At 39.5% G+C, this 44,273-nt stretch carries 42 protein-coding genes (1 of these 42 cut by a window edge); 23 read left to right on the top strand and 19 right to left on the bottom strand.

Annotation, left to right across the window (positions count from 1 at the left end; translation table 11 throughout):
• Window positions 1-392: 392 nt before the first annotated feature.
• On the bottom strand, window positions 393-1,886 hold the full coding sequence (gene gppA / locus PX700_RS13255) for a guanosine-5'-triphosphate,3'-diphosphate diphosphatase (protein WP_479520954.1): 1,494 nt from the start codon (window positions 1,884-1,886) through the stop codon (window positions 393-395).
• Window positions 1,887-1,929: 43 nt separating this feature from the next.
• Window positions 1,930-3,207, bottom strand: coding sequence for an ATP-dependent RNA helicase RhlB (gene rhlB / locus PX700_RS13250; protein ID WP_024598841.1), 1,278 nt, complete (start codon window positions 3,205-3,207; stop codon window positions 1,930-1,932).
• 91 nt (window positions 3,208-3,298) lie between these two features.
• Here rhlB and trxA point away from each other — a divergent pair, with 91 nt between their 5' ends.
• Window positions 3,299-3,625, top strand: coding sequence for a thioredoxin TrxA (trxA, locus tag PX700_RS13245; protein WP_002960942.1), 327 nt, complete (start codon window positions 3,299-3,301; stop codon window positions 3,623-3,625).
• 186 nt (window positions 3,626-3,811) lie between these two features.
• Window positions 3,812-5,071 (top strand): transcription termination factor Rho, encoded by a 1,260-nt coding sequence (gene rho, locus PX700_RS13240; protein ID WP_149594672.1) that lies wholly within the window; start codon window positions 3,812-3,814, stop codon window positions 5,069-5,071.
• Window positions 5,072-5,285: 214 nt separating this feature from the next.
• On the opposite strand, the gene PX700_RS13235 is transcribed toward rho, so the two are convergent.
• The gene (locus PX700_RS13235; protein ID WP_479520953.1) at window positions 5,286-8,117 is read right to left on the bottom strand and encodes an ATP-binding protein; all 2,832 of its coding nucleotides are present in this window, start codon (window positions 8,115-8,117) and stop codon (window positions 5,286-5,288) included.
• Window positions 8,118-8,193: 76 nt separating this feature from the next.
• Here PX700_RS13235 and PX700_RS13230 point away from each other — a divergent pair, with 76 nt between their 5' ends.
• Window positions 8,194-8,766: a DNA-J related domain-containing protein gene (locus PX700_RS13230; protein ID WP_479520952.1), complete on the top strand. Its 573-nt coding sequence runs from the start codon at window positions 8,194-8,196 to the stop codon at window positions 8,764-8,766.
• 22 nt (window positions 8,767-8,788) lie between these two features.
• Here the strand turns inward: PX700_RS13230 and dbpA are convergent, their stop codons facing one another.
• The gene (gene dbpA, locus PX700_RS13225) at window positions 8,789-10,177 is read right to left on the bottom strand and encodes an ATP-dependent RNA helicase DbpA (protein ID WP_479520951.1); all 1,389 of its coding nucleotides are present in this window, start codon (window positions 10,175-10,177) and stop codon (window positions 8,789-8,791) included.
• Window positions 10,178-10,369: 192 nt separating this feature from the next.
• Between dbpA and PX700_RS13220 the strand changes: the two genes are divergently transcribed.
• The 3 genes from PX700_RS13220 (at window position 10,370) to PX700_RS13210 (ending at window position 15,060) form a co-directional block, all read left to right on the top strand.
• Window positions 10,370-12,448 carry a TonB-dependent siderophore receptor gene (locus PX700_RS13220; protein ID WP_479520949.1) on the top strand — a complete coding sequence of 693 codons (2,079 nt, stop codon included), beginning with the start codon at window positions 10,370-10,372 and terminating at the stop codon, window positions 12,446-12,448.
• A gap of 185 nt (window positions 12,449-12,633) precedes the next feature.
• A complete protein-coding gene (locus PX700_RS13215; protein ID WP_479520948.1) occupies window positions 12,634-14,034 on the top strand; it encodes a M20/M25/M40 family metallo-hydrolase in 1,401 nt (466 codons plus the stop codon).
• Between the two features lie 84 nt (window positions 14,035-14,118).
• On the top strand, window positions 14,119-15,060 hold the full coding sequence (locus PX700_RS13210) for a tetratricopeptide repeat protein (protein WP_415637992.1): 942 nt from the start codon (window positions 14,119-14,121) through the stop codon (window positions 15,058-15,060).
• Between the two features lie 76 nt (window positions 15,061-15,136).
• On the opposite strand, the gene PX700_RS13205 is transcribed toward PX700_RS13210, so the two are convergent.
• Window positions 15,137-16,042, bottom strand: coding sequence for a DUF808 domain-containing protein (locus PX700_RS13205; protein WP_479520947.1), 906 nt, complete (start codon window positions 16,040-16,042; stop codon window positions 15,137-15,139).
• Between the two features lie 144 nt (window positions 16,043-16,186).
• Between PX700_RS13205 and PX700_RS13200 the strand changes: the two genes are divergently transcribed.
• From PX700_RS13200 to PX700_RS13185, 4 genes are all read left to right on the top strand, one after another.
• Window positions 16,187-16,468, top strand: a complete 282-nt coding sequence (locus PX700_RS13200) for an MliC family protein (protein ID WP_479520946.1) — start codon at window positions 16,187-16,189, stop codon at window positions 16,466-16,468.
• Window positions 16,469-16,678: 210 nt separating this feature from the next.
• Window positions 16,679-18,145 (top strand): 4-hydroxy-3-polyprenylbenzoate decarboxylase, encoded by a 1,467-nt coding sequence (ubiD, locus tag PX700_RS13195; RefSeq protein WP_007580574.1) that lies wholly within the window; start codon window positions 16,679-16,681, stop codon window positions 18,143-18,145.
• A gap of 109 nt (window positions 18,146-18,254) precedes the next feature.
• Window positions 18,255-18,968 carry an NAD(P)H-flavin reductase gene (fre, locus tag PX700_RS13190; RefSeq protein ID WP_479520945.1) on the top strand — a complete coding sequence of 238 codons (714 nt, stop codon included), beginning with the start codon at window positions 18,255-18,257 and terminating at the stop codon, window positions 18,966-18,968.
• Window positions 18,969-19,346: 378 nt separating this feature from the next.
• Window positions 19,347-19,757: a CBS domain-containing protein gene (locus PX700_RS13185; protein WP_479520944.1), complete on the top strand. Its 411-nt coding sequence runs from the start codon at window positions 19,347-19,349 to the stop codon at window positions 19,755-19,757.
• 60 nt (window positions 19,758-19,817) lie between these two features.
• On the opposite strand, the gene add is transcribed toward PX700_RS13185, so the two are convergent.
• The 8 genes from add to cyaY all read right to left on the bottom strand — a co-directional run bounded on the left by add (window position 19,818) and on the right by cyaY (window position 29,589).
• The gene (gene add, locus PX700_RS13180; protein WP_479520943.1) at window positions 19,818-20,819 is read right to left on the bottom strand and encodes an adenosine deaminase; all 1,002 of its coding nucleotides are present in this window, start codon (window positions 20,817-20,819) and stop codon (window positions 19,818-19,820) included.
• A gap of 126 nt (window positions 20,820-20,945) precedes the next feature.
• Window positions 20,946-23,633, bottom strand: a complete 2,688-nt coding sequence (locus tag PX700_RS13175) for a CHASE domain-containing protein (protein WP_479520942.1) — start codon at window positions 23,631-23,633, stop codon at window positions 20,946-20,948.
• Window positions 23,634-23,684: 51 nt separating this feature from the next.
• Window positions 23,685-24,794 carry a heme biosynthesis HemY N-terminal domain-containing protein gene (locus tag PX700_RS13170; RefSeq protein WP_479520941.1) on the bottom strand — a complete coding sequence of 370 codons (1,110 nt, stop codon included), beginning with the start codon at window positions 24,792-24,794 and terminating at the stop codon, window positions 23,685-23,687.
• Window positions 24,791-26,638, bottom strand: coding sequence for a uroporphyrinogen-III C-methyltransferase (locus PX700_RS13165; protein ID WP_479520940.1), 1,848 nt, complete (start codon window positions 26,636-26,638; stop codon window positions 24,791-24,793). The genes PX700_RS13170 and PX700_RS13165 overlap by 4 nt, the downstream gene beginning before the upstream one ends.
• Window positions 26,639-27,577: a hydroxymethylbilane synthase gene (hemC, locus tag PX700_RS13160; protein ID WP_479520939.1), complete on the bottom strand. Its 939-nt coding sequence runs from the start codon at window positions 27,575-27,577 to the stop codon at window positions 26,639-26,641.
• A gap of 35 nt (window positions 27,578-27,612) precedes the next feature.
• A complete protein-coding gene (locus PX700_RS13155; RefSeq protein ID WP_479520938.1) occupies window positions 27,613-28,590 on the bottom strand; it encodes a DUF2914 domain-containing protein in 978 nt (325 codons plus the stop codon).
• 22 nt (window positions 28,591-28,612) lie between these two features.
• On the bottom strand, window positions 28,613-29,269 hold the full coding sequence (locus PX700_RS13150) for an alpha/beta hydrolase (protein WP_197181159.1): 657 nt from the start codon (window positions 29,267-29,269) through the stop codon (window positions 28,613-28,615).
• The gene (gene cyaY / locus PX700_RS13145; protein WP_007377335.1) at window positions 29,266-29,589 is read right to left on the bottom strand and encodes an iron donor protein CyaY; all 324 of its coding nucleotides are present in this window, start codon (window positions 29,587-29,589) and stop codon (window positions 29,266-29,268) included. Before cyaY ends, PX700_RS13150 begins: the two co-directional genes overlap by 4 nt.
• A 157-nt stretch (window positions 29,590-29,746) precedes the next feature.
• Here cyaY and lptM point away from each other — a divergent pair, with 157 nt between their 5' ends.
• From lptM to PX700_RS13100, 9 genes are all read left to right on the top strand, one after another.
• Window positions 29,747-29,941, top strand: coding sequence for an LPS translocon maturation chaperone LptM (gene lptM / locus PX700_RS13140; protein ID WP_479520937.1), 195 nt, complete (start codon window positions 29,747-29,749; stop codon window positions 29,939-29,941).
• A complete protein-coding gene (gene lysA, locus PX700_RS13135; RefSeq protein ID WP_479520936.1) occupies window positions 29,942-31,195 on the top strand; it encodes a diaminopimelate decarboxylase in 1,254 nt (417 codons plus the stop codon).
• Window positions 31,196-31,259: 64 nt separating this feature from the next.
• A complete protein-coding gene (gene dapF, locus PX700_RS13130) occupies window positions 31,260-32,090 on the top strand; it encodes a diaminopimelate epimerase (RefSeq protein WP_024589649.1) in 831 nt (276 codons plus the stop codon).
• On the top strand, window positions 32,087-32,698 hold the full coding sequence (locus tag PX700_RS13125; RefSeq protein ID WP_479520935.1) for a DUF484 family protein: 612 nt from the start codon (window positions 32,087-32,089) through the stop codon (window positions 32,696-32,698). The genes dapF and PX700_RS13125 overlap by 4 nt, the downstream gene beginning before the upstream one ends.
• A complete protein-coding gene (locus PX700_RS13120) occupies window positions 32,695-33,639 on the top strand; it encodes a tyrosine recombinase XerC (RefSeq protein ID WP_479520934.1) in 945 nt (314 codons plus the stop codon). The genes PX700_RS13125 and PX700_RS13120 overlap by 4 nt, the downstream gene beginning before the upstream one ends.
• A gap of 8 nt (window positions 33,640-33,647) precedes the next feature.
• The gene (locus PX700_RS13115; protein WP_479520933.1) at window positions 33,648-34,355 is read left to right on the top strand and encodes an HAD-IA family hydrolase; all 708 of its coding nucleotides are present in this window, start codon (window positions 33,648-33,650) and stop codon (window positions 34,353-34,355) included.
• A gap of 187 nt (window positions 34,356-34,542) precedes the next feature.
• Window positions 34,543-35,646, top strand: coding sequence for a retroviral-like aspartic protease family protein (locus tag PX700_RS13110; protein WP_479520932.1), 1,104 nt, complete (start codon window positions 34,543-34,545; stop codon window positions 35,644-35,646).
• A 23-nt stretch (window positions 35,647-35,669) separates the two neighbouring features.
• The gene (locus PX700_RS13105) at window positions 35,670-36,962 is read left to right on the top strand and encodes a hypothetical protein (protein ID WP_479520931.1); all 1,293 of its coding nucleotides are present in this window, start codon (window positions 35,670-35,672) and stop codon (window positions 36,960-36,962) included.
• Window positions 36,963-37,002: 40 nt separating this feature from the next.
• Entirely contained in the window at window positions 37,003-37,359 is a 357-nt protein-coding gene (locus PX700_RS13100) for a HopJ type III effector protein (protein WP_479520930.1), read from the top strand.
• Between the two features lie 10 nt (window positions 37,360-37,369).
• On the opposite strand, the gene PX700_RS13095 is transcribed toward PX700_RS13100, so the two are convergent.
• Both PX700_RS13095 and PX700_RS13090 read right to left on the bottom strand, forming a co-directional pair.
• Window positions 37,370-37,777 carry a GNAT family N-acetyltransferase gene (locus PX700_RS13095; RefSeq protein ID WP_479520929.1) on the bottom strand — a complete coding sequence of 136 codons (408 nt, stop codon included), beginning with the start codon at window positions 37,775-37,777 and terminating at the stop codon, window positions 37,370-37,372.
• A gap of 41 nt (window positions 37,778-37,818) precedes the next feature.
• On the bottom strand, window positions 37,819-38,124 hold the full coding sequence (locus tag PX700_RS13090) for a DUF6482 family protein (protein WP_479520928.1): 306 nt from the start codon (window positions 38,122-38,124) through the stop codon (window positions 37,819-37,821).
• Between the two features lie 90 nt (window positions 38,125-38,214).
• Here PX700_RS13090 and PX700_RS13085 point away from each other — a divergent pair, with 90 nt between their 5' ends.
• The 3 genes from PX700_RS13085 to PX700_RS13075 all read left to right on the top strand — a co-directional run bounded on the left by PX700_RS13085 (window position 38,215) and on the right by PX700_RS13075 (window position 40,599).
• Window positions 38,215-38,907: a pseudouridine synthase gene (locus PX700_RS13085; RefSeq protein WP_479520927.1), complete on the top strand. Its 693-nt coding sequence runs from the start codon at window positions 38,215-38,217 to the stop codon at window positions 38,905-38,907.
• A gap of 99 nt (window positions 38,908-39,006) precedes the next feature.
• Window positions 39,007-39,381 (top strand): BlaI/MecI/CopY family transcriptional regulator, encoded by a 375-nt coding sequence (locus tag PX700_RS13080; RefSeq protein ID WP_479520926.1) that lies wholly within the window; start codon window positions 39,007-39,009, stop codon window positions 39,379-39,381.
• A 9-nt stretch (window positions 39,382-39,390) separates the two neighbouring features.
• Window positions 39,391-40,599, top strand: coding sequence for a TonB family protein (locus PX700_RS13075; protein ID WP_479520925.1), 1,209 nt, complete (start codon window positions 39,391-39,393; stop codon window positions 40,597-40,599).
• A gap of 74 nt (window positions 40,600-40,673) precedes the next feature.
• On the opposite strand, the gene PX700_RS13070 is transcribed toward PX700_RS13075, so the two are convergent.
• Window positions 40,674-41,057, bottom strand: a complete 384-nt coding sequence (locus PX700_RS13070) for an MAPEG family protein (protein ID WP_479520924.1) — start codon at window positions 41,055-41,057, stop codon at window positions 40,674-40,676.
• A 240-nt stretch (window positions 41,058-41,297) separates the two neighbouring features.
• Between PX700_RS13070 and PX700_RS13065 the strand changes: the two genes are divergently transcribed.
• The gene (locus PX700_RS13065) at window positions 41,298-42,176 is read left to right on the top strand and encodes an EamA family transporter (protein WP_479520923.1); all 879 of its coding nucleotides are present in this window, start codon (window positions 41,298-41,300) and stop codon (window positions 42,174-42,176) included.
• 68 nt (window positions 42,177-42,244) lie between these two features.
• Here PX700_RS13065 and PX700_RS13060 read toward each other — a convergent pair whose 3' ends face one another.
• The 3 genes from PX700_RS13060 to PX700_RS13050 all read right to left on the bottom strand — a co-directional run.
• Window positions 42,245-42,562 carry a DMT family transporter gene (locus PX700_RS13060; protein WP_415638016.1) on the bottom strand — a complete coding sequence of 106 codons (318 nt, stop codon included), beginning with the start codon at window positions 42,560-42,562 and terminating at the stop codon, window positions 42,245-42,247.
• Entirely contained in the window at window positions 42,562-44,094 is a 1,533-nt protein-coding gene (locus PX700_RS13055) for a bifunctional GNAT family N-acetyltransferase/carbon-nitrogen hydrolase family protein (protein WP_166419551.1), read from the bottom strand. Before PX700_RS13055 ends, PX700_RS13060 begins: the two co-directional genes overlap by 1 nt.
• 99 nt (window positions 44,095-44,193) lie before the next feature.
• Window positions 44,194-44,273, bottom strand: the 3' end of a protein-coding gene (locus PX700_RS13050) for an MBL fold metallo-hydrolase (RefSeq protein ID WP_479520922.1). Its footprint extends 769 nt past the window's final position; the window shows 80 of its 849 coding nt (coding positions 770-849); its start codon lies beyond the right edge, outside the window; it ends in the stop codon at window positions 44,194-44,196.

The following is a 44,273-nucleotide window of genomic DNA, read 5'->3' as shown; positions in this document are numbered from 1 at the left end:
TTACTTATCCATAAAGAGTAAGTAGGTTGGCTGTTAGAACTCAATCTGTACGAGTGCCCACACAGATGATTGCTTTATATTGTTAAAGAACGTTTTGAGTCGCTTTAGCGTCTCAAGGGGTGCGAATAATACACCTTTTATTTTTTCGAGTCAACACTTAGTTTTAAACTTTCTTTTTAGAAGATTTAAAACCGAAGTTTTATTTAACTCTCTGAGTAGTTCGTGCCTCGCTATGCTTCGGCGTTTCCCGTCTCAGTGGGGTCGCATTATAGGGAGATCCGAAAACAGATCAACTCTTTTTTGAAGAAAACTTGAAATAAAGTGCTGTTCGCACATATTTACATCTAAATGGTTACTTTAAACACTAAAAAGGCCCTGATGGGCCTTTTTAATTAGTTTACTATGAGCTTCCACCCAAGTTTACCTTGCTGTTTAGACTCTTGTTGTAGCTCGCTGGCCATTAACGGATGATCTTTTAACCAGTTACTTTCAAACTTAAGGTCTAACACTTCATTTTTAGCAGTTAACTCAAACTTAGGAAGTACATCGTCTTGTCTGCGCATTGATAAGATGACTGCTATTCGTAGTAATCTCACTATATATTGCGCTAATAGACTATTTACGCCGAGTGAATTAAAACAGCCTTTTGGAAAGTCTGAACGATGCGCATCTGCAACCGCTACTATTAATTTATGCTCTGACTGTGAAAAACCAGGCATATCGGTATTTTCCAAAATATAAGCGGTGTGTTTATGGTACTGCTTATACTCTATTAGTAATCCAACCTCATGAAGCTGCGCTACCGCTTTTAATAGTGGTAACCCATTTAAACTTTCAATTGGCCAATCTTTATCAATACTTACCGCTAACTGCATAGCCAAGCTTGAAACTCGACACGCTTGTTTTTGATCAACGTGATAACGACTCATAAACCCATCAACGGTACGTTTACGAATGTCGTTATTATGAAACTCCGGAACCATGCTATACAAAACACCTTCACGCAGTGCTCCACCCGCCAATCCCATTTTTGCTATTTCAAGAGATTCAAATAGTGCGATTAAGATAGCGAGTCCTGATACAAATACCAATCGACGGTCTTCACTTAATCCAGGAAGGTCTAGCGCTGCAATAGTGCTAAATGCAATTGCTTGATCTTTTATAGTGTTGAGCTTTTCAAGTGTAAGTAAGTCGTCAAGATTTTGCGCGACCATAATTTCTTGAATTGCTTGTACTGTACCAGAAGCGCCTGATGCAATTTGCCATCCAGCTGCTTTATATTCTGGAGAAATTTCATCAATAACTAGGCGCGCAGCCTTTATGGCTGCGTTAAAGTTACGCTGACTTAATTGGCAATCTTTAAAGTAGCGTTCAAGATAGGTAACACACCCCATATTGAGGCTTTTGTAATGTAATGCATCAAATGCTTTACCAATTACAACTTCGGTACTTGCACCACCAATGTCAATAACAAGCTGTTTACCAGTACAAGATGAAGTATGAGCAACACCTTTATAAATTGTGCGCGCTTCTAATTCTCCGCTAATAACATTAATGTTATGACCAAGAATCTTTTCTGCATGATTTTTGAATACTTCGGCGTTAGTTGCCAATCGTAAGGTAGCGGTTGCTACTATGGTGATGTTTTTATCTGGGATATCTTGTAGACGCTCAGCAAAAAGGGCAAGGCATTCCCAGCCTCGCTGCATTGCTTCAGTGCTCAATACATTATCTTTATCGAGCCCTGCGGCTAATCGGACTTTGCGTTTAACACGTCCAATTGTTTGTAGACCGCCAGCAATTGATTTGGCTATAAGCATATGAAAGCTATTTGAGCCTAAATCAATAACTGCGTATACATTTTTTTGCGGTTTAAGTTGCCCCACCGTTCAAAAACCTCTAGTTACTACTACTTATACAAACGGTCGTTTACGACCGTCCTTTTTGGTAACTATTATTTGGGCGACGTCCGCTGTTATTACTGCGATTACGTGGACCATTTGAATAGTTGCGCTTTCTTTGAATAATAGGCTGAGTTAAATCATCTAGCAATGCTGTTTTATCATAATGCGATAAAGGAATGCTGTGCTCTATATATTCTTCAATTTCATGCAAGTTATAAGCATATTGCTCACATGCAAAACTAATTGCGTGGCCTGATGCACCAGCACGGCCAGTACGACCAATACGGTGAACATAATCTTCGCAATCGTCAGGTAGGTCAAAGTTAAATACATGACTTACTTCAGGGATGTGAAGACCACGTGCTGCAACATCGGTTGCCACCAAAAAGTCTAAGTCGCCTTTACTGAACTGCGCTAATATAGTTTGGCGTTTTTTCTGGTTAACATCACCAGTGAGCATACCAACACGATGACCGTCTGACTTAAGCCAAGCATAAACTGTTTCACAACTGTGCTTGGTATTTGCAAACACGATTGCTTTCTCTGGCCATTCTTCTTCAATTAAGGTTAACAACAGCTTAATTTTATCTTCTTGCGAAGGATGAAATAGCTCTTCTTGAATACGTTTACCCGTTTTAACGTCAGGTTCAATTTGAACATGCTCTGGGTTTGTCATGTGTTCAAACGCTAACTCTTGTACGCGATATGATAATGTGGCAGAAAATAATAAGTTTAAACGCTTTGATGTATCTGGCATACGGTCGAACATATAGCGAATATCTTTGATGAAACCTAAATCGAACATACGATCAGCTTCGTCAAGCACGACTACCTCAATTTCATTAAGGGTGTAACAGCCTTGCTTATACAGATCAATTAAGCGACCTGTAGTACCAATTAAAATATCAACGCCTTTTTCTAGTTGTGCACGTTGTTTTTCGTAATCTTCGCCACCATATACTAAACCTAAGTTAAGATTACAGTGCGGCGCTAAAATTTTAGCATCTTTGTGTATCTGAATCGCAAGCTCCCGAGTAGGGGCCATGATCAGGGCTCTTGGATGTTTACTAGGTGCTTTGCTAGATTGTAATAACCGATGGCACGTGGCAGTTAAAAACGCCAACGTTTTGCCTGTACCAGTTTGAGCTTGGCCCGCGATATCGCGTCCATCACAAATAAAAGGTAGGCATTTTGCTTGAATAGGTGTGCAATATTCAAACCCATTCTCGGTTAAACCGGCAACCACTTCCGGTGCGATAGCAAAGTCTGAAAACTTTTTATCGGTTAAATGTGTCTTAGTCATAGCGTTTAAGCATAACGTTTAAACTTGCAATAAGAAACAAGAGTGTTTAAATACGCACTAAATATTTCGCCTAACTAAATCGGAGAGCGCAATGAGCGAGAAAATAATCCAAATTACTGACGATAGCTTTGAAGCTGACGTATTACAATCTGACAAACCAGTACTAGTAGATTTCTGGGCTGAATGGTGTGGACCTTGTAAAATGATCGCCCCTATTCTTCACGAAGTTGCTGATGAATACGACAGCCGTGTGACTGTTGCTAAATTAAACATTGACCAAAATGCTGGCACACCGCCAAAATTTGGTATTCGTGGCATCCCTACTTTACTTCTTTTCAAAGATGGCCAAGTAGCTGCAACGAAAGTAGGTGCTCTTTCAAAAACTCAACTTATCGAGTTTTTAGAAAACAACATCTAACTGTAAGCTAGAACAATAAAAAGGGCTTTTTGCCCTTTTTTTAAATTTATTTTGTATAAAGACTGGACGCTTTGCCAGTGAACTGCTAGTTTATAAAGCCAACTAATCCTTAGTTATATTCAACAAACCTCACTCAACGATCAAAGCGATTTTGAGTATGACAACTGTAATAAAGAACCCACCAATATGCATTTACGCGAATTAAAAGACAAGTCCATTAAAGAACTTGTAGACTTAGCTGAGTCCATGGGGCTCGAAAACGTAGCCCGCTTAAGAAAGCAAGATATCATTTTTGCCATTCTTAAATCCCATGCCAAAGGCGGAGAAAATATCTTCGGCGGCGGTGTATTAGAGATTTTACAAGATGGTTTCGGCTTCTTAAGATCATCAGAAGCCTCTTACTTAGCTGGCCCAGATGACATTTATGTTTCACCTAGCCAAATTCGCCGTTTCAGCATGCGTACTGGCGATTCAATTTCAGGACTTATTCGTCCACCGAAAGATGGTGAACGTTACTTTGCTTTACTTAAAGTAAATGAAGTTAACTTTGATAAACCTGAAAACTCTCGTACTAAAATTCTTTTCGAAAACTTGACGCCGTTACACGCTAACGAACGTTTTCGCATGGAACGTGGTAACGGCAGTAAAGAAGATATTACAGCCCGTGTACTTGACTTAGCATCTCCTATTGGCCGCGGCCAACGTGGTTTGTTAGTAGCACCGCCAAAAGCGGGTAAAACAATGCTACTTCAAAATATTGCACAATCAATTACGCACAATCATCCTGATGTAACATTAATGGTTTTACTTATTGATGAGCGTCCGGAAGAAGTAACTGAGATGCAACGCCTAGTTAAAGGTGAAGTTATTGCATCAACGTTCGATGAACCTGCTTCTCGCCACGTACAAGTTGCTGAAATGGTTATCGAAAAAGCAAAACGCTTAGTTGAACACAAAAAAGATGTTGTTATCTTATTGGATTCAATCACTCGTTTAGCACGTGCTTATAACACTGTTATTCCTTCATCAGGTAAAGTACTTACTGGTGGTGTAGACGCTAATGCATTACACAAACCTAAGCGCTTCTTTGGTGCTGCACGTAACGTTGAGGAAGGTGGTAGCTTAACAATCATAGCTACAGCGCTTATCGATACTGGCTCTAAAATGGATGAAGTTATCTACGAAGAGTTTAAAGGTACTGGTAATATGGAATTACACCTTAACCGTAAAATTGCGGAAAGACGTGTATTCCCAGCTATCGACTTTAACCGCTCAGGTACTCGTCGTGAAGAATTACTAACAAAACCAGATGAGCTTCAAAAGCTTTGGATTTTACGTAAAATTGTTCATGACATGTCAGAAATTGATGCTATGGAATTCTTAATCGATAAACTATCGATGAGCAAAACCAATAACGAATTTTTTGATTCGATGAGACGCCAATAAACGCGTTTTAATTCAATAAAAAAGCGCCTTAGGCGCTTTTTTTGTGTCTGGATTAAATACAGTTTAGCTTTCATACCAATTCCATTAAGTATGTGATCTAAATTTTACGCCGAAAAAATAATTCAGTTCTAGGCGTAAATTGATGTAAATGGTTGTTCCCTTTGCGAAATTTACAACAAAGAAATGGGTTGTTTTAGCAAGTAAAATAGATCAGCTATTTATTGGAATTGGTATCATTATACTTTTTTAGTACGCTCTGCAGCGAAGTAACTAACGTTTTAAAGTCACCCCCACTACTCTTTTGGGTTCTACGTATAAGTGCTCTATCTAAACTTTTTGCTGATTGCGCAATTTCATCTAAGCCAAACATTTGCGCTGCTCCTAAGATGCGGTGACTATCTTTTTGTAGCGCATCTAAATCCTCGCTTATAAAATGCTGAGTAATTGTTTCACTCTCTAAAGCAAAGCTTTGCTTAAAGCTAATCACGAGATCGCTCATATCAACTTCACTTTGCTTTGTAATTGGCTGATTCTCTGCGCTATTGAGGTGATTAGAAAGTGCTTTATAAAATGACTCTTTATCGATCGGTTTACCTAAGTAACCAGTAAATCCAAGCTCTAAATAACTATCTACTTCATGGCTCATAGCATTTGCAGTTAAAGCAAAAATAGGCCGTTCAAAACCACATTTCTTTAATAGTGTAAAAGCAGAACGCCCATCCATCACGGGCATTTGAATATCGAGTAAAACTAAATCCGGATACTCTTGTAAGCACTTCTCTACCGCTTGCTCACCATTCTCAACAGCAATAACCTCCAGCCCCATTGAACGTAAGTAGCGGCTTATTAACCTACGATTGTCAGGATGATCTTCTGCAAGTAGAACACGACCGGTTAATTGTTTATTTGCCTTAGGAGCACTTTGAGTTTCAATCATACTTTGCGATTTATTTACTTCTGCACAGGGTAAGAAGAACGAGAATTGACTGCCTTTTTTATATTCGCTTTGTACGCTTATATAACCGCCCATCATAGAGGCCAATTGTTGCGATAAGCTAAGGCCTAAGCCCGTACCACCAAAACGGCGGCTAATACTGTTATCTGCTTGACTGAAACATTCAAAAATAAGCTTTAACTGTTTAGAGCTCATACCTATACCGGTATCTTTTACAATAATAACTAGCCCCTGCTCACTCTTATTTAAAGCAATGATAACCTGCCCAGAATGAGTGAACTTAATAGCATTTGCACATAAATTTATCAGAATCTGCTTTACGCGAATCAAGTCGAGCTTAGTGTAAAACTCATTACCCACTTGATTGTCTAAAATAAGGTGTAGATTTTTTGCTTTTGCTTGGGTGATAAACATTGCGTGCACATCATTTACAAGCTCTACAATGTCAAAGCACGAAATATTTAACTCTAATCTATTGGCTTCAATTTTACTTAAATCGAGTACGTCGTTTATTAAGCTTTTTAAATGATCGCTATGGCGCTGAATTACTCTTAACTCATCTTTAAGTGATTCTGGCTCATATAACCCATTAATTAAAGCATCTGTTTGCCCTAATATAGCTGTGAGAGGGGTGCGAATTTCGTGGCTAATATTAGCTAAAAACTGACTTTTAACATCGTTGGCTTCTCTGAGCTCTTGTGCAATCGCCTGTAACTCGGCTGTGCGCTGCGTAACTTGCTCTGTTAACAGCTGCTTTGCACGTTTTTCTGCACCACGACGATAAAGCGCAATACCTGTTACAACAACTAAAAGTAACAGTAAAAAAGAGAATAGAGTAAGCTGGGAACGCTGCGACATTTTTAGCTTTTGCACACGGCGATCTTGTTTAAGTTTTTCTATTTCTTGGTTTAATTGCGTTGCTTTAAATTGGTTTTGAAGAACTGCTAATGCATTGATAATTGCCGTACTTCTAAGTTTTCGTTGCTCACTAATATACTTTTGTTGCAGAGCCATAGCGCTTGAATAATCACCTTTACTAGCCTCAAGAAGTGCTTTAGCGCCTAAGCTCTCCCTAATTATTCGCTCACTGCCATATTCATGAGCAAGTAAAATAGCTCTATCTAAATTTATTTGAGCCTCTTCTAAATCTCCCTTAACAAACTGAATTTTAGCTAGCGCGTGTAGCGCATTGAGCTCTAAATTATGGTTATCTATTTTAAGCGCATAGTGCTCACCTAATTTAGCTTGCTCGTATGCCTCATCAACTTTTTTCAATACTAAATTAGTATTTGCCAAATTAGTATATTGTGTAGATAACTTATTATAATCATTGGCTGAAATATAATAACGCAGCGCTAACTGATAATAATGTAGTGCTAAATCAAATTGGTTACTCTCCATATGAGCAACACCCATGTTGTTATATACCTGCGCAATACCGCTTTTATCATCTAATCGCTTATAAACCTTAAGCACATCTTGATAAAGGCCAAACGCACTATCGTAGCGTGATAAACGTATATAAACACCTGCTATATTAAGCAATATATCGGTTTGATCTTGCTCACTACCGTGTGCTTCGTAAATAGCTTTTGCTTTTAAATAAAACTCTAGGGTATCGCCTAGCTTATTCATATTAAAATAAGCCAAGCCAATATTATTTAGTAAATTTGCTTGTTCGAGTAATTGTTCATTTTTTTCAGCTAATACTAGAGTGCGAGTGTATTCAGTAATAGCCTTTTGAAATAAGCCTTGATAAAAAAGTGCCACACCTTGCATTTTAATTGCACGAAAGTGCTCATCAGGAAAGAAAGTATCTGAGGTATGTTGTTCTAGTAATTTAAAATAGTGTAAAGATTCTTTAAAATTATCAGCCGATAACGCACTATTACCCAATGCAGAATAAACAGCGACACGCTCTTTTTTAGAGATGTTTTTATTAGTGAGTAGCGTGTTTGCTAATTGTAATTTAGGCTCCCACTGCACTTCGTTTTTGAATTGCGCAAATAGCGAATCAGTATCTTGGGCATAGCCAGGAGCTATTAATACACAGCATATAGTAAATAAGAGGCATTTAAACTTGCCCAGCATAATTTTAATCCTTCAAACCGTTACTTATATCAGTGTAATCTTTATTGAAGATACACCAACTACTAGGGCCTAAACAATGCTTAACCCACTGATTGATGAGATTTTTGAGCTAATATTAACAAAGCAGGTTTGGCAAATTCATACTTTAGCAGCAGAACTAACAAACCGCAGCGCAATAACAACACTCGATAAAAGCCCTGAACGTGATTTATTTAAACGCAACTTTTTAATTATGAATGCATTGTACCAGCTACAGGAACAATTACATCCTCAGAGTTTACTCATTTCAACTCTGCATATCGAGCTTTTAGAAAAAGGATCTAATAGTTTAGTAACAACAAGTGAAAATTTGCGAGATTATTATTTAGATTGGCTAAATTACGATACCAGTGAAGAGCAGATTGATACGCTTTTAAATAGCTTTTGGCGCCAGTTTAAAACGACATCACCACAACAGGCTTTAAATGAAAATGAATTTAAAGCGTTGGCTTTAGAATGGAAGTTACCTGAAAATTTCACGCTTAAAAACGTTCAAAAGCGCTGGCGACAACTTGCATTACAGATGCACCCAGATAAACCAAGTGGGTGTGAAGTGAAGTTTAAAAAAATAAAATTACAATACGAGCAGCTAAAGGTAGCTGCTCGCTAATTTGTTAATTTAGAAGTTTAAATTAACGAGTAAGACGACGTGCGCGTATCTTACGCCCTTTAATATTACCCTCGGTTAATTTACGAAGCGCAGGTTTTAATGAGTTACGCTCAACAGCAACAAACGCTACGTTATCAAGTACGTTAATTTTACCTACCTGACGGCCTGCAACCCCATCTTTACCCGTTAAAGCACCTAAAATATCACCTGCGCGTACTTTTTGCTTTTTACCTGAATCAATCATCAAAGTAACCATTTCAGGTCGGTACGGCGGTTTATCTAATAAATTAAACGGTGGCATTTGCTCAGGTGTAATGTCGCGCTCATAATGATCGCCAATTTGTGACACTTTAAATTGTTCTGCATCACCATAAATAGAGCACGCAATGCCCTTTTTACCAGCGCGACCAGTACGACCAACACGGTGAACATGTGTTTGCGTGTCATGTGCTAAATGGTAGTTAATAACCATATCCATGTCATCAATATCTAAACCACGTGCTGCAACATCGGTTGCAACAAGTATTGAAGCACTTTTATTTGAAAAATGGATTAGCGTACGCTCACGATCACGTTGTTCTAAATCACCATGCAGCGAAACGGCGCTAAAGCCTTCGTTAGCTAGATCATCACACACTTGTTGTGTTTCTACTTTGGTATTACAAAATACAACACAGCTTTGTGGCGTAAACTTAAGTAGCAATAATTTAAGCGTTGGGTAGCGCTGCTTATTATTATCCATTTTGTAGAAGTACTGCTTAATTGTGCTTTTGGCTTGCTCTTCTTCTACTTTAACCATTTCTGGATTTTTAAGTACACGCTTAGCAATTGCTTCTATCGCTCTTGGGAATGTTGCACTAAATAACAGTGTTTGACGATTTTGTGGAATACGTTCAATAATTGCATCAAGTGTGTCTTGAAAACCCATATCAAGCATTTGATCGGCTTCATCAAGAACCAATGTTTCAACATCGTCTAAACGTAAAGTACCTTTACGAATATGGTCATCAACACGCCCTGGTGTGCCAACAATAATATGTGCGCCATGTTCAAGTGAGCCAATTTGAGGACCAATTGATACACCACCGCATAGCGTTAATATTTTTATATTGTGGATACCGCGCGCTAATTTGCGCATTTCAACCGCAACCTGCTCAGCAAGCTCTCGGGTTGGGCATAACACTAACGACTGAATACGAAAGCGTTTTACGTTTAATTTAGCGAGTACGCCCAAACTAAACGCAGCAGTTTTACCTGAACCGGTTTTTGCCTGAGCAATGATGTCTTTACCAGCAAGTACAGGCGGTAAACTTTGCGCTTGTACAGGTGTCATGTGGGCATAGCCAAGTGTTGATAAATTATCAACGAGTCCAGCTGGTAAAGCCAAAGATGAAAAAGCAGTTGAAGTCACAGTAAGTTCCATAGCAATAAAAATAACATGGGAGAAAGCCCCACTAAATATGCTGCTAATAATAGCAGAATTCGCAATTGGCAACCATTAACAAACACATTATAAAACATGTTAATAAAAGATGTTGAAAATGATAGTGATTTGCATTAGGATCTCGATTGTTTTTTTACATAACTGCGCTGGAAGCAATCAATGAAACTGAATTCTCTTTACATAGCACTATTGGCAAGCATTACAACAAACGCATATGCAAACTCTACCGACCTTGAACGTATAGAAGTAAAAGGTAGCTACTTTAACGATTACAAAGTAGATAACGCCAATGGCGCAATGAGAACATCAGCTTCATTACTTGAAACCGCACAATCTGTAACCGTAATTACCGACACTATTATTAGTGAGCAACTTGCCACTACCCTTGGCGAAGTACTAACAAATGATGCCAGCTTAACGGCAGGCTCACAACAACGAAATCGTGAAGTATTTAACTTACGCGGCTTTGAGCTGAGCTCATCGACAGGTTATTTACGCGACGGTCATCAGCATTGGTCGCACTATCAGCAACCAATCGAAATTTTGCAGCAAGTTGAAGTAATTAAAGGTCCATCAAGCATTTTATATGGTCAGTCAGGCCCAGGTGGCTTGGTTAACATGGTAACCAAAAAACCAACTGCAACGACATTATTTAATGCCAGTGCCGATGTAGACCAACATGGCTCGACGCGCTTTATGGTTGATGCTGCAGGTGCATTAACAGAATCTGAAGATTTACGTGCTCGTGGTATTTTAGTTAAACAAGATGTTGAGTACTGGCGTGAATACCAAAACGGTGAAAACCGCGAGCGTGACCGCTTTTTAGGTGCTTTAGTTGTAGATTACGATATTAGCGACAACGCATTGGTACGTGTACATTATGACCGCACTGACGACAAAGCAGGCCTAGATACGGGTGCATGGATTGATGATAATGCGAATGTTATTGGAGATGACAAAACTATTCGTGATATGTCGTGGGCATTTACCGATATCACTGTAGAAAACGTAGGTGTAGACCTAGAAGTATTTTTAACCGATAACTGGCAAGTAAAGCTTGGCTATAACGAGCAAACGTTTGAACGTCAACGTTTTGAGTCATCTCCTAGTCGAAATTCTTACATCACACAAACTAATACATACACCTCGAACCCATACGATCGCTTTGATGATTGGCAATTTAAAACTGCATTTATTGATTTTATTGGTGAATTTAAAACGGGAAGTTTACAACATCAGTTTTTAATTGGCGCAAACTCGCTTGATTATTACTACGGGCAACGTCGTACCTCTGCCGACTCTTTTGATTTTTCTGCAGGACAAGCAGAACCATCTCGTCCATCAGTAAGCTATAAAACAGATGATACAATAAGCGAAACTGAATATGACTACTACGGTATTTACGTTCAAGACTTAATTACTTTCTCTGAACAATGGCAGGTGTCTGTTGGTGCTCGCTTTGATAAGCAAACACGAGAAGGCCAAAATAACGAATCTTTCTTACCTAAATTCGGCGTACTTTATCATCCAAATGCATCTGCCACTATCTATGCCAGTTATACAGAAGGTTTTGAGCCACAAAATGAAACCATCACTAATGATAAAGATATCAACTTCGGTATGGAAATAGATGCTATTACATCTGAGCAAAAAGAAATTGGCATTAAATGGCAGCTATTTGATGACCGCCTAATGCTTACGAGTGCTATTTTTGATATTAGTAAAGAAGGTACTCTTGTTAGCGAACAGCTTGAGACTCCTATTGGCTCGGTTACAACCGAGACAAATCAGGTTGGTGAACAACGCCACAAAGGCTTTGAAATTGCAGCACAAGGCGCTGCAACAGATCGTTTATTTGTAATGGCATCTGCAATGTATTTAGATGCTAACTATGAAAGAGCGAATGAGGATCTGCAAGGCAAACGTCCTGTTGATGCCCCTAAATGGTCAGCATCTCTGTGGACTCGTTATGAGCTAAATGATGCGATTGCTTTTAACGCTGGTGCTTTTTATGAAGGCGAGCGCTTTGCCGACAGCGACAATACAATTACTAAAGATGCGTACACTCGTGTTGATGTAGGCGCCACTTATAAGTTTAACTTAAGTAATACCGATATTAACCTACGCCTTAACGTTGAAAACTTATTTGATACTGATTACTTAGGTGGCGGCGGTAACGGTAACGTAACTGTTGGCGAGGGCACAAATCTTCGTTTAGCTGCGCAATTTAGCTTTTAAGTAATTTTAGATAATAAATCCATACCAAGTAGGATTTAAGTTAAATAGCTATAAAAAGCCCGTGTATACGTACGCGGGCTTTTTTGTGTCTGAGTTTTTTATTATAAAACCTATTCATCTCATCTATTTTCGATCACGTTTATTACGTGCTTTAATAGGGTTAATTATTAAAAAGGCCCACCAAAATGAAAAAATTAATTACCGCACTGCTGCTTACTAGCAGTATGGCTGCAAACGCTAACAGTGCCGAATTTACCCAAAAACAATTACAACAAGTAGACGAAGTACGCACCTCTGCTCTAAATAGTGATTTAAGCTATAAATTACTAGAGTCATTAACAACTGAAGTTGGCCCACGACTTCCTGGAACCGAAAACGATAAAAAAGCCGTGGCATGGGCTCAAGCCAAATTTAATGAACTGGGCTTTGATAAAGTATGGCTTGAAGAGGCAACGTTTCCTGAATGGCGCCGTTATAGCGAAAGCGGAAAAATACTGACTCCAAGCGAGCAACCACTGCACTTAACAGCGCTGGGTAACAGCATAAGCACGCCAAAAGATGGGATCACAGCACCAGTAGTCTTGTTCGAAACACTTGATGAGTTAATTGCAGCACCAGCAAACAGCTTAAAAGGTAAAATTGCATATATTAATTACCGTATGAACCGCGATATAGACGGCAATGGTTACGGACCGGCTGTAAAAGCACGCGGAACTGGCGCCATAGAAGCGTCTAAAAAAGGCGCTGTTGCCTACATGATGCGCTCGGTTAGTACCGGTCATCATCGTTTTGCGCACACTGGTGGTAGTTACTATAAAGAAGGTGTTAAAAAAATACCTAATGTAACCATTGCTAACCCAGATGCCGATCAAATCGCACGCTTAGTCGCTTTAAATAAAGACGTGTCGGTAAATATTAATGTGCAAACCGAAAGCCTTGGCGAAGACACTGGCTACAACGTTATTGGTCAATTTAACGGTACCGAAAATCCTGAGCAATACGTATTAATTGGCGGGCATTTAGATTCTTGGGATTTAGGAACTGGCGCATTAGATGACGGCGCAGGCGTTGCACTAACAATGGCAGCCGCTAAGCATATTAGCGATGTAAAACGTCCTAAGCGCAGTATTCGTGTGGTACTTTTTGCAGCCGAAGAGCTAGGACTTTGGGGAGCAAAAGCGTACTTTGCACAACATAAAAATGATTTACACAATATTGTAGCCGCTGCAGAGTCTGACTTTGGCGCCGACGTAGTTTATGGATTTGAATCGAATGTAGATGCAGCTTCACTTCCGGTAGTACGCGCTATAGCAAAAGAGCTTGCATCATTAAATGTTGAATACATTGGTAAAAACCAAGCGAATGGTGGCCCGGATCTAATTCCACTTAAAAATGTAACGTCAGCACCTATTTTTGAACTTGCTCAAGATGGAACTGATTATTTTGATTACCACCATACAGCCGACGATACGCTTGATAAAGTAACACCCGCTAAGCTTCGTCAAAATACCGCTGCATACGCCGTATTTGCTTTAATGGCTGCCGATGCAAAAACCACTATCAAGCCTAAGGCGCAAACTAAATAACCTGACATACTTACTTACAGTTTGCAGCTTTGATTAATACGCTTCTTGTTTTACCTTTAGGTAATTAAACAAGGAGCGTGCTTTATGTTACTTTTCAACACGAGTGAATCATTCCCACATTTTGCACAAACAACACGCTGCCCTCACTGCCAAAGCGACGCCTACCATTTAGTAAATAAAAGCCGCCATTTACGGTTTAGTATTTTGCCTATGCTCGCCTTAAAATTAAATTACAGACGCGAATGCTATCAATGCGGGAAAAACGAACCTGTAAAAATTAAACAGTTGCCATTAGCCGAAAAACTTAGCTTTCCTAAATACTTTATTGGCACCTTTTTATTACTATGGTTAGTCACCTTCTTTTATCAACAGCATCTTGATACCGAAGCTCAAAAACGAAATTACTTAAACGCACCAAAACTATACGATACCTACTTAGTGCAGGCTGATAAATTTACCCATGAACCTTGGACGCTTACAAACCTAAAAATTGCTCAAGTAATAAGTTTTGACGCGCAATTTACTACCTTTCAAGTAAGCAACTACAGCTATAAACGAAATAACAGTATTACGCTGGCAATGCGTACTAGCCAATTAGTACAAAATGACTATTTTTCAACTAAAACAATTACTCTCCCGCGCAATGAAATAAAGCGCTTATATAAAGACGAAGTTATTTACGACGTACTACGCCCTTATGCCAACAGCCTTTATGGCGGGTTTGTGATGTTCCCTCCTAAACCTAAGCCACTATATAAAGGCTTAAAGCTCGATAAAAATAATCAACAAGGCATTATTTATTTTAAAGATGGATTATTTGTTGAAGCATTTGATAGCTTTAAATTAGCTGCTGAAGCGGGCTCTCAATGGGGGCAATTAAATTTAGCGCAGATGTATCGAGATGGTGAAGGCGTTGAGCTAAATACTCAACAAGCAATCTACTGGTATAAAAAGGCTATAGAGCAAAAAAATACTAAAGCACAAATTGAACTAGAGTCTCTTTGTGAAATAGCTGAATGCGGGTAAGTCGATTAGGTAAAGTTATCAATTGACTAAAAGTCGGTTTTTATAAAGCTGGCGTAATAAATACGCCAGCTATTAATTATTTTTTAAATAACTTTGTATAACCTACGTGAATAAGTACAACGACTAAACCGGCAATAACACCAAGTAAACCATCAAATACCAGGGGTGCTAATACTTCACCAGTGCCGCCAGCAACAGACTGAGCATAGCTTGTTACATTTACTTGCGTATGATGCAGTAACTCAACACCATGCACTAAAATCCCGCCGCCTACTAAAAACATCGCAATAGTGCCCGCAAATGCTAAAAACTGCATTAATCTAGGTGCAGCAGCAAGTAAGCCTTTACCCAGTAATTCTTTAAATTTATTAGCTGACACTTTAGATTGGTTGAGTAAATAAAGTCCTGCATCATCCAGCTTCACAATACCGGCCACCAAGCCATAAACGCCAATCGTCATTATTATTGCAATAACGCAGAGCACTAAAGCCTGGTTAAGCAATGTAGCACCCGCCACTGTGCCTAAAGTAATAACAATAATTTCGGCAGAAAGAATAAAATCAGTTCTTATTGCGCCTTTTATTTTTTGTTTTTCGTACTCAACTAAATCTAATTCTTCATCCTCATCTACCGCTTCATTGTGATGAGGTAAAAACTTAGCAAATACTTTTTCAGCTCCCTCAAAACATAAAAACAAGCCACCCATCATTAACAAAGGTGTTATTAGCCAAGGCAGCCATACGCTTATTAATAAAGCGGCAGGTACCAATATCGCTTTATTTACAAATGAGCCTTTTGCGACAGCCCAAACTACAGGTAATTCACGCTCTGCTGCCACACCTGTAACTTGCTGTGCGTTAAGTGCTAAATCGTCACCTAGTACACCAGCCGTTTTTTTTGTTGCTACCTTACTCATCGTCGCAATGTCGTCAAGTAGGGTAGTTATATCGTCTAATAAGGTTAAAAGGTTAGTGCCAGCCATAAAGCTTCCCAGCTCAAAAAATATTGCTATAAACATAACGTAAAGCGTAATTTTCACCAACGGTTAATTTTGCTTTGTTATTCTCATATAAACAAAATAGATAAGTCATCTAAAAGCAGTGGCTTAAAAGTAAATGGAGGAATGATGAAAGTATATTTGTCTATAGTGGCCGGTTTACTTAGCTTAACGGCATGTAACGACCCGCAAATAAGTACCACCTACTTATGTGACAAAAGCACTGTAAATCTCAATGTTATTGATCAGAGCAATGCTGAGCTTACTTTCAATAATCATACTTATTTACTTAATCGAGAAAGAAGTGCATCCGGTAATAAATATATAAATGAAGATGTTTTATTTTGGGGGAAAGGTAACAACGCAATGCTAATAATTGCAGGAAAAAAATACCAATGCGTTACAGAGTAAAAAATAATATATTCGATTCAATGCTGAACTAAATAAAGTAATAAAGCGTACTAAAAAGTATAACCACCCAATCAAGCCAAGTTAAAAACTAATTAACTCATATATATTGTAACTGTATTGAGCGTACTCTAAGTTTTGAGTGCAAATAATGACTTGCCTTGCATGAACTGGGTATAATACTTCAACTCTTTAGCTTAATAGCGGCCTCCAATGAAATACAAAGATTTACGTGATTTTATCGATTTGCTTGAAAAAAAAGGCGAACTTAAACGTATTACCCAAGAAATCGACCCGTATCTGGAAATGACCGAAATATCTGATCGCACATTGCGTGCTAAAGGTCCTGCGTTATTATTCGAAAATCCAAAAGGCTACGATATGCCAGTGCTTACCAATTTATTTGGTACACCAAAACGCGTAGCTATGGGCATGGGCCAAACCGATGTTAGTGAGCTACGTGAAGTAGGTAAGCTACTCGCTTTTTTAAAAGAACCTGATCCACCAAAGGGCATTAAAGAAGCCCTAGGCGCTATACCGATTTTTAAGCAAGTGCTTAATATGCCAGCAAAAGAAGTTAAAAAAGCGCCTTGTCAGCAAGTGGTTTTAGAAGGTGATGATGTAGACTTAACTAAATTACCTATTCAGCATTGCTGGCCAGGTGACGCTGCACCATTAATTACTTGGGGCCTTACCGTAACTAAAGGGCCTTATAAAAAGCGCCAAAATTTAGGTATTTATCGCCAACAGCTATTAGGCAAAAATAAAATAATTATGCGTTGGTTATCACACCGTGGTGGCGCGCTTGATTTTCAAGAATGGTGCAAAGAAAACCCAGGGCAACCTTATCCGGTTTCTGTTGCATTAGGCGCTGACCCTGCAACAATACTGGGCGCTGTAACACCAGTACCCGACACATTAAGCGAATACGCATTTGCAGGTTTATTACGTGGCAGCAGAACCGAAGTTGTTAAATCTATTTCCAATGATCTACAAGTCCCTGCCAGTGCAGAAATAGTGCTGGAAGGTTACATTATGCCGGGTGAAATGGCGCCAGAAGGCCCTTATGGCGATCACACTGGTTATTATAATGAGGTAGATGACTTTCCAGTTATGACCGTGACTCACTTAACGCATCGTAAAGACCCTATTTATCACAGTACATTTACTGGTCGACCGCCTGATGAGCCTGCTATTTTAGGTGTAGCACTTAATGAAGTGTTTGTGCCGATATTACAAAAGCAGTTTCCTGAAATAGTCGACTTTTACCTTCCGCCTGAAGGGTGCTCGTACCGTATGGCGATTGTAACAATGAAAAAACAATATCCTGGCCACGCTAAGCGCGTGATGATGGGCGTTTGGTCGTTCTTACGTCAGTTTATGTATACTAAGTTTGTAATTGTGTGCGATGACGATATTAATGCCCGTGATTGGGAAGATGTTATTTGGGCTATAACAACCCGAATGGACCCCGCTCGCGATACAACATTAATAGAGAACACACCTATTGATTATCTCGATTTTGCATCGCCAGTTTCTGGCCTTGGTTCAAAAATGGGAATGGATGCTACCAATAAATGGCCTGGCGAAACCACCCGTGAATGGGGCGAGCCTATTGTTATGGATAAAGACACCAAAGACCGCGTAGATGATATTTGGGAAAGCCTTAATATTCTTTAAGTGTTTATATGTAAGTACATAACAGGCTATAAAATAACCCTGCAGATATGCTAGAATCGACTCATTCGATTGCGTATCTGCTGTTAAAAGCGCTGCTAAAAGGTAAAAAATGCAAACATTAAAAGCTGAAGTTGTAGCTATCAGCCCACTTACAGAATTTGTTCATAAAGTAATTTTAAAGCCACAACAACCTGTGACCTTTGAAGCTGGCCAATACATGCAACTGGTGTTAGGCGAAAAAGACAAACGTGCTTTTTCTATAGCTAGCCGCCCTTCACAGTGCGATGAAATAGAACTGCATATTGGCGCGTCAGGTGCCGATTCGTATGCAATGCAATCGCTGGAACATTTACGAAGTGCACATAATGATGGGCAGTTAGTAGACATTGAAGCCGGACTGGGTATTTCACAGTTGCGCCTACAATGTGAGCGACCAATTATTTTACTTGCCGGCGGTACTGGTTTTTCATACGCAAAATCAATGGCTGATCACTTAGCTGAGATTAAATGCGACCGCCCTGTATTGTTTTACTGGGGCGTAAAAGAAGAGTCTGCTTTATACGCACACACCGAAATGCAAACATGGGCCGATAGCCACAAAAACTTTGAGTTTATTCCTGTGGTAGAAAATCCTTCTGCTAATTGGCAAGGTCATACTGGTTATGTACACAAAGCAGTAATGCAAGATATTGTATCGCTTGAACCGTACGATATTTACATGGCCGGTCGTTTTGACATGATAGGTATCGTCCGTGATGACTTTATTACTCATGGCGCAATTCGTGAAAACATGTACGCAGATGCATTCGCATTTATCAAATAATTGAAATTAACTTTCAGTTATGAATAAAGGCACCTAATCGGTGCTTTTATTTTATATAACAATAAATACTTAATAGTTATAATACCAATCTGCATAAATCTTTGATCAATTTAACGAATTAAATTTCACTATAACGTCGTTAAAAATTTTTTATTTACGACTGCATGGATGCAGGAGGTAGAGCAATGCAGGGAGCAATTGCCGAGAACAACTAGATACAAAAATTTATGCCTAGTTCTAGCGTAATTTTCTTAACGTTAAATAGACCCCGTATATAAGCAGATTGGTATAACCTATCAACTTCATCAATATAAACAATTTCCTAAATCCCTATCTATAAACCATACTTTGTATAGAACATCAGCGGGAGAGACCCAAATGCTAAATACAAAAGTAAAAGATTTTATGCAACGCAAGTTGCCAAATATAACACCCGATACAGAAATGACGACAGCCATAGCAGAACTACAAAAATTTAAACTACTTGGCGCACCTGTATTTGATAAAGATAAATGCCTAGTCGGATTTATATCAGAGCAAGAACTATTAAAACCACTTACGCAAAGCAGTTATTTTTGTGATGGGATGGTTAAAGTTTCACAGCTTATGCAAACAGAGGTAGTGACCGTTAGCGGCGATACCAACATTATTGAACTAGCAGAGCAAATGCAGCCTGGTAAACCAAAAAATTACCCTGTGGTAGACGGCGTTAAAGTAATCGGCATAATCAGCCGAGCAGATGTACTTAAAGCACTTTACGATAATTACATAAGTTGCCAAAAACGCTAATACCAATCTGTAGATACAAAAATGCCGCTTATATAAAGCGGCATTTTTAATGTTCTTAAATTAACGTGCGCTAACGAGTGCTGAAAGCTCTTTCTTATCGCCATCGCTTAAAAATGCTATTTCTAACGCGTTTGTCTGCGCTTTTTCCATATCAGCCTGTGTTAAACCAGCTTTAGGTGCTGCAACAGTATATTCATGCTCAATTTCAATACCTTCAACCGCTGGGTCATCAGTATTAATACACGCTAAAATACCGTGATCTAAAAACTGTTTAAGTGGGTGTTTAGCTAAGTCGTTCACTGTGCTAGTTTGAATATTACTTGTTAAGCACGACTCAATACCAATACGGTTATCGCGTAAGTAATCCATTAATTTTGGATCTTCAATTGCTTTAACGCCATGCCCTATTCGACTTGCACCTAACTCATTAATTGCTTGCCAAATACTTGGGGCACCAAGTGCCTCACCAGCGTGAATAGTCGATGCTAAATAGGCATTTCGGACTTGCTTAAAGTGCTCTACAAATAACTCACCCGGAAATCCAATTTCGTCACCGGCTAAATCAACAGCCACTAAATCATTTTTAAACGCAAGTAACGCATCTAGCTCTTTTTGGCACGTTTTTACGCCATAAGTACGCGATAAAATACCAATCAAATTGGCTTTTATGTTTGCACCCTTTGTTGCCGATTTAATACCATCAACAACTGCTTCTACAACCCCTTCTGGGTGTAAGCCTTGGCTTTGCGCCATGTAGTAAGGGCTAAAGCGAAGCTCTACGTAATCAAGGCCTTGCGCTTGTGCATCTTCAATGTTTTCAATCGCGATGCGTCTACACGCATCGTAGTCGCCAAGTACAGTGACACCCCAATCTAACTTTTGTAAAAAAGCCATAAGGTTTGGCTCAGGGTCAATAACTTGAACATGAGGAATGAGTGCCTCAACGTTATCTGCAGGCAACTCTATATTAAACTGACGACCAAGTTCTAATATGGTTTGCGCACGTACATTACCATCTAAATGACGGTGAATATCTAGCAAAGGTAATTTTCTATTGATCATAATAGCAACCCAGTTTAGTTAAATTTGCGCGCATGATACGCAGATATAGTTATTTTTCAAGTCTATATGGTTTGCGGTAAGTTTGAGCGGTCATATGTCTGCTTTTTGTGCAAAAAATAACGTAACTTATTTATTTGATAAATAATGCCAAAGCGTTTTAAAAAGCGTATTTGCATCAATAGGTTTAGTGATATAACTATTCATTCCACAGGCCAATGCCTTTTTAACATCATCGTCATGGGCATTCGCCGACAAGCCAATTATTGGTAAATCAATTAACCCTAAGTCATTTCTAATTACTTTTGTTGCTTGAAGACCATCCATTTTTGGCATCTGAATATCCATAATCACAATATCGTAGCTATTTTCGGTTAGCTTTTCTATGGCTTCAAAACCATCATTGGCGATGTCGGCAATACATCCTTTGGTTTTTAAAATGGCACTGGCGACATGCTGATTAAGCGGGTTGTCTTCTACTAAAAGTAATTTATAGTCTGTAAATGATAAGGTACTTACATCTATTTCGTTGTATTGCTGCTGAATTTGTTCTGCTTTTGGTAAAGGCGAAATAATTGGCAAACTAAATGTAAATGTAGAGCCCTTACCTTCATAACTGACTAAATCAATTGCACCGCCCATTAGTTCAACTAGTTTTCTGCAAATACTTAACCCTAAGCCCGTGCCACCATATTGACGAGAGGTTGAGCTATCAGCTTGGGCAAATGGTTTAAATAACTGCTTTTGTGCTTCGCTACTAATACCAATACCCGTATCGTTAATACTAAAATAGGTCATTTTTTTCGACTGCCAAATTTTCAGGGTTATCTCACCTTCTCCTGTAAATTTAACCGCATTATTGAGCAAGTTTAACAGCACTTGCTTTAAACGAATGGGGTCGGCATTGATCACCAAATTCGATGTTTTATCAAAATCGAGGCTTAATTTTATTGATTTAATATCTGCCTCAAACTGAAGTAAGTTAAGCATCTCATCAGCTAAACTCGCTACATCAATAGGCTCTTGCATTAAATCTAACTTACCGGCTTCCATTTTTGAAAAGTCGAGCACGTCGTTTAATACCCGCAGTAAAACACCTAATGCACCATCTGCTTGCTCTATGTAGCTTCTGGCTTGTTGCCAATCGTTTTGCTGTAGCGCTAAATAATGCAGCCCCTTTATGCCGTTAATAGGGGTACGCACTTCGTGGCTCATATTCGCTAAAAACTGCCCCTTGATATGACTCGCTTCATCTGCTTTTTGTTTTTCTTTACGTAAAGTACGTGTTTGCTTAGCCACTTGTTCGCGAATTTGTATATTTGTACCAGTAACCGAAATCAAAAATGTAATCAGTAACCACACAAACAGCATACCCACTATTTGTGCAAGCCAATAAACTAGCCAAGACGTTCTAACTATTGGTTCATATAGCTCGACCTGCCACATGCGTTTGCCAATCAACAATTGATACTCTTTAAACAACGCTTGCGAGTTATAGGTATCCGCAATATAAATTGGCTGTTTTTTCCCTGGTATCGTTGTATCAAAAAAACTGGCTGAGATTGAGTTGTTGTGATCAAATAATAGTGTTTGCGATAAGCGTTTAGGGCTGACAACCGCTGCCACAAAGCCTTGAAAATCATCTTCGGTAGACAACTCGCCAAAAACTGGATATAAAAAGAGTACACCCTGTTCGGCTGTATTTTGGACTAAATTAATTGGCTCACTTAGTGCAAGTTCATTAAGCTCTTTCGCTTTGCTAAGTGCTGCACCTCTTACTTTGCTAGAAGCTAAATCAAATCCTAAAACATCTTCATTACCTTTTAAGGGATACACATATTTTACTGGAAAGTAATTACTACGGGTATCTACAGGTTGCCAAGCTCCATCTAGTGACTTTTCTTTTATGTATAAAGGTTTACCTGTAGCTCTATTTTCATAAGCTTCAAAATCTGCGAGTTTATTTGCTGGTATATAAGGTATCCATTCAAACGCTAGAATTTCTTGGCTGTAGCCCAGCTGCTTTGAAGTAAATTGTTTGAAGTCTTTAAAATTCACGTCATCACTACTAGCAAAATATGCCGCTAGTAATCCTAAGTGAGCAGTAATACCGTCGAGCTTTTGGCTTATAGCGTTTTGCACAGCAAGTACTTTGGCTTCTTGCTTTTGAATATCTTTTTCTTTTTTAACACTGGCAGCACCATAAAAACTAACGCTGATCAGTATATAAATTAATAGTGAAGGTAAAATCACCAGCATACGATGGCGTACTTGTGTGTAATTAAAAGCAGCGAGTACTAGTGGTGTAAATATAAGTACACCAATACTGTCACCAATCCACCATGCGATAAAATTATCAAAAATAGCATTGGTCGGAATCACATTATTTAATGCTAATAAGCTAGTTCCCACACCTGCTGCAATAACACAGCATATTGGCCCTGCTACTATTAGGCTCTGCACACTGTGTTTTAAAGAGGATAGATCCAATGGCGCTTTTATAACATTTACTATAATTTGACGGCCAACCCAAGCCTGTAAAACCGAGGCTAAAGTAACGCAAATGGCTTGTAAAAAAACATTAAAGTGAAGAATATCAACTGCGTTATCAAGGTGAATTAAGTTAGTACAAAAAGCACCAATAATAAGGCCAACAAATGACTTACGTCCCCAAATTAAAAAGCTCGCTAAAGCAATTCCTGAGGGCGGCCAAGAGGCGACCGCATAGCCATCTACAGCAAGAAGTGAGTTACTAAAATATCCAGTAAAAAAATAAGCACAAGCCAAGCTAAGGGTTAATATTAAAAATTTTCTCAAAGCTTGTGCTCCTGAGCTACAAAAAATGCTAAGTAGCTATAGTGTAGTCATTTATTGATATAAAACGAGTGCCTTTTCTGCCTGTGCACTATTTTTATAACTCAAAACAGCTTGTTCAGAAAACTGTTTTTTATTTTCCATATTCAGTGCTTTATCAAAAATTCTAGCTGCTAAGTCATAATCGCCTTGCGCGTTAGCCAGGCAAGCCAATGCAAGTAATAATGAGTTATTTGAATCATCCTTTTTAAGACGATCTTGAATGCTTACTTGCAGTTTAGCTGCATCAGCAGACGTCGCTTTACTTAATATATTAGCCAGTTGCGCATGCTGCTCATTGTGTTTAACCATTTTAATTAGGTCACCCTCAATAACAGCCAGTTGACCTGCTTGCGCCATTTGCATTAAATAGGCAGTGTGTGCATGAGCTTGCAGCTTTTTAGGTAGCTGTTTATATTTTTCACTCAGTTGATCAGCATCTAACGCGTTAAAGTAGGCACTAAATAACTGCGTCCACTGTGCATCTGTAAGTACTTTTTTGCGTAATAAACGCGGCAAAAAGTCTTCCAGCGCACTAAAGTGTTGTTGCTGTACCAATACTTCTGCATAAAGTTTCAACTCAAGATTGGTGGCTTTTTTAGCTTCTGCGCTAATACGCATTTGTGATTCAATCGCGCTACTGTCGCCACTTGCCAACCATAGCTTTGCTACTTTTAATTGATGCTCAGGGCTTATTTCAAATAAACGCTCAAGTGCTTTATCTGCTTGATTATTAGCAAGCGCTGCTTTTGCAAGTAATGCTAAGCGAATATCTTCAAACTTATCTGGTACGCTATTACCCGATAAAGCCTTTTCTACGTGCTCGTAATCATCGTTAATAGCACTCCACAATGCCTGTTCAATCGCTGCTTGTTTACGCTCTTGGCTACGTGCAAAAAAGCCATGTTTAGTATTATGATAAATCGATAATAAGTAGCGGATTAATTTATATGTTAAATATAAAACAATAGCGGTAATGGCCGCCATTATACAAAACGAGACTATCGTGCCTTCTATCGTTGTATTGTTAAATGAAATAAGCACGTAGCCTTTTTCATCTAGTACAAATGGAGTAACCGCCAGTACAACAACAATAGCTACAATTAAAATAATTAGCCCTATCATTGCGCCCACTCCTTAACCTTTTGTGTGCTATTTAAGGTTACTTTTGGATTAAAGTTAAGCTGCTCTTTTTCAAGTTTTACTAACGCGTTAACTACTGACTTAGTTGCATCATCATCTTGTTTAAAATATTCAGTAACTAAACGTTTAGCTTCACCTAAGGCATTAAAATAAATACTGGCTTGCTTACTCATTAACGCGTCTTGCGCTTGAGTTAAGTTAAGTTTAATGCGCTGGTTAATTAAGTGGCGCTCTTGATCGGTTAACAGCGGCTCAATAGCAACACCTTCATGCTGGCGAATGGTAATAAAGCTATCGACTATCTGATTCCAACTATTGCTTAAATTTTGCTGCCAATCACTTACATCTTCACTCAACGCATTTTCGTCAACCTGTGACGCTTCTTCAGGAATATTTACTGCGTTAAAAACTAAGTCATCAATACTGCTTAACACACTGTTTAACTGTAAATAAATAGCCTCTGTTGCTATAGGTTTAAGGCTATCAAGCGTTTGTATATCTTGCATAATAGCTTGGCGAACTTCAACTGTTCCAGGGTGTTCGCTAAGTAATGCATCTAAGCGCTTTAAAACAGCACTAGTGCCTTGGTAATCTTTTTCAGCCCATAACTTAAACTCAGCCATACGCTGTAAGCTGGTTACTTCTTGTGGGTTTAAAGACGAGCCTTGTTGCTGCGCTTTTTGCAAAGCTGCTTTTAGCTCTTGCTGATTTTGAGTTGCACTTTCACTGAGTGCTGCGGCCACTTTTTTCTCACTATTAAATAGCGCTTGCTGCAAATTAGATTGTGCGGACTTAAGTGCTTGCAGCTCTTGAGCGAGTAACTTATTTTGTTCACTCAACTCATTCGCGGCCAGGTTTTGCGCCTTACCCGCATTTAATTTTTGATAAAACTCGTAACCAACACCTGAGGCCACAATTAGCGAAATAAGAAGTGCAAGCACTGCGACTTTGCTAACCTTTTGTTTATTTTTATTTGCGGTGTTTTTAGCGGCTACAGGCTCTTGTTTAGCTGATTTAACCGAGGCCGTATTAGCTGTTGTTGGAGTGGCTTTTTCTGCCGTAACTGACTTTGACTGTTCGCTCATGTTGCTACCTTGCTGATTAATACAGGTAAACATAGCGTCATCGCTAGCTCCTGCTGCAATATGTATATTAGCCAAACTTACTTGTTGTTGCTGTAAATATGCGGCAATGCGCTCGCTGGCAACATAAAATTGGCACTGTTGTAACCATTGTAGTTGTGGTGCAGCAAGGGGAGTAAAAATGGCATCGACTGCTGCGTTACTTGTTATGACTATACCGTGTACATTATTGCTTTTCCAGTGGTCAGTCCAGTTACCACTTAATTCACTTATCGGTTCACGTTTGTACACTATGCAATTATTTAAAAAAGCACCGCGCTCTTTAAGCACTTTTGCTATATCTGGGCGACCGCCTTGTCCTTTAACCAAAACTATATTACTACCATCAACCTGAGCAAGTGACTTTAGAGCCAGTAACCCCTCTGAATCATATTGCTTAGATTTAGGCAATGCAGCACGCACACCAAATAGTTCATATATTGTGTCGGCTGTTTGTTGGCCTACCGCATAAAACTGCGCTTTTGTATTTATATCTGGTTTTAGTTGCGCAAGCGCACTGACTGCATCTTGCGATATAAATATTATTTTGTCCGCATTTAACAGCGGACTCAGCTCGGTGCTTGAAGGTGTTAAATGCGTTATTTTTAATACCGGAAACAAAGACGCCTGATAACCCGCTTGCTCTAATTGCTGTGCAAGGGCTGCGCCTTTTCCTTCGGGCCGAGTTATCAGAATATGTGTCATTTATGCGTCTCTATAAACTTCAGCTAATATTTTGTCTGCTCCTTGAGCTAGTAATTTTTTAGCAAGCTCAATGCCTAGTTTTTCTGCATCATTTATATGACCAGTTACTTCGTCGCGTAAAATTTCGCTGCCATCAACAGCACCCACTAAACCACGCAAATGTACCTGCTCACCATCAACTAATGCATAAGCACCAATAGGCACTTGGCAACCACCTTCTAAATGGCGATTCATCGCACGCTCTGCATTTACACGAATACGTGTTTGAGTATGCTCAAGTGGTGCAAGTAATGCTTTTGTTACTTCATCATCAATACGACACTCAATACCTACAGCGCCTTGACCATTTGCTGGTAATGATACTTCTGGCTCAATGTAGTCGGCGATACGCGACTCCATTTCTAAACGAATAAGTCCTGCTGCAGCTAAAATAATAGCATCGTATTGGCCATCATCTAACTTACCTAAACGTGTATTTACATTACCGCGTAAATCACGAATATCTAAATCAGGACGAAGTGCTTTAATTTGGCACTGACGGCGTAAACTCGAAGTGCCCACAATAGCGCCCTGTGGTAGAGCGTTTAAATTAGCAAAATTGTTTGATACAAACGCATCACGCGGATCTTCACGCTCACAAATAGTATGCAGTTCTAATCCTTCTGGGAACTCTACTGGTACGTCTTTCATAGAATGCACGGCAATATCAGCTCGGCCATCTAACATGGCTTGCTCGAGCTCTTTAACAAATAAACCCTTACCGCCAATTTTGGCCAAAGGCGTATCTAAAATTATATCCCCTTGCGTCGACATTGGGACTAATTCTACGCGAACATCTGCATGAAAACGCTCAAGTTCAGCTTTTACAAACTCTGCCTGCCATAGGGCTAAAGCGCTTTTACGAGTTGCGATGCGTACTAATTTTGTTTTTTCTGTCATAAGGGTATCCAATTAATTACTGCGTTTAACTATATTTAGTCAGCTAAAATTCTAAATTCTTTTTGGGCAATTAAATTACCTTGCTCATCTACAACATCAACACGCCAATGGCCTGTTTGTGTGTCCATAATATTTTTTGTTGAGTAGGTTCTGTAGCGAGGCGAAGTAACATTGAGTGTAATTTCAGCCATAGTTTCATCTTCAAACGTCCAAACATGTTTAACTTGCTGCCCTTGAAGGTTTTTAATCTCGCTAAAAAACGATAACCCTTCATCAAACTGACTTAACCTAATATCTGCCGCAAACACATTAGTAGGCTCACGCTTACTTACTGTACGAGTAAGTACCGCACGGCTAATTTTATCTGTGTCTATTTGCGCGCCTAATGCCACACTTGCCACTTGTGCTGTAGGCGAAAAACCTTCAGTACCACTCAATGCACCATCATCGCTTTTTTGATCTAAAAGTAAGTCACTCTGATCAGCAGGCTCAGTTACGTTTTGGACTTCTTCGGTTTTTTCCTGCACATCATTATCAAGGTTTGAGTTTAACTCTGTATTAACACTCTCACTTTGATCAATCACAATATCGTTGTTAGCTAATAAAACTGCATCAGTATTTACAAGATTCGCTTTATCAGGTGCATTACTTGATATGCTTTGCTCAACTTCATTCTGCGTAGCTAATAACGGTTCAATGCTCGTTTGCGTTATCTCTGCGGACTTATTAGGAATGTTGTTTGTTGGTGGTTCAGGTTCGGCACTTGTTATCTCAACGCTTGTCTGGTTTTGAGTATTATCGCCAAAGCTTAAAAATTGTTCCTGCTCATTTGGATGCTCACCTTGCTCTGCACTGGCTGAGGTTGTTAAGCCATATACAACTGCTGCAGAGGTCATTAATGCCAACATAGCAATACTCACAATACGACGCCAATTCCACTCGTAGCTTACCGTTGGTACACTCTCTTGTAGTTCGCGTTTAACATTTGCTTTAATAACTATTTTTTGACTCATATTGACCTCAGCGGTTCCAAAATTAGCTTAAACGAGCAATTAACCATTGGCGAATAGCTTGCAATTCTTCTGCGCAAACTTGATGAGCCATTGGGTATTCTTGCCAGCTTACATCCATGTTATGTGCTGTTAATACTTCAAACGCACTTCTTCCCGCACTATGCGGTACTACGTTGTCTTGACTACCATGCGCCATAAATACATTTAAATCGGTATGTTTTGCTTCATCAGCAAATTTTTGCGGCACACACATATAAGTAGAAAGCGCCATAACACCCCCAAGTTTTTGCTCAAAGCGCGGCGCTAAATGTAGCGACACCACACCACCTTGAGAAAAACCAGCTAAGATAATTTTATTAGCGGGTATGCCATTAGCAATTTCTTTGTTGATTAGCTCTTCTACTTTAGCAGCCGAATCTCTTACGCCTTGTTCATCGGCACGCTTATCTAATTCTATAGATTTAATATCGTACCAAGAGCGCATTTCCATACCACCATTTATGGTGACCGGTTGCACTGGTGCATGCGGAAAAACAAACCGTATACCCAGTTCACTTGGTAAATTAAGCTGCGGTGCTACGGGTGCAAAACCATCCCCAGAGTCACCTAAGCCATGTAACCAAATAACCGTTGCTTTATGCTCGCTTTGAGCTGGGTATTCTACAAACTCTAAACTCATAGTGTTGATTGCCACTTAACTTCTTGGCCTGCTTGGCGAGTTGATGCTTCATTTATAAACGCCCAAAATTCTGCACCCGAACGGTTATCAATCCATAACCCATCACGCATTTCAAAATGATGACCGTTAAACTTAGTCGCAACCCATACTTGATGAAGAGGCGCTTGTTTATTGATTACTATTTTACTTTTATCAGGAAAAATAATTTCTAAAATACCTTGTGCCGATTCGTAATCTAAATCAGCTTCGCAATCATCAACTTGCTCTTCAATAGTGAACATAAGAGCTTCGGCTAATTGGTGATATTCGTGTTCAGTCATTGTTATTTCCTTTGCAGGCGAGCCGCCTAATATTGGGTACGTTTTAGCTTTAAAAGTGTGCTGTTAGTGTAACAGGAATAAAATCATCCGCGAATAGCTGCATTTTTTAGATATTCTGTTACTCTGCGATTATAAAGCCAGCAACCATATTAATCTAATGAAAGCGACGCATACCTTACAATTAAAAAAACTATTAATAAGCACTGTACTGTTAAGCGCCTTAGCTGGCTGCGGACAAAGCGGTCCGCTATATTTACCAGAACAACAAACAGAGCAAAACCAACCTCAAAATACAGCTAAACCGGCTACTACCGCTGAGCAAGCCAAAACATTGCAAAGTCAGGAGCAATAAATGGATTATTTTAACTACAAAAACAACCAATTATTTGCCGAAGACGTAAGTGTGGCAAGCATAGCGCAGCAATACGGCACACCTTGTTATGTATACTCGCGTGCTACGTTTGAGCGCCATTACCTAGCGTTTGCTAACGCCACTAAAAATCATAAAAGCTTGGTGTGTTACGCCGTTAAAGCAAACTCAAATATAGCCGTACTTAATATATTAGCGCGCCTAGGATCGGGTTTCGATATTGTATCGAAGGGTGAACTTGCACGTGTAATTAAAGCGGGAGGCGACGCCTCTAAAGTGGTTTTTTCGGGCGTGGCTAAAACAGCAGACGAAATAGCATACGCATTAAAGCTTGGTATTAAATGCTTTAACGTTGAATCTACCTCTGAGCTTGAGCGTATTTCTGAAGTTGCTTGTGAGCTAAATCTAGAAGCGCCTATTTCTATTCGCGTAAACCCCGACATAGATGCAAAAACACACCCGTATATTTCTACCGGCTTAAAAGAGAATAAATTTGGTATTGATATTCAAACGGCTGTAAGTGTTTATCAACAAGCGGCTGCTTTACCTGGTTTAAAAATAATTGGTGTTGATTGCCATATTGGCTCTCAATTAACGCAAGTTAGACCATTTTTAGAAGCCCTTGATAAACTCATGGCGCTTATTGATGAGCTAAAAACTAATGGTATTGAGCTAACTCACTTAGATATTGGTGGCGGTTTAGGCGTGCCATATAACAACGAGCAACCACCGCACCCAAGTGAATATGCAGCGCAAGTTACCGAGCGCTTAGCTAACTATAAACACCTTGAACTAATTTTTGAACCAGGGCGCGCTATTGCAGCTAATGCTGGTATTTTGGTTACTCAAGTTGAATTTATTAAACAAAACCAAGACAAATTTTTTGCCATTGTTGATGCGGGCATGAACGACATGCTTCGCCCTGCGCTTTATCAAGCGTGGCAAAAAATTATTCCGGTATCCGTTCGCGACGACGAAACACCTACTCACAACTTTGATATTGTGGGTCCGGTGTGCGAAACCGGCGACTTTTTAGGAAAAGACCGCGAACTAGCGCTTAAACAAGGCGACTTACTCGCACAGCGAAGTGCGGGTGCATATGGCTTTACCATGAGTTCAAACTACAACTCGCGCCCGCGTGTTGCAGAAATAATGGTAGATGGTGAGCATCATCACCTTATTCGCGAACGCGAAACTATTGAAAGCCTTTATCAAGGTGAGAAAGTTTTACCATAAACGTTTTTGTCTACTAGCTGCTCTGTGGCATGATTAGCACAGAGCAAAACCGAATTAGAGCGCTATGTTAGTTAATTTTTCCAAAATGCACGGCTTAGGCAACGACTTTGTTGTGATTGATAACATTACACAAAATGTTTTTTTGTCGCGAGATCAAATAAAAAAACTGGCAGATCGCCATTTTGGCATTGGCTTTGACCAATTGCTGATGGTTGAAGCGCCGTACTCTCCTGATCTCGACTTTCATTATCGAATATTTAATGCCGATGGTACCGAAGTAGAACAATGCGGTAACGGCGCACGCTGTTTTGCCCGCTTTGTACGCATGAAAGGCCTTACTAACAAGCACAAAATTACTGTGTCGACCAAGTCGGGCAACTTAACGCTCTACATAGAAAAAGACGGTCAAGTGACGGTTAACATGGGTCATCCTAACTTTGAACCCAGTAAAATCCCTTTAAAAGCTAGCAAGCGCGAGCTTACCTATATTATTAGAACCGAAGAACACACTGTATTTAGTGGCGCGGTATCTATGGGTAACCCGCATTGCGTACTAGAAGTTGACGACGTAACCACCGCGCAAGTTGATATATTGGGTCCATTACTTGAAAACCACGAACGTTTTCCGCAAAAAGCGAACATTGGCTTTATGCAAGTTGTATCACAAGAACACATTAAATTAAGAGTGTGGGAGCGCGGCGTTAACGAAACCCTAGCCTGTGGCACAGGTGCGTGTGCAGCAATGGTTATTGGTCATATGCAAAATAAGTTATCAACAACCGTTCAAGTAGATTTACCAGGCGGTAGCTTGCAAGTACGTTGGAGTGGCGAAGGTCATCCGGTACGCATGACAGGCCCCGCAGAGCACGTATTCGACGGACAAGTAGCGCTATGAGCGAGCTAAGTAAAGAACAGGTTATTGATTACTTGCAGCAACATCCTGATTTTTTAGTTCAGCACTCTGAGCTACTCGCACAACTTGAGCTGCAACAGCAAGCTCAAGGTGCAACGTCGCTGGTACATATTCAGCAACGCCAATTACGCGAGCATAACACGCTTTTAAAAAGCCAAATAGACGCGATGAGCAAGCATGCAACGCAAAACGAGCTTGTATATCGTTTGTTTAGCCAGTGCCATCGCCAGCTTTGGAATCATGACGACTTTGATACGCTAGCAAATAACCTGCGCAATATAATTTGCTCAAGTGAAGATGTTAACGACTGCAAATTAGTAAAATATAATCCCGAATATGACGAACTTATTGCACATCGCCTTACCCATTCTGGGCATTATTTAGGGCGTATTAATCAGCAAGAACGCGAACAATTATTTAGTGAAGATACACAATCTGTCGCCATTTATTTAATTGGCGACACTACACATCCTATCGCTATTTTGGCCTTTGGTAGTAATAACGTAAACCACTTTGAGCCCGCGCAAGATAACCTTTTTGTACTCGACTTTATAAACGCATTACACCTGCGGTTACAAAAACTTGCATGAGTGACAGCGCACCTAATATTACTCAATTAAGCGATAACTGGCGCACACCCATAACGCTATTTAGCGATTATTTAAAGTTTGAAAAACAATATTCAGCACACACCGTAAACCAATACGTAAGCCAACTTGGTTTTGCAGCCCTCTATTTTAGTAAATTATGTGACGACTGGTTTGGCGTGCAAGGCGAGCATATTCGCCGTTACAGCATGGCACTGCGCTCAAAACAATTAAGTGGGCGTACTATTAGCTTAAAGCTCAGCTGCATTCGCAGCTTATATAAGTTTTTAAAAGCAAAAAACATTGCCGAGCAATCGCATTATCATAACCCTGCTGTGGGTATAAAAGGCCCTAAATTTGCAAAACCGTTACCTAAAAATCTCGATGTAGATCAAATGGCCCGCTTGCTCGAAATACCCGACGACGAGCCTCTCGCAATTAGAGATAAAGCAATGATGGAGTTGATGTATTCATCAGGGCTGCGTATTAGTGAGTTAGTTGGCGCTAACATGCAAGATATTAGTGCCGCTAATGGCGAAATTTTAGTGCGTGGTAAAGGCAACAAAGAGCGGTTAATTCCGGTGGGTAAAAAAGCGTTAGACGCATTAAAAAAATGGCTCACAATACGCCCTCATTTTGCAAAGCCCGATGAAATAGCTGTATTTTTAAGTAGCCAAAAAAATCGTATTTCGATTCGCCAAGTGCGCCTGCGTATGCAAGAGTGGGGAATAAAGCAAGGCATTAGCTCGCAGGTTCACCCGCATAAGTTGCGCCACTCGTTTGCGTCACATATTTTAGAATCATCTGGTGATTTACGCGCCGTGCAAGAATTACTAGGGCACAGCAGTTTGTCGGCTACACAAGTGTATACGCATTTAGATTTTCAACATTTAGCTAAGGTGTACGACAACACACACCCTCGAGCAAAAAAACGAACTGATTAGGAAAAAATATGATTCGATTTAATCGTGCTATTAAGCCATTTTCTGTCATGAGCTTTGATTTAGACGACACGCTATACAGCAATCACCCGATTATAAAAGCAGCCGTTAAAGCCCAACAAAATTATTTAAACGCGCTACCAGGCTATCAAGAGCAAGGTCCACAATACTGGCAACTATGCCGCGAACTGGCCGTAATACAAAACCCAGATCTTGCAGATGACGTAACTAAGTGGCGCAAACACACCCTACGTTTAGCGCTTTCTAAACTAGGCTTTACTGCAGATGAAGTAGAACACCATGCAAATGCTGCCTATAACGCCTTTGCCGATGCGCGCAGCAACATAGTGGTAAGCGATGACGTACTTAACTTACTAGATAACCTAGCCAAACATTTTACGCTTGTTGCAATTACTAACGGTAACGTTGAAATTGAACGCTTTAATTTACACAACAAATTTGAGCTAGTATTACAAGCGGGTATGCACGGTAAAGCAAAACCCCACACTACTTTATTTGATAAAGCAGCCACACATTTAAACGTTGCTAAAAGCGATATTTTACATATTGGCGATAGCCTAGATACCGACGTACAAGGCGCAAATAATGCCGGCTGCCAATCGGTATGGTTAAACGATCAAGGCGCTAATTATGCCTATAAAGGGCTGGCTGATATTGAAATAGCCAACATCCATGCTTTAACGCACTTTATTAAATAATACCAATTGCATTAAATAAGTGTTCTATTATAGCGCTAAGAAAATAGCACAATAACAAGGCGAAAATTGTGACATATAGTTGTTCTATATAAATAATTTTTAACGCAGTTAGTGAGTTATTTAATGCGATAAAATGATCATGTTTTAATAAAATTGGTATAAACTCGTTTAAAAGTAAGAGGTCACTATGAGCCACTATGCCAAGCTAATCACCTTGCTATTAATTGGCTCACTTAGCCTAAACGCTTATTTATTATGGCCGCAGCCTGCGTTAACTGCACCACAAAAAACGCAAAGTGCCCAACAAAGCATATCGCCTAAACAACAAAATACGTTACTAAATACGGCAAAGCTGCAATTTGAACAACACCAATTTGAAGCAGCACTTAGTAGCTATCAACAGTTAAAAAACAGCAATCCAGAAAGTGCAAAAAACCTTTATTCATCGTGGCTAGTTCAGCTTAAAACATGGCTAAATAGCGATTTATTACTCAGCGAATCGCTTCTCAATGCGCTATTAAATTACAGCCCTTATAACGTAGAATTACTTAATTTACAGGTTGAATATTTAGTTAATAGCGAACAAACACAAAACGCCATTATTGCTTTATTTGAGCTGAATTCATTACTACCTGCCCATCAGCAAAACAATACAAATACACACTTAAATACGCTCATTCAAAACGAAATACACATATTAACTGAGCAACAAAATTGGCAAGCTATTATTGAGCAAACACAGATTTGGCTTGATTATAAAAGCGATAACGCACAGTTTTTATATTCGCTTGCATATGCCTACTATCAGCAAGACGATTTAATTAGCGCACAAGCAACGCTTGATCGAATGCCAAGCCAACACGGCCTAAAAAGCCAAGTGCAAACGCTGCAAACTATGATCAATAAAGCGCAATCGCAAGACGACTTTGTTTCCTTAACGCCTCGCGGCGCGCACTACTTAATAAACACCGAAATAAATAGTAATCTGTCAACCGAACTAATGATTGATACAGGCGCAAGCATCACTTCACTACCTAGCAATATTATTAACCAAATTTCGCCACAACCTTTGTATTTAGGCGATGTAACTGTAAATACTGCTAACGGGCAAATTACTGTACAACGTTACCAAATTGAATCATTTAAAGTGGGCTCGCAAATTATTTATGGTTTTGAAGTGTTGAGCATTGAAAGCACAGGTGGACAAGGTTTGCTAGGAATGAACTTTTTATCGCGATTTAAATTTAGTATAAATCAGCAAACAGATGAGTTAGAGTTGAGCGCTAAGTAAACAAAAATAATAAAAGGAAGTTTATGCGTACTCTACTATTTACACTACTTTGTTTTTGGCAATGTAGTGCTCAGGCAACAAGTTACTTTGTAAAAGATAAAAGCTGTGAGGCTATTTCACCCGAAATAGAAATAAACCTAAGTACCACACTTAGAGATTTAGATAATCATCAAAGACAAAACCTTAGACAAAAAGCTCTCAATAAGTATAGCGAACAGTACAATCAACTGCATGAGCAATTATATGTAGAGGAACGTTTTACTACGCAAAGCACCCATTCTGCTGAAACCCCTACAATAAGCAGATCCAAAAAAAAATTACACTACCTTGTAAAGCTAACCCCCTCAAGAAACTGCAATCAGCAAATCGCTATGACTAGCGAGCTATTTATTTCAGGAATCCACAAGCGCGGTTTCTCAAATACCATTGAGGGAAATGCAATTGAAGTCACTTTAGACATAAACAGTTCCCCTAAGTTTACTCAATTTAAAAACCCCCTCATCACCCCAACTAACTTTTTTGGACTTCAACTTGGCAATAGCTATGAGCAGGTATTAGCGTCTCTCGGACTTGCCAGTTTATCGCTAAGCGATAAAAATAATGCAATACTTGTATATGGAAGAAATCATGCTTTTCACTTTAAAAACGATGTATTTATAGGTTATCAGTTCCATGAAACGCTGCTACCTATGGTGATAAATAATGAGCTTTCTCTGGCAAATGAAAAACTACAAATAAGCACCGGAAAAGATCAGGCTATTTCGTTAAATACTGATTTAACCCAACCAACACTCAATAAATTAAAAAACAGTTTTGATGAAGTGGAAACCGCATCTTATGAAGCATCCATTAACAAATCAGAGCAAAGAGTCGTCGGTATATCGCACGGTGAACTAGTTGAACATATCGAGAGCACCACTCAATGCTATAACGGCACAATGTTGGCCGATGAATACTTAAAAACTCATAAAAATAGTAAAACGCTTAGAATGGTTAATGAAGATCATGACAATATAATCATTACTCCTTGTTATGAGTTTATATATGAAGGCAACGGCTACATTTCTAAATTAAAGCTTGTGGAGCCCTTTTCAACCGCTAAAATTAAGCTCGCCGCATTAGCTGGCTATATTAACCAAAGTACACAGTGGAACTTATCAGGCGTAAAATACAACGACCCTGTTGCAAGCCTTGCTAAGTTGGGCAATTACGATGAGTTTTTTGACTCAGCAGGATTTACTTCTCAACACTGGGATGGTTATTTTTATATTTATGACGGAAAGCTTTTAAGTGCAGAGCTTACAAGCAACGACTAGTAATTTTCCTCTTTGAGTCTTCAGTTAGAAAAGGACAAACATGTTATTAAACGACTTTTTACAGCAACTTGCAGAAAACCCAAAAAGCGTTCAATTTACCGATACTATTACCGTTATAGAGGCAAATTACACCTTTACCGCCTGCGCTTTTAATAACCATGGATTACTTAGCGCTGCGAGTGAGAACAACGGTTCGTGTAAAATTTTTGCGTTTGCTAAATTAAACGATTTAAGTAAACAAAATACGTTAGATTGCTTTGGTAAGTTTTACCGAGAAGACGTGCTGCAAAACCCTAAAGGTGATGATCACATGAACATTCGCACCTTTATGTTAGCGCCAGAGACAACGCCATTCTTAGGTATTACCTTTGAAGGCGAGCCACTAAAAGCAAAATAGTCAGCAAAAATTAAAGCGGCTTTTCCATAAAATAGCGCGTACCAGAGCGCGGATAATTATTAAGTTGATACTTAACACTATAACCGCGCTTTTCGTAAAAAGGCTTCGCCTGAAAATCTAGCGTATCAAGCTGAGCAGTTGTTGCGCCTAGTTCAACAGCTGAGTGTTCAAGTGCCGTTAGTAACTTATCTGCAAGCCCTAGACCTCGCGCTACATCACTACACCAAAGCCAACTAATCATCAGCCAATCTCCAAATACACACCCGCTAATACCTGCAACAAGCTCACCTTGCTCATCAACAAATTTATAGCCTAGTGGCACTCTTTGCGCATCAAAATGCTGGGCATTAAATTCAACCATTTTTGTGCGAAGCGCTGAGTTCAACGCGTCGGTATTATCTGCTTTTAATTGATACATGTGCCGCCCTTAAAGGAGCAGATACTAGCAAACTAGCTCTATCAATACAGGTTGTTTTTACCGTAAGGTACTTCGAGCATATTACTACCGGTTTTTTCGGGCTGTCCGCACATTTCGTCGTAAGCGCTTGTTTGGCGCAGTACCATTCCCGCATAGGCTATTTTATCAAAACGCTTTTGAACATGCAGTGGGCTTAGCGCTCTTAAAAACTCACCGCTGTCTTCTGTTACATAGTATTCAACGTTATTAATCATTACTGATACTTGATAAAGCGCCATATCTAACGAGTGAACAATGATTTTTTGAAGCGGCTCATGCTTTTTTAACTGTGAAAATTTAATACCCATAATTTTTGCCTTAATTAAATTTAACAGTATCGATACGCAGCTTTGCTATAATCGCGATCAAATTTTTATTAGTCGCTGGCATCACACGTTATGAGCACAAAAATCCGACTCGCTAAATATATTGCCCACGCAGGTATTTGTTCTCGTAAACAGGCATCGCGTTTAATTGATGAAGGTGTTGTGACTGTAAATAATCACCCAGCGAATCATATTGATCACGTTGACGAGCAAGACACCGTAATAGTGAACGAAAAAGAAATTAAAGGTGCTGCCGATTTAGTTTATTTTGCGTACCACAAACCAGTAGGTATTGACTGCAAATTAAATATTGATGACCCAGCCAGCCTTATTCACCACTTGCCTACACTCACCCGTGTTTACCCTATTGGCCGCCTTGATAAAGACTCTCGTGGTTTACTTATTTTGACCAACGATGGGGATTTTTGTAATCAACTAATACATCCTGACTTCCACCAGCCTAAACATTATTTAGTCACCGTAAATAAGCCTTTAGACGATGCTTTTTGTAAAAAAATGGCAGCAGGCGTACCCGTTGATAAACACATAACCCTACCTTGTGAAGTAAATAAAATAGCCAGCAATCAGTTTAGTATTGTTTTAAAACAAGGGCTAAACAGACAAATACGTAAAATGGCGCATTACTGCGGATATAAAGTAATTGATTTATTTAGAGTGCAATTTAGTGACCTCACCCTTTCAAAACTAAACCTACCTGAAAACCACTACATACAAATTAATAAAACTGATATTTCAAAAATCTAACCTTCGTTTAAATAGCACACAAAAAAGTTAAAAAATAACCTTGCAAAAATAGATTACAGGTGTAATCTTTAATTAAAGATTACATTCGTAGGCAATAGCATGATTGAGTTATCAAAAGCAGAGTTTGACGTGCTCGACGCACTTTGGATTAACTACCCCGCCACCGCGAGCCAAATAATTGAGCGCTTAAGCGACGATAAGCAATGGCACGAAAAAACCATTAAAACCCTACTAGGTCGATTAGTAAAAAAAGGCGCACTGTCCTTTGAAAAAGAAGGTCGCCAATATATTTATATGCCGTGTATTGAGCGTGCCGACTACACCTTAAAAGAAAGCCAAAACTTTATTGAGCGCTTTTTTAGTGGTCGTATAGCACCACTTGTAAGCGGTTTTGCTAAATCAGAGCAGCTTTCTCAGCAAGATATAAACGAGCTTAAAAAAGTCATTGATGACTGGGAAAAAAACCAAAAGTAAGGGATTAATATGGTTATTCAAGCTGGTTTTAATTGGTTAATTGAGCAGCAACTACTATTAAGTATTTTGTTTTGTGGATTTATTTTACTCGAGCGATTTGGTTTAAAAGCCCTTGGCTCGCGATTTGTATATAAATTAGCATGGCTATTACCTGCAGCGTTGGTGATTGCTAACTTACCCAATGCGATTAAACCACTGCAAAATAGTAATATTAGCTATTACCTAATTACCCCTAACCAGCCTTTTACACATGAAATGGGTATTAGCTGGGCGCTCATGTATGTACTCATTACCGCAGGGTTATTAATAGCCAGTTTTATTACACATACCCGTTTTGTTAAAAGCCTGCAGTTAACTGAGTTAATCCAATTTGAAGGTACTCTTACCGCTGATGTTAAAACCTACACCAGTCAACATGTAGCCACGCCAATGGTGGTCGGTATTTTAAACAGCAAGCTGGTGTTACCGAGTAACTATAAAACTCAGTTTGATAAAGCCACATTAGCGCTTATTTTAGAGCACGAAAACGTACACATAAAACGCAAAGACAACCTAACAAACGCACTTATATTACTGCCTACTATTTTACTGTGGTTCAACCCACTAGCTTGGGTTTGTTACGCAAGCATGCGCCGATTACAAGAGCTGACTTGTGATGAACGGGTACTCAGCAATAAAACCACACAACAACATATTTTATACAGCAAAGCCTTAGTAAACTGCGCGGCAAATGCGCCCACAGGACTTATGGCTTATTCACACTACGGAGATAAAAAAACCATGTTACAACGACTAACTAATATAAAACACAGCGGTAAAAGCTCTCGATTTGCTAAAGGTAGCTTAATGCTAATAGCGGCAAGCATGCTTAGCGGCTTAGCCATTGCAAAGCAACCAGAGGCAATGACTAAAGAGGATCATATTTCACCGACAATGCGTATTGAACCCCTTTATCCAATACAAGCAGCTCAACAAGGCATCAGCGGCTCAGTGGTATTAAAGTACGATATAACTCCCAATGGTGAAACCGCTAATGTTTCTGTTGTTAGTGCAAAGCCTGAAGCCATATTTGACCGTGAAGCTAAAAAGGCGCTAAGACAGTGGCAATACAAACCCTCATCAATGGGTTATCAAAACGTACTTGTACAGCTAGATTTTGCAATAAATAGTGAAGTTGCTAATACCGATTTAATAGAGCGAATTAAAGTATCGCACTAACTTTATTAGATTTTTCAAGACTACAAAGCAAGCGCCCTTTTAGGCTGCTTGCTTTGTGGTTTTACGCTATAAAGTTACAAACTCACCACAATCATGGCAATGGCTGTACCCAAACCAATAAACCATACTAGTGAGCGTATTATATCTAGGTTCATGTAATAAAAAACACAGTACAAAATACGCGACACAATATGCGTAACAGCTAGCATTTCTGTTATTGCGCCTACAGAGTTAGTGCCTAGTACAACTGCAATAGCGACTGCGAATACAGCGAGCGATTCAAAGCAATTTTGATGTGCTGCTAGCGCACGGGCACCAAAGCCAGTTAGCTTTGCTTGTTGCGCCCTTGGGTGTTTATTATCGTATCGACCTAATTTTGCCATTGATATAGCAACAGGCACTTTTGCAAAGTAAGGCATTAATACCGTAAGTAATGCACATACAACTAATGTTGTCATAATTTATCCTTTTGATGTTTTTGACAACTTAGCATAAGCACACAAAAAAAGCCGCCAGATACGTTTTATGACAAACGCTGGCGGCTAAACAATAACATCACACTTACTATAGCTAAGTTTACTCATAAAACAGTGCGGCATAATGTCGCAGATGATGAATATTCACTATCACCCTTAATGCATCGCATTAATAACTAAAGATTGTTAACTTAAAGGCCTTATTTTTAATCGACAAATACCATGACTTGGATCTTTTTCACTTTTTTAGCCGCCTTTATGCAAGCCTGGCGTAATGCCCTGCAAAGTAAATTAAGTAGCAATGTGAGTGTTGCTGGCGTAACTCTTTCTCGCTTTATTATTGCAGGCCCTATTGCGGCGGTGTATTTATATGGTTTGTATCAATACCAAGATACAGCCATGCCTACGTTTAATAATGCCTTTTGGGGATTTATTATTGGCGCAAGCGTTATGCAAATACTCGCCACCGGCTTAATGGTTAAGTTGTTTAAAATGAATAACTACGCTGTAGGGGCTGGTCTTGCTAAAAGCGAGGCGTTAGTGGCTGCCATTTTAGGTGTATTATTTTTTGGCTCAGCACTCTCTTTACTTGGTTGGCTTGGTGTATTTTTTGGCGCTATTGCCGTATTGCTACTCAGCGGCATAACAAGCGTTAAACACTTTAATGCTAAAACGGCATTACTAGGCCTTGCTTGTGGTACTTGCTTTGCACTTACCTCACTGTGGGTACGTGAAGCGAGCTTAAATTCAGGGTTACTATTTCCACACTCTGCCGCTTGGGTTTTACTGTTTGTAATTAGCTTACAAACGCTAATATTACTTGGCTATTTATTATTAAAAGAGCCAAAAACGCTCAGTGCATTGTGGAAATACAAAGGCACTACAGCCGCAATTAGTGTTTTTAGTTGTGTCGGTTCTATTGGCTGGTTTAGTGCAATGAGCTTACAACATGTTGCTTACGTTAAGACGCTTGGGCAGGTTGAAGTATTTTTTACCATGCTAATTGCCGTACTTTGGTTAAAACAGCCACTTAAAAAACAAGATACTGCAGGCTTAATACTCATAGCCATTGCCGCTATTTTAGTTATGTTGCCGAATTAAGGGCATAAAAAAGCGCAGGCTTTTATACCTGCGCTATTATAATTTTTTTATAGCTTTAAAGACTGATTCTAAGAGCTGATTTTTAGTGTTATTACACCGCTAATAATCATTAGTACACCGGCAATACGACCAAATGTGGCGGCATCGTTATAAAACAATATACCCACTAAAAACGTACCTGCAGCGCCAATGCCTGTCCACACGGCGTATGAGGTGCCCATTGATATTTGCTTTTGGGCAAGCCACAGCATAAAGCCACTAGCGATTAAAAAAGCCGCCGCCATTGTGATACCCTGCCAGCGAGTATCTGGGTTTTGCGAAATTTTTAAACCTATCGGCCAGCCAATTTCAAGTAGCCCGGCGATAATTAAGTACACCCATGCCATTAAACATCTCTCTTTTTCAAAATTACGTCGTATAAGTCTTCGCGGCGATCTTTTAAGTTGCGCACAGTACCTTCGCTATGAAGAATTTTTAGTTTATCCATATCAAGGTCGCTAAATAATAACATTTCGGTATTAGGTGTGGCTTCATTTAATGTTGCATCGTGCGGAAAAGAAAAGTCAGACGGGGTCAATACTGCCGATTGTGAGTACTGTACGTCTAGGCTTTCTACTTGTGGTAAGTTACCCACTGAGCCTGCAATAACAACATAACATTCGTTTTCGATTGCGCGCGCTTGCGCGCAATGGCGAACCCGTAAATAACTATTTTTAGTGTCGGTCCAAAATGGCACAAACAAAATATCGAGCCCTTGCTTAGCTAATATGCGCGATAATTCAGGAAATTCAACATCATAACAAATTTGAATACCTACACGCCCAGCATCGGTTTCAAATACGGCAATTTTGTCGCCGCCTTGAATAACCCAATCGTTTTGTTCATGCGGGGTAATATGTATTTTACGTTGCTCGTCTATTTTACCGCTGCGGTGGCATAAATAACTCACGTTATAAATTTTATCGTCTTCGGCAAGTGGCATAGAGCCGGTAATTATATTGGCGTTGTATTCTATTGCCATACGCGACATCGCGTTTTTAAACGTTTCGGTGTATTCGGCTAAATAACGAATCGCTTCAGTTTGGTTGCTTTGATTTCCTAAGCCCATTAATGGCGCGTTAAAAAATTCAGGGAATAGTATAAAGTCACTTTTATAGTCAGATACGGTATCTACAAAGTATTCAACCTGCTTTAGCATTTCTTCAACCGATTCAACACAACGCATTTGCCATTGCACAGCACCTACGCGCACGATTGATTTAGTTGACTCAAGTACCGTATCGGTTGGCTCGTACATTATGTTATTCCACTCAAGTAACGTGGCGTAACCAACTGACTCTTGATCCTCTGGTAGGTACTTTTTAAGTAAACGCTTTACCTGAAAATCGTTAGATAACTGAAAACTTAAAATAGGATCGTACAGCTCTCTCTGATCTACTTTTGCAATGTATTCCATTGGCGTCATTTCACTGCTGTGATTGTAATAACGTGGAATACGCCCACCAGCTAAAATAGCGCGCAGGTTATATTGGCGGCACAGTTCTTTACGGGCATCATAAAGGCGACGACCTAAACGCATGCCTCTGTGAGTTTCGCTAATGGCAACATCTAAGCCATACAAAGCATCGCCGTCGGTATCACTAAATACACGGTCGTGACCATCAGCGATGTCTTCGTAGGTATGCGGATTTGAAAAACGTGTGTAATCAACTTGAACGCTTAACGCTAAGCCCACCAGCACGCCGTCATCTACAATACCTATTTGCCCTTCAGGAAATTGGTCTATTAATCTAAAAATGGTATGACTTGGCCACGCACCACCTAAGTCGGGATACGCTTGATCCATCAAGGTTTTAATTTGCGGATATTGCTCTCTGGTTAAGTTACAAATTTCAAGATGGGTTTTTTCTGCCGACATACACAACTCCTTTAGGCATAAGAAAATAAAAGCCGAATGTACGCTCGATTAAATCAAGAATACACTCAGCTTTGTATCATGTTTTTTACTTTAGATGTACTACTTTAAGCTACGATAAAAGAGTGTGGTTACTTTCTCTTTTGGTAACCAGCCAGCGTATTCAAGACCAAGCTCAGCCA

This window comes from Pseudoalteromonas sp. TP27 (assembly GCF_056470645.1).
Note: the sequence above shows the minus strand (reverse complement) of the source record. Positions and strands in the feature narration are given on the sequence as shown.

Coding starts and splice junctions, on each gene's coding strand:
- rhlB (WP_024598841.1), bottom strand. CDS start 3,207: ATGACTAAGACACATTTAACCGATAAAAAGTTTTCAGACTTTGCTATC.
- trxA (WP_002960942.1), top strand. CDS start 3,299: ATGAGCGAGAAAATAATCCAAATTACTGACGATAGCTTTGAAGCTGAC.
- rho (WP_149594672.1), top strand. CDS start 3,812: ATGCATTTACGCGAATTAAAAGACAAGTCCATTAAAGAACTTGTAGAC.
- PX700_RS13235 (WP_479520953.1), bottom strand. CDS start 8,117: ATGCTGGGCAAGTTTAAATGCCTCTTATTTACTATATGCTGTGTATTA.
- PX700_RS13230 (WP_479520952.1), top strand. CDS start 8,194: ATGCTTAACCCACTGATTGATGAGATTTTTGAGCTAATATTAACAAAG.
- PX700_RS13220 (WP_479520949.1), top strand. CDS start 10,370: ATGAAACTGAATTCTCTTTACATAGCACTATTGGCAAGCATTACAACA.
- PX700_RS13215 (WP_479520948.1), top strand. CDS start 12,634: ATGAAAAAATTAATTACCGCACTGCTGCTTACTAGCAGTATGGCTGCA.
- PX700_RS13210 (WP_415637992.1), top strand. CDS start 14,119: ATGTTACTTTTCAACACGAGTGAATCATTCCCACATTTTGCACAAACA.
- PX700_RS13205 (WP_479520947.1), bottom strand. CDS start 16,042: ATGGCTGGCACTAACCTTTTAACCTTATTAGACGATATAACTACCCTA.
- PX700_RS13200 (WP_479520946.1), top strand. CDS start 16,187: ATGAAAGTATATTTGTCTATAGTGGCCGGTTTACTTAGCTTAACGGCA.
- ubiD (WP_007580574.1), top strand. CDS start 16,679: ATGAAATACAAAGATTTACGTGATTTTATCGATTTGCTTGAAAAAAAA.
- fre (WP_479520945.1), top strand. CDS start 18,255: ATGCAAACATTAAAAGCTGAAGTTGTAGCTATCAGCCCACTTACAGAA.
- PX700_RS13185 (WP_479520944.1), top strand. CDS start 19,347: ATGCTAAATACAAAAGTAAAAGATTTTATGCAACGCAAGTTGCCAAAT.
- add (WP_479520943.1), bottom strand. CDS start 20,819: ATGATCAATAGAAAATTACCTTTGCTAGATATTCACCGTCATTTAGAT.
- PX700_RS13170 (WP_479520941.1), bottom strand. CDS start 24,794: ATGATAGGGCTAATTATTTTAATTGTAGCTATTGTTGTTGTACTGGCG.
- PX700_RS13165 (WP_479520940.1), bottom strand. CDS start 26,638: ATGACACATATTCTGATAACTCGGCCCGAAGGAAAAGGCGCAGCCCTT.
- hemC (WP_479520939.1), bottom strand. CDS start 27,577: ATGACAGAAAAAACAAAATTAGTACGCATCGCAACTCGTAAAAGCGCT.
- PX700_RS13155 (WP_479520938.1), bottom strand. CDS start 28,590: ATGAGTCAAAAAATAGTTATTAAAGCAAATGTTAAACGCGAACTACAA.
- PX700_RS13150 (WP_197181159.1), bottom strand. CDS start 29,269: ATGAGTTTAGAGTTTGTAGAATACCCAGCTCAAAGCGAGCATAAAGCA.
- cyaY (WP_007377335.1), bottom strand. CDS start 29,589: ATGACTGAACACGAATATCACCAATTAGCCGAAGCTCTTATGTTCACT.
- lptM (WP_479520937.1), top strand. CDS start 29,747: ATGAAAGCGACGCATACCTTACAATTAAAAAAACTATTAATAAGCACT.
- lysA (WP_479520936.1), top strand. CDS start 29,942: ATGGATTATTTTAACTACAAAAACAACCAATTATTTGCCGAAGACGTA.
- dapF (WP_024589649.1), top strand. CDS start 31,260: ATGTTAGTTAATTTTTCCAAAATGCACGGCTTAGGCAACGACTTTGTT.
- PX700_RS13125 (WP_479520935.1), top strand. CDS start 32,087: ATGAGCGAGCTAAGTAAAGAACAGGTTATTGATTACTTGCAGCAACAT.
- PX700_RS13120 (WP_479520934.1), top strand. CDS start 32,695: ATGAGTGACAGCGCACCTAATATTACTCAATTAAGCGATAACTGGCGC.
- PX700_RS13115 (WP_479520933.1), top strand. CDS start 33,648: ATGATTCGATTTAATCGTGCTATTAAGCCATTTTCTGTCATGAGCTTT.
- PX700_RS13110 (WP_479520932.1), top strand. CDS start 34,543: ATGAGCCACTATGCCAAGCTAATCACCTTGCTATTAATTGGCTCACTT.
- PX700_RS13105 (WP_479520931.1), top strand. CDS start 35,670: ATGCGTACTCTACTATTTACACTACTTTGTTTTTGGCAATGTAGTGCT.
- PX700_RS13100 (WP_479520930.1), top strand. CDS start 37,003: ATGTTATTAAACGACTTTTTACAGCAACTTGCAGAAAACCCAAAAAGC.
- PX700_RS13095 (WP_479520929.1), bottom strand. CDS start 37,777: ATGTATCAATTAAAAGCAGATAATACCGACGCGTTGAACTCAGCGCTT.
- PX700_RS13090 (WP_479520928.1), bottom strand. CDS start 38,124: ATGGGTATTAAATTTTCACAGTTAAAAAAGCATGAGCCGCTTCAAAAA.
- PX700_RS13085 (WP_479520927.1), top strand. CDS start 38,215: ATGAGCACAAAAATCCGACTCGCTAAATATATTGCCCACGCAGGTATT.
- PX700_RS13080 (WP_479520926.1), top strand. CDS start 39,007: ATGATTGAGTTATCAAAAGCAGAGTTTGACGTGCTCGACGCACTTTGG.
- PX700_RS13075 (WP_479520925.1), top strand. CDS start 39,391: ATGGTTATTCAAGCTGGTTTTAATTGGTTAATTGAGCAGCAACTACTA.
- PX700_RS13070 (WP_479520924.1), bottom strand. CDS start 41,057: ATGACAACATTAGTTGTATGTGCATTACTTACGGTATTAATGCCTTAC.
- PX700_RS13065 (WP_479520923.1), top strand. CDS start 41,298: ATGACTTGGATCTTTTTCACTTTTTTAGCCGCCTTTATGCAAGCCTGG.
- PX700_RS13060 (WP_415638016.1), bottom strand. CDS start 42,562: ATGGCATGGGTGTACTTAATTATCGCCGGGCTACTTGAAATTGGCTGG.
- PX700_RS13055 (WP_166419551.1), bottom strand. CDS start 44,094: ATGTCGGCAGAAAAAACCCATCTTGAAATTTGTAACTTAACCAGAGAG.